Genomic DNA, 54898 nt, shown 5'->3' with positions numbered 1-54898 from the left:
CTGGCCGGTGCTGTGGCTCGCCGCGACGCTCGCGCTCGGCCCGTTCGTCGGCTGGTACCCCTACCCGTTCATCAACGTCGACCAGATCGGCCTGGGCCGAACCCTCGTCAACTGCGCCGTGATCGCCGTGCTCTTCCTGGCCCTGGGGGCCCTCGCGCTGTGGGCTGATCGACGCCTGTCGCGCGAGCGTGCCACGATGAGCGCGTGACGCTCGAGATCACCACCGCCAGGCCCGAGTCCGCCCTGCTCGACCTGCCCTGGTCGACCCCGCTCGAGGAGTGGCCCGAGAGCCACCTCGCCGCGCTGCCGCGGGGCATCTCGCGCCACGTCGTGCGCTTCGTCAAGCTCGGCCCGCGGGTGCTGGCGGTCAAGGAGATCAAGGACGACATCGCCGACCGCGAGTACGCCATGCTGCGCAGCCTGCGTCGACTCGACGTGCCGTGCGTCGAGCCGTTCGGCGTCGTCCACGGTCGCACCACTGCCGACGGCGAGCCGCTCGACGCGTGCCTCATCACGCGCCACCTGCAGTTCTCGCTCCCCTACCGAGCCCTCTACAGCCAGAACCTCCGGCCCGACACGGCGGTGCGCCTCATGGACGCCCTCGCGGTCCTGCTCGTGCGCCTGCACCTCGAGGGGTTCTGGTGGGGCGACGTGTCGCTGTCCAACACGCTCTTCCGCCGCGACGCGGGTGCCTTCGCCGCCTACCTCGTCGACGCCGAGACCGGCGAGCTGCACTCGCGCCTGTCCGACGGGCAGCGCGAGCACGACCTCGACATCGCGCGGGTCAACATCGCGGGCGAGCTGATGGACCTCGCGGCCGGGGGCTTCCTCGAGGAGCACGCGGACCCCTTCGAGGTGTCCGCCTCGATCATCGAGCGCTACCACACGCTGTGGCACGCGCTGACCGGCACGGAGCGCTTCGAGGCCGGTGACCGGTGGCGGGTCGACGAGCGCATTCGCCGGCTCAACGAGCTCGGCTTCGACGTCGACGAGCTGTCGATCACGACCGACATCGGCGGCACCGAGATCGTCATCACCCCCAAGGTCGTCGACGCCGGGCACCACTCGCGCCGACTGCTGCGCCTCACCGGCCTCGACGTCGGCGAGAACCAGGCGCGCCGCCTGCTCAACGACCTCGACGCGTACGCCGCCGCGACCGACCGTCAGGGTGACGACGAGGAGATCGTCGCGCACGACTGGCTCGCCAAGATCTACGAGCCGGTGACCCGGGCCGTGCCGCGCGAGCTGACCGGTCGCCTCGAGCCGGCGGAGATCTTCCACGAGGTGCTCGAGCACCGCTGGTACATGAGCGAGCGAGCCGGTCACGACACCCCGATCGAGGACGCCCTGCGCGACTACGTGCAGACGGTCCTGCCGGCCAAGCCTGAGGAGAAGGCCGTGCTCGGCGTCGACACCGAGGAGATGCCGGTCATCAGTCGCTTCGACTGATGACGTATGCCGTCCGCCCCGTCGCCCGGACACGTCCCCGCCCGGCGTGGTCGGCACCCGACGTCGCAGCTCAGCGCGACGGCATACCCCCACCCGGGACGTCGGACGCCTCGGCCGGCCCCGAGAGGATCTGGCCGAAGAGGACGACGATCCACAGCAGGAACGTCACGACGTGGACAGCCGTGCACCACAGGCAGATCGAGTGGATCCGGTAGAGCTCGGCCCACACGAGGTAGAGCACCATGCCGAGGCCGACCGTGAGCCAGCCGATCCGGGCCAGGTCGAGCCACCGCTCGGGACGGCGCCACGCCGTCGGCAGGCAGAGCGCGAGCGTGACGACGAAGAAGACGAGTCCGAGCAGCGCCACCGGCACCCCCATGAAGGTGCTCCACGCACTCGTGGTGACCTTGGCGCAGTCGACGAGGCCACCGATGCTGCAGGCGAGGGTCGCGTTGGACGTGAAGTGCTCGAACGTCAGGTAGGCGGAGACGAGCAAACCGACGACGGACAGCCCCAGCGACACGGTCGCCAGCCAGGCCGGGCGCTCCCGACCCACGACCGGTGCGGTGCGACCGGTGGTCACGTCGTCACGCAGCGAGCTCACGGCGGGTCACCGCTTGAGCAGCACGGACGCGGACTGCACGCCCTGGCTCGTGCAGACGTTGGCCGGCTGCCCCTTGGTCTGGTCGCAGATCTGTGCGGTGATCATGTTGATGGCCGGGGTGACCGTCTTGCCGATGTCGGAGGTGGGGTCCTGGATGCCGGCGATGATCTGGTCGTAGGTCTTGCCCTCGAACGCGTTGGTGTCGACGGTCGCACCGCTCGTGGCCGTCGTGCCGCCGTAGGTGATCCACGGGATGCCGCCGCCGGGGTTGAACTTCTGGAAGAGCGCGAGGTTCGCGCCGTCGAGGGTCTGGAGCGGCTTGCCGTCGCGGTCCTGGGTCTCGATGGCCTGGAAGGCGAGGACGTCGCTCGTGAACGTCGCGTCCTTGAACGAGAAGGTCGGGGTGTCGGGGTGCACGTCGGTGCTCGAGCTCGTCGTCTCGGTGATGCCGGTGAAGGTGCCGAAGCGCGAGAGCGCCCCGATGAGCGCCCAGCGCTCCATGGCGCAGAACGGGCAGTACTCGGCGCCGATGTAGAGCACCTTCGGCTTGCCGTCCTGCGTCAGGGCCGTGCCACCCTGCAGCTTGGCCGGGGCCTGGGCCGGTGACGGCGCCGGGGCCTTGTCGAGAAGCGAGGCCGGCAGCTTCTCGAGGGTGGCGAGCGCTGCGGCGCCCTTGCCGCCCGCCGACGCGGCCGGCGCGTCCTTGGGCTGGTTGGAGATGACGACACCGAGGACGACGGCGATGACGACGACGACGACGGCCACCGACGCCGCGATGACCTGCTTGCGCTGGCGGTCCTTGCGGGCGGCCTCGGCCCGTAGCTGCGCCGCTCGGGCGGCGGTCTCGGCGCGGGTGCTCTTCGCCACGGGTATCGTCCTTCGGTCCGGCTGCTCGTCAGCAGCGTGCAAGCGTCACGTCCCGCCGGGTACTACGGGGCGTAGTCGATTCGACAGCACTCTAATCGAGCACCCTCTGACCAGCGTGGCAGGGCCGCTCGAAGTTCCCGAACTCACAGCCGCTCCTGAGCCACCTCTCGGGAAGGGCCTCGGGAGACTCCGGCGACGACCGAGGGCGACCTGCGCCCACCGGTCAGCGACGGCGCTGACGGGCGATCTCGTAGAGGGTGACGCCGGTGGCGAGACCGGCGTTGAGCGACTCGACGGCCGAGCTCATCGGGATCGAGACGATCTGGTCGCACGTCTCGCGGACGAGGCGCGAGAGGCCCTTGCCCTCCGAGCCGGTGACGATGACGAGCGGCTCGGTCGCCAGGGCCAGGTCGGGCAGCTCGACGTCGCCGTCCATGTCGAGGCCGAGGATGAAGAAGCCGGCCTTCTTGAACTCCTCGAGCGTCCGGGTCAGGTTGCTCGCGCGGGCCACCGGGATGCGGGCGGCCGCGCCGGCGGAGGTCTTCCACGCCGACGCCGTCATGCCGACCGAGCGACGCTCCGGCACGACGACCCCGTGGCCGCCGAAGGCCGCGACGGAGCGCACGATGGCGCCGAGGTTGCGCGGGTCGGTGATGCCGTCGAGCGCCACGACGAGCGGGATGCCGGGCATCTCGGGGTCGATGAGGTCGTTGGGGTGCGCGTAGTCGTAGGGCGGCACCTGCAGGGCCAGGCCCTGGTGCACGCCGCCGTCGGTCAGCCGGTCGAGCTCGCCACGCGGGGTCTCGAGGATGGCGAGGCCGCGCTCGGTGGCGAGCTTGAGGGCCTCGCGCACGCGGTCGTCGGTGTCGATCCGGGTCGCGACGTACATCGTGGCCACGGGCACGTCGGCGCGCAGCGCCTCGACGACCGAGTTGCGGCCGTAGACCATCTCGCTCGAGGCCTTGCTGCGGCTCTTGGAACGCGTCTGGCCACGGCCTCCCGGTCCGGGAGCCCCGGAGCCGGAACGCTTGGCGGCGGCGTTGGCCCGCTTGTGGGCGGGGTGGTACTCGCGGTCGGCGGCCTTGGGGGTCGGTCCCTTGCCCTCGAGCCCACGGCGACGCTGGCCGCCGGAACCGACGGTCGCGCCCTTGCCGCCCTTGCGGATGGCGCCGCGCCTCTGGGAGTTGCCTGGCATGTCAGCCCTGTGCCTTCTCGGCCCCGCGGGCCGCGCTGGTGGTGTGGGTGGTGTCGGTGGGGTCCGCAGCCTGGTCGGCGTCGCTGCGCGCCTGGCGGGCGAGCGACCACTGGGCCCCGGACGGGGTGTCGGTGATCTCGATGCCGACGGCGGTCAGCGTGTCGCGGATCTCGTCGGCGCGCTCGAAGTCGCGCTCCTGACGGGCGACCTGGCGAGCGTCGAGCTGGGCCCGGACGAGCGCCTCGAGGGCGAGCTCGGCGGCCGCGTCCTCCCGGCTGCTGCCCGAGCCCCAGTGTGCGGCAAGAGGATTCACGCCGAGCACCTCGGTCATGGCGACGACGGCTGCGGCCGCCGACAGGGCCGCCTCGTCGTCGTCCTCGTCGAGGGCGCTGTTGCCGGCGCGCACCGTGTCGTGCACGACGGCGAGCGCGCCGCTGACGCCGAGGTCGTCGTCCATCGACGCGACGAACGCGGCGGGCAGGTCTGCGGCGGCGACGGGCTCGATCGCACCGCGACGGGACGCGCGCTCGAGGAAGCCCTCGATGCGCTCGACCGCGCCGGCGGCCTCGTCGAGGGAGCCGGCGTGGTACTCGATCATCGACCGGTAGTGCGCCGCGGTGAGGTAGTAGCGCAGCACGAGCGGCCGGGTCTCCTCGAGCAGGTGACGCACCTCGAGGGCGTTGCCGAGCGACTTGCCCATCTTCTGGCCCTTGACGGTGACCCACGCGTTGTGGAGCCAGTAGCGGGCGAAGCCGAGACCGGCCGCGCGCGACTGCGCCTGCTCGTTCTCGTGGTGTGGGAAGCGCAGGTCGATGCCGCCGCCGTGGATGTCGAACTCGTCGCCGAGCCAGCGCCGGGCCATCGCCGAGCACTCGAGGTGCCAGCCCGGGCGGCCGGGGCCGAAGGGCGTGGGCCACGAGGCGCTCTCGGGCTCGTCGGCCTTGCGGCCCTTCCACAGGGCGAAGTCGCGCGGGTCGCGCTTGCCGCGCGGGTCGGCGTCGTCGGCGTTCGCCATGTCGTCGAGCGACTGCCCCGTCAGGGAGCCGTAGTCCGGCCACGAGCGCACGTCGAAGTAGACGTCGCCGCTGCCGTCGGGAGCGGCGTACGCGTGGCCCTTCTCGACGAGCGTCTCCATGAGGGTGACCATGTCGGGCACGTGGCCGGTGGCCCGCGGCTCGTAGGTCGCCGGGACGACACCGAGCGCGTCGAGGGCCTGCGAGGTGAGGCGCTCGTTGCGGTACGTGAGGGCGAACCACGGCTCGCCGGCCTCGGCGGCCTTGCGCAGCACCTTGTCGTCGATGTCGGTGACGTTGCGCACGAGCGTGACGTCGTAGCCGTGGCCCGTCTCGAGCCAGCGGCGCAGCACGTCGAACGCGACGGCGAAACGGATGTGGCCGATGTGCGGCGCGCCCTGCGTCGTGAGACCACAGATGTACATGCCGACCTTGCCCGCCTCGCGCGGCGTGAAGTCGCGCAGCTCCCGGGTCGCGGTGTCGAACAGTCGTAGCGTCACCCGCCGAAGTCTATCGGCGTGCCGCCGCGCACCCGACCACGCACGAGCGAGGTGGCTGCGTCGCTCGCCCGGGCCACCCGGCATACGCCGTCGTGCGTATGCCGGGTGGCCCGGACCGCGCGCGTCAGCGGTCAGTGACCGCGGCGGATCCACTCCTCGACGTCGGGCTTCTCGTCGCCGATCGTCGTGGCGCGGCCGTGCCCGGTGAGCACGACCGTCTCGGGCGGCAGGGCGAGGAGCCGGTCGCGGATCGAGTTCACGATGGTCGGGAAGTCGGAGTACGACCGGCCCGTCGCACCCGGGCCGCCCTGGAAGAGCGTGTCGCCGGTGAAGACGACGCCCAGGTCTCGGGCGTGGAAGCAGCACGCCCCGGGTGCGTGGCCCGGCGTGTGCAGCACGAAGAGCTCGACGTCGCCGACCTGCACGACGTCGCCGTCCGCGAGGTCCTGGGTCGGTGCGAGGTCGGGATGCGTCCGGTCCCACAGCACGCGGTCGTCGGGGTGGAGCGCGACCCTCGCCCCGGGGTGGGCCGCGAGCAGGTCGGGCACGACGGTGACGTGGTCGTCGTGCGCGTGGGTCAGCAGGACGTGGGTCAGCCGGCGGTCACCGACGAGCTCGAGGATGGGACCGGCCTCGTGCGGGGCGTCGATGACGACGCACTGGGTGTCGTCGCCGACCACCCAGACGTTGTTCTCGACCTCCCACGTGCCGCCGTCGAGGCTGAAGGTGCCCGCAGTCGTCGTGTGGTCGATGCGGACCCCGCCCTGCGAGGGCTTGACCTGGTCGGCCGCCGCGTCGTCGCTCACAGCTCCACGACCGATCGCAGGACCTCGCCGGCGTGCATCTTGTCGAAGGCCGCCTCGATGTCGCCGAGGCCGATGCGCTCGGTGACGAACGCGGCGAGGTCGAAGCGACCCTGCTTGTAGAGGTCGACGAGCATCGGGAAGTCCCGGCTCGGCAGGCAGTCGCCGTACCAGCTGGACTTGAGCGAGCCACCGCGGCCGAAGATGTCGATCATCGGCAGGGTCACCTGCTGGTCCGGGGTCGGCACGCCGACGAGGACGACGGTGCCGGCGAGGTCGCGGGCGTAGAAGGCCTGCTCGTAGGTCTCCGGACGGCCGACCGCCTCGACGACGACGTCGGCGCCGTTGCCACCGGTCAGGCCGCGGATGGCCTCGACGGCGTCGCCCTGCGTGCTGTTGACCGTGTGGGTCGCTCCGAAGTGCTTGGCCTGCTCGAGCTTCGCGTCGTTGACGTCCACGGCGATGATCGTCGTCGCGCCGGCCACCTTGGCGCCGGCGATGGCGGCGTTGCCGACACCGCCGCAGCCGATGACGGCCACCGAGTCACCACGCGTCACGCCACCGGTGTTGACGGCGGCTCCGAAGCCGGCCATGACGCCGCACCCGAGCAGTCCGACCGCGGCGGCGTCGGCCTCGGGCACCTTGGTGCACTGGCCGGCGGCGACGAGCGTCTTCTCGATGAAGGCACCGATGCCGAGCGCGGGCGTCAGTTCGGTGCCGTCGGTCAGCGTCATCCTCTGCGTGGCGTTGTGGGTGTTGAAGCAGTACCACGGCTTGCCCTTAGCGCAGGCGCGGCACTGTCCACACACGGCGCGCCAGTTGAGGATGACGAAGTCGCCGGGGGCCACGTCGGTGACGCCCTCACCGACGGCCTCGACGTAGCCGGCCGCCTCGTGCCCCAGCAGGAAGGGGTAGTCGTCGTTGATGCCGCCCTCGCGGTAGTGCAGGTCGGTGTGGCACACGCCGCACGTCTTGATCGTGACGACCGCCTCGCCGGGGCCGGGGTCGGGCACGACGACGTCGACGACCTCGACGTCGGCTCCCTTGCTACGGCTGATGACGCCCTTGACGGTCTGCGGCATGACTGCTCCTGTCGATCGTGCGGATGTGCGACCCGAGGGGCCTTCCATGACCTACCCAAACGCCCCGGGCCTCCGCGCGCAACGAGCGCTCGGTGCGCCGATGCCGGTCTGGTCCCACGACATGTCGCCGGACCGAACCCGGGTCACCCGGCCGGACCCAGCCCACCGGACCGGGCGGCCGTCCTCAGGCGGTCGGCGCGACGAGGGCGGTGGCGATGGCAGCGACTCCCTCGCCGCGACCGGTGAGGCCGAGCCCGTCGGTCGTCGTGCCACTGACCGAGACCGGCGCGCCGGCCGCCTCGGAGAGGGCTGCCTCGGCCTCGGCCCGGCGGGTGCCGACCTTGGGCGCGTTTCCGACGACCTGGACCGCGATGTTGCCGATCTCGTAGCCGGCCTCACGCACGAGGCGTGCCGCCTCGGCCAGGAGAGTGGCTCCGGAGGCTCCGGCGAGCTCGGGACGGGACGTGCCGAAGTGTGCGCCGAGGTCACCGATGCCGGCGGCGGAGAAGATCGCGTCGCACGCCGCGTGGGCCGCGACGTCGGCGTCGGAGTGGCCGTCGAGGCCGCGCTCCCCCGGCCACTGCAGGCCCGCCACCCACAGCTCACGGCCCGACTCCTCCGGGGCGTAGGCGTGGACGTCGACGCCCACACCGACCCGCGGGAGCGTCGTCACCGGGCGTCCTTCCAGTCGATGGGGCCGCGGTGGATCTTGTGCGGGGCCGCCTGGTCGCCGTGCAGGCGCGTCAGGGAGAACTCCTCGGTGCGCACCATGCCGGGGCGGATGTCGACGACGCGGATGTTCTCGCCGTTGAGCTCGAGGCGCAGGGTCTCGGAGACGACGGACGTGCCGTGCTTGGCAGCGACGTAACCGGCGCCTCCCTCGTAGACGCGCTCGCCCGCGATCGAGCTGATGTCGACGATGGTGGCCCGCGCCGACCGACGGAGCAGCGGCAGCACCACCTGGACGACCCGCATGGTGCCGATGACGTTCGTCGCGTACATCCGCTCCCACTCCGCGGGGTCGCCGTCCTCGACGCGGTTGACCCCCAGGGCGCCGCCGGCGTTGTTGACGACGACGTCGCACCGGTCGAGCGAGCCGACCCCGGCCGCGACCGACTCCGCGTCGGTGACGTCCAAGACGACCGATCGCGCCGTGCCGCCCTCGGCCCCGATGCCGGCGACCACCTCGTCGAGCTTCTCCCGGCGGCGACCGGCGACGACGACGTCGAACCCGTCGCGCGAGAGGCGCCTCGCGGTGGCCGCACCGATGCCGGTGCCGCCACCGGTGACGAGCGCGAGGGGGCGGGGCTGGGGCTGGGCGGTCTGCTGGGTCGTCACATCGGTCACGCTGCCGAGGATAGGCCGCGCACCGGCTGGAGGTGTGCGGCGGTCACTCCCAGCCGCGCGTCCACCTCACCCGGGTGGAGGCGGCCCGGTGGTGAGCAGGCGGGCGGCGGACTCGAGGTCCGCGGGCGTCGTCACCTTGAGCGCCCGAGGGTCTCCCTCGACGACGAGCACGCGCTCGCCGAGGCGCTCGACGAGACCGGCGTCGTCAGTGGCGTCGCTGGAGACCGCGTGGGCCCGCTCGAGCACCTCGCGCCGGAAACCCTGAGGCGTCTGCACCGCGCGCAGCGACGCGCGTTCGGGGGTCGCGACGACGAGGCCGTCCGCGTCGACCTGCTTGACGGTGTCGACGACGGCGGTGCCGGGCACGACCGCGACCGCACCCGCCGCGACGGCAGCCACGACCCGGTCGAAGACGGCGACCGGCGTCAGGCACCGGGCGGCGTCGTGGACCAGCACGACCTCGACGTCGTCACCGAGCACGCCCAGGCCCGCCGCGACGGAGTCGCCCCGCTCGGCCCCGCCGGGCACCACGGTGACCCGCGTCGTGGACCCGAGCTCACGGCATACCTCGTCGGCGAGGGTCTCGGCGTCACCCCGGTGAGCGGGGGGCGCGACGACGACGACCTCGGACACCGCGGCGCACGAGAGAACCCCCCGCAGGGCGTGCCCCAGCAGGGGCACCCCGGCGAGGGGCACGAACGCCTTGGGGACCGCGGCCCCCAGACGCGAACCGGAGCCGGCCGCGACGACGATGACGCCGACGCGACCGGCTCCGGTCTCGTTGATCAGGATCTCGCTCGAATCAGGAGGCGAGGACCTCGTCGAGGATGGTCTCGGCCTTCTCCTCGTCGGTCTTCTCCGCGAGCGCGAGCTCGGAGACGAGGATCTGGCGGGCCTTGGCGAGCATCCGCTTCTCACCGGCCGACAGACCGCGGTCCTGGTCGCGACGCCACAGGTCGCGCACGACCTCGGCGACCTTGATGACATCGCCCGACGCGAGCTTCTCGAGGTTCGCCTTGTAGCGACGCGACCAGTTGGTCGGCTCCTCGGTGTGCGGCGTGCGCAGGACCTCGAACACCCGGTCCAGACCCTCCTGGCCGACGACGTCGCGGACACCCACGAGGTCGCAGTTCTCGGCGGGGACTTCGATCGTCAGGTCACCCTGAGCGACCTTGAGCTTCAGGTAGAGCTTGTCCTCTCCCTTGATCGTTCGTGTGTTGATCTCTTCGATCAGTGCAGCCCCGTGGTGGGGGTACACGACCGTCTCGCCGACCTTGAAAACCATCTGCTGTTTTCCCCTTTCGCGACCTCCAGATTATCACGAACCGAGGCACATGGCGATCTCAGGAACTGGCATCGTCGCAGGTCAGAGCCTTGATTGCCGGTCGGTGAACGGCGGTTGACGTCTTGACAGAACGCCGGTCGGCATGCATCGCTGGGTCCGTCGGACGGGCGTCGGAGGGCACGTGGGAGCGACCGTCGCGGCCGACCTCCGTCCCGCCGGACACCGAGAGCGCTCCGACACGAGCCCCACGGAAGTCCCCCAGATCCCCGGCAGCGCTCACGTCCGGACCGTTGCGGCGGGTGCACGGGCCGGCCCGGCGGCGCGCCGGTAGGCTGTCGCCCGTGAAGCGTCGATTCCTCGCCCCGGCCCCCGCACGTCGCCCGTCCACCCGCCGGGTGACGACGGTGCTCGCCGGCGTGGCCCTCGCCCTCGCCACCACCGGATGCCAGGTCAACTCGCCCGTCCAGACGGACGTCGCCTACCTCCCGGCCGACGGTGTGCCGGCCGACGTCGGCCAGCTCGCACTCCGGGACCTGGCGCTCATCGGTGACGGCACCGGCACCGTCGTCGTCTCCGGGTCGGCCGTCAACCTCGGCGACCAGGACATGACGGTGCAGATCGCCGCCCAGGCCGATCCGAACGCGACGGCCGCGCCCACCGGCTCCGAGGTCCAGCTGGGTCCGCGCGAGCAGGTCAACCTCTCCACCAAGGGCCTGCAGCTGAGCGGCGTCAAGACCAAGCCGGGCGGCCTCGTGCCCGTGACCGTCACGTCGAGCACAGGCGGCACGACCGTGGTCAAGGTCCCCGTGCTCGCTGCCACCGACTACTACTCCACCGTCACGCCCGCGCCGACCGGCAGCTGACACCGCCGCACGGACGACGATGCCCGGCCCACCCTCGCGGGTGGACCGGGCATCGTGCGTGTGGGCGCGTCCTCGGACGGCGCGGGCCGGGGGCGTTCACCTGACGACCGCCGGTCGCGCGTCGCTCAGCCCGCCTCGAACTTGTAGCCCAACCCTCGGACCGTGACGATGTGGACCGGGTTCGCCGGGTCGGGCTCGATCTTGGCGCGCAGGCGCTTGACGTGGACGTCGAGCGTCTTGGTGTCGCCGACGTAGTCGCTCCCCCAGACCCGGTCGATGAGCTGCATGCGGGTCAGCACCCGGCCGGAGTTGCGCAGCAGCATCTCGAGCAGCTCGAACTCCTTGAGCGGCAGCGACGCCGACCGCCCCTCGACGCTGACCGTGTGTCGCTCGACGTCCATCCGCACCGGTCCCGACTCGAGCGTCGAGGGCAGCAGGTCCTCGGGCTCGGCGAGGCGGCGCAGCACGGCCTTGACGCGGGCGAGCAGCTCGCGGCTGGAGTAGGGCTTGGTGACGTAGTCGTCGGCGCCGATCTCGAGGCCCACGACCTTGTCGATCTCGCTGTCCTTGGCGGTCAGCATGATGACGGGCACCGACGAGCGCTGGCGCAGGGCGCGGCAGACGTCGACGCCCGACAGGCCTGGCAGCATGAGGTCGAGGAGCACGAGGTCGGCGCCGTTCTTGTCGAACTCGGCCAGGCCGTCCGGGCCGGTCTCGGCCACGGCGACGTCGTAGCCCTCCTTCTTCAGCAGGTAGGACAGGGGGTCGGAGAACGACACCTCGTCCTCGACGATGAGAATGCGACTCAAGACAGGCCTCTCGGGGTCTGGCAGCGTGGGCTGGCGGGGTGGCTCGGGTGGGTCAGGCGCTCACGGACGAGGTCGGGCCCGTGTCGTGCGGCAGGACGGCATACGTGGTCGGCTCGCCCGCCTCGGCGGGCTCCGTCGCGTCGGCAGCGTCGATGGCGCCGGAGGCGTTGGCCGCGGGCAGCCCGATCGTGAAGGTCGAGCCGCGTCCGGGCTCGGACCACACCGACACGTTGCCGCCGTGGTTGTCGGCCACGTGCTTGACGATCGCGAGCCCGAGCCCCGTGCCACCGGTGGCGCGCGAGCGCGCCGTGTCGACGCGGTAGAAGCGCTCGAAGATGCGCTGCTGCTCGTCCGGTGCGATGCCGAGCCCCTGGTCCGTGACGGAGACGTCGATGACCCCCGGGCGGCCGCGGCGGACCATGACCCCCACGCGCGTGCCGCTGTCGGAGTAGGCGATGGCGTTGCCGACGAGGTTGCTGATCGCGGTCGTCACGAGCTCGGCGTCGCCCCACACCTCGCAGCCCTCGTCGATGGCCGTGACGAGCTCGATGCGGTGCTCGTCGGCGATGAGGCGGCTGCGCTCGGTGGCGTCGCGCGCGCACTCTCCTACGTCGATGAGCGTGGGGTCCTTGATGACGTCGGCCCCCTGCAGGCGCGAGAGCTCGACGATCTCCTTGACGAGACGGGTCAGGCGGTCGGACTCGACGCTGATCCGCCGGGCGAACCGCGCGACCGCCTCGGGGTCGTCGTGCGCGTCGAGCACGGCCTCGGCGAGGAGCGAGATGCCGCCCACCGGGGTCTTGAGCTCGTGGCTGACGTTGGCGAGGAAGTCGCGGCGGATCTCCTCGACGCGGGCCGCCTTGGAGCGGTCCTCGACGAGGAGGAGCACGTGGTCGGCGCCGAGGGGTGCGACCCGGGCGGCCACGACGAGGCGCCCGTCGCCGATGCCCTTCTGCAGGGTGAGCTCGGCCTCGCGGATGATGCCGTCGCGGCGCACCGCACGGGCGAGGTGGAGCAGCTCCGGGTGCACGAGCTCCTGCCCCCGCACGAGGCCTTGCGCGACGGCGGCGGGCGAGTTGTTGACGACACGGTCCGAGGAGTCGACGAGGATCCCGCTCGAGCGCAGCACCGCGATGACCTCCCCCACGCCGGGCGGCAGCAGCGGCTCGGGCGGCGAGGGGACCTCGGCCGCGGTCGAGCGGTCCGACAGGCGCACGGCGACCATCGCCAGGCCGCCGAGGGCGAGGCCGGCGATGCCACCGAGCGTTGCCGCGGTCGTCGGGTCCACGACACTCAGCGTACGCATCGGCGTGGGACGCTCGCGCCACGCACGGACCGCCCGTGCGGTGCGTGTACCCAGTGTTCACCTGAGCGTCCCCACCCATTCACGCAGCCCTGCGAGCCTCTGCACCAGCGGGGACGTGCCGCCCCGTCCGTATGCCGTCCCGGACACGTCCCGGGATGACAGGCTGGCCCTCGTGACCGCGACGGCCAGTCGTGGCGGCACGACGACGCACGACCGGCGACCGACAGGAAGACCATGCGCGACCAGTTCCACGAGGACCTCGACACGATCTCGGACCAGCTCGTCGAGCTGACGAGGCTCGCGGGGTCGGCCATCTCCCGCGCCACGACCGCGCTCCTCGACGCCGACGTGCATCTCGCCGAGTCGGTCATCGAGGCGGACCGCAAGCTCGACGACATCCGCATCGAGCTCGACGAGCTGTCGATCGACCTGCTCGCTCGACAGCAGCCCGTCGCGACCGACCTGCGCATCGTCGTCACGGCGATGCACATGAGCTCCGACCTCGAGCGGATGGGCGACCTCGCCCGTCACGTCGCCAAGGTCGCGCGCCTGCGCACGCCCGACTCGGCCGTGCCGCCCGAGCTGCGTGCGCACATCCTGCAGATGGGCCAGGTCGCCGAGGCGATCGTGGCCAAGTGCGGCTCGATCATCGCCAGCAAGGACGTCGCCGCGGCCATCGCGCTCGAGAAGGACGACGACGCGATGGACGACCTGCACCGCGAGCTCTTCGCGGCGCTGCTCGACGAGAACACGTCGTGGTCGCGCAGCTCGATCCTCGACCTGACGCTCGTCGGCCGCTACTACGAGCGCTTCGCCGACCACGCCGTCTCGGTGGCCCGTCGTGTCGTCTACCTCGTCACGGGTGAGTACGACTCCGACGTCAGCTTCGACCACGAGGACGACGAGGACGCCGACGTCATCGCCGAGATCGAGCGGGGCACCGCTCCCGCCTGACGCCCAGCACGTCGAGAGGCCACGAACCGTCTCCGGTTCGTGGCCTCTGCGCGTCTGCTGCGGCGGGTCAGCGGCCCTGGTTGGCCACGGCCTCGGCCGCGGCGCGCGCAGCCTCCGGGTCGAGGTAGCGGCCGCCGGGGGTCACCGGACGGAACGACTCGTCGAGCTCGTAGACGAGCGGCATGCCGGTGGGGATGTTGAGGCCGGCGATGTCGTCGTCGGAGATCCCGTCGAGGGTCTTGACGAGAGCACGCAGCGAGTTGCCGTGCGCGGCGACCATGACCGTCAGGCCGTCGGCGAGGTCGGTCTGGATGTCGTTCTCCCAGTAGGGCATCAGGCGCGTCACGACGTCCTTGAGGCACTCGGTGGCCGGCATCGCGGGTCCGAGCCCGGCGTAGCGGGGGTCGCCGTGCTGCGAGAACTCGTCGTCGACCTCGATGGGCGGCGGCGGCACGTCGTAGGAGCGGCGCCACAGCATGAACTGCTCCTCCCCGAACTGCTCGAGCGTCTGCTTCTTGTCCTTGCCCTGGAGCGCGCCGTAGTGGCGCTCGTTGAGGCGCCAGTCGCGCTTGACCGGGATCCAGTGGCGGTCCGCCGCGTCGAGCGAGAGGTTCGCGGTCGTGATGGCCCGGCGCAGCAGCGAGGTGTGCACGATGTCGGGCAGGATGCCGGCGGCCTTGAGCTGCTCACCGGCGCGCACGCCCTCGGCGCGGCCCTTGTCGGTGAGGTCGACGTCGACCCAGCCGGTGAAGAGGTTCTTGGCGTTCCAGTCGCTTTCGCCATGACGGACGAGGACGAGCGTGTAGGTCATGGCGCCAGCCTAGCGACGGCCGATCAGGCGTCCGACCCGTCGTCCAACAGGTGTCGGAACGCGTCGAGGTTGCGGGTGGACTCGCCGCGCGACACGCGCCAGGCCCACTCCTTCCTCATCGAGCCGAGGAAGCCGAGCGCGAGCAGCTCGTTGAAGGCGTCGTCGCTCGCCGACAGCACGATGCCGAAGACCTGGTCGAGGTGGTCGGCCTCGACCGCCACGGTGGGGATCTCGCCCCGCAGGTAGACGTCTCCGTCGGTGTCGATGGCGTAGGCGACCCCCTGCAGCCGGAGGTTCTTGCGCAGCAGGGTGCGGTAGAACACCTCGTGGTTCTCGTCCGGGTTGCGGATGACGAACGCGCTGATGCTCGTGGTGCGGTCGCGCACGAGCACCGAGACCACCGTCTTGAGCTTCTTCTCGCCGGGTAGCGTCACGACGTACTCCCCCGCGCGCCCGCCGAGCTCCCACTCGAGACCGACGGAGTCGAGGTATGCCGTGAGGCGGGCCTCCGCGGCCGCGCGCGGCGACCCGTCGGCCTCGTCGACCTCCTGCGGTGCGGCGCTCACGGGATCACCGCCGTGGGGACGCCGACGAGGCTCTGGCCCTCGTCGATGGGTGACTCGTTGGTGCCGTTGGCCCGCTCGCGGATGGCCTGCTGGTAGACCTCGAGCAGCCGGTCGGTGGTCGCACCCCAGCCGAACTGGGCCGCGTGCGACACGGCGGCGGAGCCGAGCGCCAGGCGTCTGCGGTCGTCCCGCAGCAGGGACTCGACGGCGTCGGCCCACGCGGGGGTGGCGTGACCGTCGACGAGCACGCCGGCGTCTCCGACCGCGGTGGGCAGGCCTCCCACGTGGGCGGCCACGACCGGCGTGCCGCAGGCCTGTGCCTCGATGGCGACGAGGCCGAAGGACTCCGAGTGGCTCGGCACGAGCACGAGGTCGGCGGCGCGGTACCACTGGGCGAGCACCGGCCGCGCGACCGGGCGCACGAAGCGGACGACGTCGTCGATGCCGAGACCGCGGGCGAGCTCCTCGAGCTCGTGCGGGCGGGTCAGCCCGCTGCCACTCGGTCCGCCGAGGACCGCGACGGTCAGGCGCTCCCGACGTGCGGGGTCGCGGCGCAGCAGCTCCCCGGCGACCCGGAGCAGCACGTCCGGCGCCTTGAGGGGCTGGATGCGGCCGACGAAGAGCAGCAGCTCGCCGTCGACGGGCAGACCCAGGGCCCGACGGGCTTCGCGACGGTCGCCGGGCGTGAACGTCGTGAGGTCGACGCCGGGCGGGACGACGGACACCTTGGCCGGCGGGGCGGCATACAGCTCGATGAGCTCGCGCGCCTCGTCGTCGGTGTTGGCGATGAGCCGGTCGGCGGCCTCGACGACCTGGACCTCACCGATCTCGCGACCGCGCGGTTCGGGCGGGTCGCCATCGGCGAGGTGGAGGTTCTTGACGCGGGCCATCGTGTGCATGGTGTGCACGAGGGCCACGCGCCACCGGTCGGCGGCGAGCCACCCGACCTGGCCCGAGAGCCAGTAGTGGGAGTGGACGAGGTCGTAGTGGTCCTCGGGGACGGAGAGCCCCGCCTGCATGATGCCGGCGGAGAACGCACAGAGCTGTCCCGGGAGGTCCTCCTTGGCGAGCCCCTCGTAGGGCCCGGCGGTCACGTGACGCACCCGCACACCGGGGACGAGGTCGGCCTCGACGGGCGTCTCACCGGTGGTCCGACGCGTGAAGATGTCGACCTCGATGCCGCGGGCCGCGAGCTCCCTGGCGGTCTCGGCGACGTAGACGTTGAGACCGCCGGCGTCGCCGGTGCCCGGCTGCTCCAGGGGCGAGGTGTGGACGCTGATCATCGCCACCCGTCTCGGCTCGACCGCCGCCATCGGCATCCCTTCGTCCTGCTCCGCTTGCTGGGTCCTGCTCCTCCTCGACTCAACCACACCCCGGATTCGATGTATTCCGCGATCCCGGGTGGGCGCGGAATACCTCGAACCGGTGCGGCGCGCGTAGCCTGCGGACGTGCCTTCCCGCCAGCGCCCCGTCGGCACGGTGACGCGGGGGACGACCAACCCGAACCGCCTGCGGCGGTGCGACCGGTGGATCGCCGGTCCCCAGGCCTGGCGGCTGCGGCGCAGCGTCACGCCCCCCGTCATCGTCGACCTCGGCTACGGCGCATCACCCACGACGGCCGTCGAGCTGCACGACCGGCTCCGGCGCGTGCGCCCCGACGTCCAGGTCGTCGGCATCGAGATCGACCCCGCCCGGGTCGCCGCCGGCAAGCCGCTCGAGCGCGACGGCCTGAGCTTCCGGCTCGGCGGCTTCGAGGTCCCCCTGGACTCCGGGGCGCGCCCGAGCGTCGTCCGGGCCTTCAACGTGCTGCGGCAGTACCCCGAGGACGAGGTGCCGGCGGCGTGGGCCCTCGTGCAGGAGCGGCTGGCGCCCGACGGCCTGCTCGTCGACGGGACGTGCGACGAGATCGGCCGGCGAGCCGCCTGGGTCGCGGTCGACGCGCGGGGCCCGGTCAGCCTGACGCTCTCGCTCCGGATGGGCGGGCTCGAGCGTCCCTCCGACGTGGCCGAGCGGCTGCCGAAGTCCCTGATCCACCGCAACGTCCCCGGCGAGCCGGTCCACGCGTACCTCGCGGACCTCGACCGGGCGTGGGCGCGCCACGCCCCGCAGTCGTCCTGGGGCGCCCGGCAACGCTTCCTCGCCACCGTGGCCGAGGTGCGTGAGCGCTGGCCCCTGCTCGACGGGCCCGCGCGGTGGCGCCTCGGCGAGGTCACCGTCGACTGGGCTGCCGTCGCGCCGCGGGAGGGCTGACTCCCCCGGACGCACGGGTGCCGCCCGGCGAGGCGGGCGGCACAGGAGCGTGGGTCTGCTGGTGGGGTCGGGCGCGGTCAGCGGACGTAGTCGTCCTCGAGGCGCTCGATGTCGGACTCGTCGAAGTGTCCGAAGCCGACCTCGAGCAGACGGCCCGGACGGCTGCCGGAGTTGCCCATGCGGTGGACCGAGTTGCGCGGGACCCAGACGGTCTCGCCGGGCTGGGCGCTCCACGTGCGGTCGCCGACCGTGACGTCGATGGGCACGTCGAGGACCTGCCACATCTCGCCCCGGTGGTCGTGGCGCTGGAGCGAGAGCCGATGACCCGGCTGCACCGTGATGATCTTGACGGTGACCTGCTCGTTGGAGACGAACTGCTGGAACTGCCCCCACGGCCGCTCGGCGACGAAGATGTCCTGGGCCGGGTTGCGGTCGCTGACCTCGTAGTCGTCAGGCGAGTGCGCCGGGCCCTGGCCAGGCGCCACGGCGGCGCCGGCGCGGTACTGGTCGGTCATAGGGTTCCCCCATCGTCGGTGAAGGCCCAGTGTGCCGCAAAGAGCCGGGCTGGTGCGCCAGACGGAGCCTAACGGGCCTACCAGCCGGAGCTGGAACGGCCCCCGAGCCCCCGCACCTGCCGCAGCGCCGGGCGCACGTCGGCGAGGTAGACGGCAGCGCCGAGGAAGGCGGCCAGTCCCAGCAGCCCGATCGGGTCGAACACCGAGATCGACCCGAAGAGCAGGGCCACCCCGGTGATGAGCAGCCAGAAGCGCTTGGTGCGCTTGCCGGCCGCGACGAAGGCGTTCTCCGGGTGGCGCAGGGCGTCGACGAAGGCGAAGACCTCGCAGCCGAGGGCCACCACCCCGAGGACGAGGGTGACGAGGCTCTGGTAGCCGGCGTAGAGCTGCATGGCTCCAGCGTAACCCGCCGACCCCTGCGAACGGCCTCCCGGCGACCCGCCTCGGACAGCCTGCTCGCCCGGCCGCGGCGAAGGCCCTTCGACGCGTCGTCAGGCGTCGACGACGAGGGTGACGGGACCGTCGCCCACGAGCGAGACCTGCATCATCGCGCCGAACCGGCCCTGCTCGACCTCGATGCCCCGGGCCCGGATCGCGGCCACGAGGTCGGCGATGACCGGCTCGGCCACGGGACCGGGAGCCGCCGCGCTCCACGAGGGACGTCGCCCCTTGCGGGTGTCGGCGTAGAGCGTGAACTGGCTGACGACGAGGACTGGAGCCCCGGCATCGGTCAGGCTCTGCTCGTCGCGCAGGATCCGGAGCTCGGCGATCTTGCGCGCCATCCGCTCGACCTGCTCCGGACCGTCGTCGTGGGTGACCCCGACGAGGGCGAGCAGACCGGGACGGTCGATGGCGCCGACGACCTCACCCTCGACCTCGACGCGGGCGCTCGTCACGCGCTGCAGGACCGCCCTCACGGGTGGACTCAGACCCCGACGGCGACGACCGAGCCGACGGGCTGCCCGTGTCCCAGCACCGGCTGGTGCTCGAGCATGCCCAGCACGTCGTCGCTGCCGACACCGATGCGCCGCAGCACCGCCGCGAGCAGCACGCTGCGGGCACGGGACGACCCGTCGGCGACCTTGACCGCGACGCCCCGGCCGTCGGCCAGCCCCACGGCACACACGGCCTCGGCGCCGTCCTTGGCCACGAGCCCGTCGACGCCACGGATCAGCGCGGTGACGTCCCGGTGGGTGCCACCGAGGTACTCCGGGAACGCACGGATGGCCTGGGCGATCCTGGCCTCCGGGCCGTCCGTGGCGGCGGCGAGGCGGCCGAAGGAGAGGGCGAGGGCGCTCAGCGGCACGGCGTGGATCGGGGCGCCGCACCCGTCGACGGCGACGGCGCTCGGCTCGGCGCCGGTGAGCTCGCGCACCGTGTCGGTGATGGCGACCTGGAGCGGGTGGCTCGGGTCGCGGTAGGTCGCGAGGTCCCAGCCGTTGATCACGCACGTCGCGAGCATCGAGGCGTGCTTGCCCGAGCAGTTCTGCACGATCGACTGCTTCGGACGACCGCTCGCGATCCAGCCGATGCGGGCCGCCTCGTCGTAGGGGTAGTCCGGGGTGTTCTGCAGGTCGGTCTCGGTGAGGCCGGCCCCGGCGAGGATCTCGCGGGCCGCCTCGACGTGGAAGTCCTCACCCGAGTGGCTCGCGCACGCCAGCGACAGCAGCCGGCCCTCGTTGGCCAGGCCGTTGCGGACCATCGCGAGCGCCTGGAGGGGCTTGCTCGAGCTGCGGGGGAAGACGGCACCGCTCGCGTCGCCGATCTCCAGCTCGACCGAGCCGTCGGGCGCCGTGACGACGGCAGTGCCGTGGTGCACCGACTCGACGAAGCCGGCACGCACCACGTGCGCGACGATCGGGGCGTCGGTGAGGGCCGCACTGGCGGAGGCGGGGACGGGCGTGGCAGCCAGGTCATCGGTCACGCCCCGCAGTATGCCGGAGGCACGCAGCAGGGCCGCCACCCCGGGTGGGGTGGCGGCCCTGCCGACCGGTGGAGCTGACGACGGGTCAGCTGGAGGTCGTGTCCGAGGCGCTCTTGGCCGGGGTCGTCGACGTGGTCGTGGACGTGGTCGTCGACGTGGACGGAGCGGACTTCTTCGCGGCCGTCTTGGCGGTCGAGGACGCGCTCTTGGTGGCGGCGGTGGTCTTGGCGGCAGCCTTCTTCACCGTCTTCTTGGCGGCGCGCTTGGCCGGGGCGACCTTGCGGGCCACCGTGGCGTTGGCGTCGTCCGTCGTGGCCGAGCTGCGGGCCGCGACCTTGCGGGTCGTCGTCGCCTCGACCGCGTTGTCCTTGCGCGTGGCGGCAGCCTTCTGCGCAGCGGACTTGCGGATGGCGCGCTGGTGGGCGGCCGTGCGCTTGGCCGGCACCGGGGCGGCGGCGGACTCGACGGCCTCGACGGAGGCCTCGACCTGCGAGCCGATCTTCGAGGCGTCCTTGGCGACGACGTCCTTGAGGCTCTTGGCGACCTTCTCACCCTCGCTGACGGCGGTCTCGGCGACGCGACGGCCACGGGTCACGGTGGCGGTGCCCCGCTCGCTGAGGTCGATGGCGGTGCGCTCGCCCTGGGCGCGCAGGTCGGTGACGACCTTCTCGCCACGGGCAGCCGCGGCGTCGTACTGGTCCTTGGCGTTGCTCGCGATGACGAGGCCTTCGTTGAGGACGCGGGCCGGGAGGTCCTGCGCCTGCGTGACGAAGCGCTCGGCATACGTCGTCGCGAGCTTCTGGAGCTCGGCGGTGCGGCTCTGGAGGTCGACGATGCGCTTCTGGAGGTCCTTCTGCAGCTGGTTCGCCTCCTTCTTGGCGCCCTTGCGCAGGTCGGCACCCTTGGCCTGGCGGCGGGCGACCTCGAGCTGCTCGCCCGCGGTGCGCACCGTGTCGATCGCCATGTTGGCGGCGCCGACGACGGCGTAGAACGGGGTCGGGTCGACCTGGACCTCGGGCATGCGGCCCTCGACCTGGACGAGCTGGCCGCGCACGTCGGCGACGGCGGCCTCGGCCTGCTTCTGTGCGTCCTTGACGGCCTTGGTGATCTTCTTGGTCAGTGCCATCTCAGTTCTCCTTCTCGTTGAGCTCGGGGGTCGCGTCAGCGGTCGTGCTGCGCGGGCGCCGGCGGGGTGCTGCTGCCGGCTTCGGGGTGACGCGGGGGGCACGCGGAGGCTCGACCGCCGGGGACGGTGTCGCCTCGTCGGTGCCGACGAAGGACAGGTAGATGTCGACGAGCACCGCGCGCTGACGGTCGGTCAGGACCGGGTCGGCGGCGATGGCGGAGAGGACGTCGGGCACGGCGGCAGGGTCACCATCGGTGACCCGCTCGTCGAGGATGCCGGCACGGACGTAGAGCGACTCGGCGGAGACCTGCAGCCCCTTGGCGATCTGCTGCAGGATCTCGGCGCTCGGGCGCTTGAGCCCGCGCTCGATCTGCGACAGGTAGGGGTTGGAGACACCGGCCATCTCGGCGAGCTGGCGCAGCGACAGCTGGGCGCTCTCGCGCTGTTCGCGCAAGTAGGCCCCGAGGTCGGGTAGCGGAAGCTTGCTCATACCTCCATTGTGCTAACTACAGCAAGCAAAATGCAAACTCTGGACAGCGTGAGACGCCCCACACCCCTGCGCCCCGCTGCCGCCGCGGCCCATCCGAGGGTGCACCGTGCGCACCCGACGTCGGACGTCGAGTGGGCACGTCGGCACGCTGACGCGGCCGCGTCAGCGGGTGCGGCGGTCCTTGATCGCGAGCGCCTCACGCGCTTCGGAGGTCGTCATCGGAGGTCGCTGCATCAGGGTCGCGAGCTCCGCGGCCCGTGCCACGAGCTCGCTGTTGTGCACGACGGCCCGGCCCCTGGCATACATGAGGTTGTCCTCCATGCCGACGCGCAGGTGACCACCGGTCGACAGGGCCGCGGCGACGATCGGCAGGTGGGCGCGGCCGATCCCGGTCGCCGACCAGCTCGTGACCTCCGGCGGCAGCATCGCCACGCCGGCCAGCAGCGCCTGCGGCGTGCCCGGCATGGCACCCGGCACCCCCGTGACGAAGTCGACGTGGACCTTGCCGCCGTACGGGAGCCCGCACTCGTCGATGAGCCGACGGAGCGCGTGCACGTGACCGAGCTCGAACAGCTCGAACTCCGGCACGACCTCGCGCTCCTGCGCCTGGCGGTAGAGGTCGACCATGAACCCCCAGGGGTTGAGGAAGACGCCGTCGCCGAAGTTCGTCGTGCCGCACGTGAGCGAGCACGAGTCGGGGTCGACGTCGAGGACCGTGAGCCGCTGGTCGAGCGGGTCGGTGACGGCCCCACCGGTCGAGAGCTGGACGACGAGGTCGGTGGCCTCGCGCACCCCGTCCACCGCCTCCTTGAGCAGGACACGGTCGAGCGTCGGCTGGTGCTGCCGGTCGCGGACGTGGATGTGGATCAGGGCCGCGCCCGCGCGCTCGCAGGCGACGGCGGTCTCGACCAGCTCCTCGGGGGTCGTCGGGAGCGCCGGCACGTCGGCCTTGGCGCTCTCGGCGCCCGTGGGGGCGACGGTGATCAGCGTGCTCGCGGCGCTGCGTGCGGTGCTCATGCGGCTCATCCTGCCAGCGCAGGCGGCCGCCTCACGTCAGGGAGCGACGACGGTCGTCTGTGCCGCGGAGAGGTCGTCGACGAGCAGCTCGGCCTCCGGGTCGGTGTTGCGCTTGATGACCGCGAGGGCGATGGGCCCGTCGACGTGGTGGCGTCCGACGGAGGTCACGCGGCCGACGACGCGGTCGCCCAGGCGGACCTCGCTCCCCTGGGCCGGCAGGACGTGCCCGGACCCGTCGAGGTGGAGGAAGACGAGACGGCGCGGTGGGCGGCCGAGGTTGTGGACGCGCGCCACCGTCTCCTGCCCGCGGTAGCACCCCTTGTGGAGGTGCACGGCCGTGCGGAGCCAGTCGACCTCGTGGACGATCGTGCGGTGGTCGGTCTCGAGGCCGAGTCGGGGACGCCACGCTGCAATGCGCAGCGCCTCGGCGGCCCAGAGGCCGGCGAGCGGCCGATCCGCCACCGCCGCAACGAGATCGGCGCGGGGCACGATGACCTCACGCCAGGCGCGCTCGGTGCCCGGATGGTCCTCGACGGGGCCGTATGCCGTGGTGTCGCCGACGAGGTCGGGCCACGGGTCGCGCCACGCGAGCGGCTCGCCGTCGACGGACTCGCTGGCGTGCGGCTCACCGAGCACGGCCCAGTCGTCGGTGACGAGGGCGACCTCGACCCGGAGCATGAAGCGCATCCTGTCGAGCCAGTCGGCCAGCGCCTGCCCCGCACCCGGCTCGGTCGTGATCCACGTCGTCGCACCGTCGTCGACGAGGTGGAGCGAGTGCTCGACGTGGCCCTTGGGCGTCAGGACCAGGGCCTCGCGCGACTGGTGCGGCTCGAGGCCGAGGAGGTGCTGGGTGGTCAGGGAGTGGAGCCAGGTGAGCCGGTCGACGCCGGTGACCGTGACGACGTCGCGGTTCGACAGGTCGACGACGGCCAGGCCCTCCTCGAGCAGGCGCTGCTCGCGCATCGGGTCGCCGTAGTGAAGCGCGACGCCGGACTCGAGACCCTCGCCGGCCACGGCCCCCGGCCGCGACAGCAGCGGGCTCGTCGTCACCGGTCGGGTGGGCAGCTCCACGTCGCTCATGCTGGGTGGAACGCTCACGGCATACGCCTCATTCCGAGGTCACGGGGTGGGTCACTCGACGCGCTTGAGGGTGGCCGACACGTGGCTCTGGAGCTCCTGGCCGACGGCCGCCATGTCCATGACCCAGAGCAGGTTGGACTCGACGAGGCCGTACATGCGCGTGGCGGCGTTGTACTCCTTGGCACCGGGGGCGCGCAGGACGCCGTCGGTCTTGAGCTGGATCTTGGCCGGCTCCATCGTGCCGTAGTACAGCTCGAGGATGCCGGTCGGGTGCGCGAGCAGCAGCTCGACCTCACCGTTCTCGAGGGGGCGCCAGAAGCCGGACTCGACCGCGGCCGGACGCACCTTGGCGCCGTTCTCGGAGTCGAGGATCCACGCCTTGCTCTCCCACTTGAGGAAGCCTCGACCGTCGTGGGTCACCTCGACCTCCTGGCCGAAGTGCGCCGACTCGATCGTGGGGTAGCCCACGACGCCGGCGCCCTCCCAGCGGCCGATGAGCCACGCGAGGGGTCGCAGCGGCTCCGGGATGTCCTGGTCGAGGTTGAACATGCGCCCGATCGTAGCCTGATCCCATGGACTCCCCCGCACGCTCGCTCGTCGTCAAGGTCACCGCCGGCACCGAGGCTCCCGAACGTCTCTCGCAGGCCTTCACCGTCGCCGCGACGGCCGTCGCGAGCGGCGTCGAGGTGTCGCTCTGGCTGACCGGCGAGTCGACGTGGATGGCCGTGCCGGGGCGGGCCGAGGAGTTCGAGCTGCCGTATGCCGCGCCGCTCGTCGACCTGCGTGACGCGGTGCTCGCGGGTGGCCGGGTCACGGTGTGCAGCCAGTGCGCCGCTCGGCGCGACCTGACCGAGGACCAGCTCGTCGCGGGCGCGGTCGTCAAGGGCGCGGCCGTCTTCGTCGAGGAGGTCATGACCGCCGGCGCCCAGGCGCTCGTCTACTGAGCCGCACGGTGGGGCCACTCGACGGTGCCGCACCGGCACAGCGGCCTCTCGACGGTCGAGGGGGCTGGGGTCAGGCGAGGACGGCGAAGAGGTGGACGACCGCACCGACCACGAGCACCGAGCCGACCCCCGCACCGACCTGCCCGCGGACGGTCAGCATCGCCGGCTGGAGGGCGAGGACGCGGCGGAAGGACCACGACACCGTGCCGGCCGCGGCTCCGATGCCGAGCGCCTCGAGCGTGCCGACCCCGGCGAAGCGTGACGCCGCGACGACCGCTGCGAGCACGGCCACGGCGAGCGCCACGAAGCCGAGCACGGGCACCGCGGCCCGGACCCCGGCGAGCAGGTCGGTGACGACGGCGGCCCCGACCGCGGCCATCGCCACCACGGCGACGGCCTGACCCCGGTCGGTGTCGGCGGCGACGACCGCCGTCGTGCCCGATGCGATGACGACGAGCCCGCCGAACGAGGAGAGCAGGGTCAGGACGAGCCCCTCGCGGCCGGTGCGCCGCACGAGCTGGCCGAAGAACGACAGGACGATGCCGAACGCCACCGCCGCCGGGACCCACAGCAGGTCCTCACGCAGCGCGCTCAGCACGATGGCGACGGACGCGACGGCGAGCACGACGGTCGTCGCCTCGGGCGTCCAGGAGCCGCTGAGCAGCGGCCACCCCCAGGCCAGCGCGAGGCCGAGCACGAGGGTCACCCCCAGCGTCGCGGCATAGCCGGAGTCCTGGGCCACGAGCAGCGCCACGGCGGCGACGAGCGTCGCGACGACGCTGGACCAGCGGACGCGGTCCGCGGCCACCGGTGACAACGGCAGGTTCAGCGAGCCGGCCGTCACCGAAGCCCCGCCCGAGGCGCCGGAGGCGTCCAGGGCCCCCGGGGCGCCCGGGGCGCCCGAGGCATCGGGGCCGGGCGGGCGCGGGGCCGGGTTGTCCTCAGGCACGGGGGCCATTGTGCATCACCCGCCGGCGAACGGAGGCAGCACCTCGACGGTGCCGCCGTCGGGCACCGGCTCGTCCCGGCCGACGGCACGCCCGTCGAGCAGGAAGGTCGCCACGGCGGCCACCCGCGCGAGATCCGGGTGGGCGACGACGGCCGCGTCGACGACCTCGCGCACCGTCGCACCCGCCACCGTCTCGCTGTCCGTGCCGGCGGCGGCCCGGGCGGCCGCCCAGTAGCGCACCGTGGCCGTCGAGACGGCCGCCCCGGCGATCGGGGACGTGCGCGGCTCGGGTGCACTCGGGGACATCTCGCTCCGTCTCATCTTGACGCGGTCTGGTTCGCAGGTGACCAGTCTCGCCTATCCTGCATGAGATGGCCCGCCTGCTGCTGCTCACCAACGCGCTCGCCCCGAGCGCCGAGGTGCTGCCTGCCCTCGGGCTGCTGAGCCACACGGTGCGCATCCTCCCCGCCGAGGCCACGGCGCTCGTCGACTCGCCCGACTGCGACGTCGTCATCGTCGATGCGCGACGGGAGCTGGCCAGCGCCCGCTCCCTGTGCCGAGTGCTGCGCACCACCGGGATCGGCACCCCGCTGCTGGCCGTCCTCACTGAGGGCGGCCTCGCTGGTCTCACGGCCGAGTGGGGCCTCGACGACGTGCTGCTCGACTCCGCCGGTCCGGCCGAGGTCGACGCCCGGCTGCGCCTCGCGATGACCAAGGGCCAGGACGACGACGCCGACCTCGACCTGCCGATCACCTCCGGCGAGCTCGTCATCGACGAGTCCTCCTACTCCGCGAAGTTCCGGGGCCACCCGCTCGACCTGACGTACAAGGAGTTCGAGCTCATCAAGTACCTCGCGCAGCACCCCGGCCGCGTCTTCACGCGCGCCCAGCTGCTCCAGGAGGTCTGGGGCTACGACTACTACGGCGGCACGCGCACCGTCGACGTGCACGTGCGCCGCCTGCGCGCCAAGCTCGGACCCGACCACGAGACCCTCATCGGCACGGTCCGGAACGTCGGCTACCGCCTCGTGCCCGACCGCGCCGAGGCCCCGGCGACCGAGTCCGCCGACGCCTGACCGACGCTCGATCGCTCGATCAGGCACACGGCATACGCCATCGGTCGGCCCTGCTGGGCGGCCGCAGGACGTGGGACGGCCCGGCTCCCCGAGGGGAACCGGGCCGTCTCGTCGCTGCCCGCTGGGGTCAGCGGGTCACGGGGCGAGCGTGACGCGGTCGAGGGCGCCGGGGGTGTACGGCGACTTCTTGGTGAGGTAGTTCGCGAAGGCGTCGATGTCGAGGCCACCGAAGTACTTGTTGGCGCCGGTGCGGAAGGCCGGGAAGCCGTCACCACCGTCGGACAGGAAGTTGTTCGTCACGATGCGGTAGGTCGCCGCCGGGTTGATCGCCACGCCGTCGAGCTTGACGTTCGAGACCGTGACCTTGTCGTGCGTGTAGGTCAGGCCCGCGCTCGTCGCGAGGACGTACGGCCTCGCCGGGTTGCCGGCCGAGTTGATGAACTGCTGGTTCAGCACGTCGATGACCTGCTGTCCGGTGAGGTCCATCGAGACGAGGTAGTTGTTGAAGGGCTGGACCGTGAAGGCCGCCTCGTACGTCACGTTGCCGTTGGCGTCGGCGACGAGGTCGCCGCGGATGCCCCCGGCGTTCATGAACGAGATGACCGGCGCGGTCCCGCCGGACGGGATGACCGAGGCGTCGGCGCGCTGGGCGTCGGCGATGAGGTCACCGAGGGGCGACTCACCGGCGGCGTTGGCCGTGCGGCTCACGAGCGGGACGGTGAGCTGGCCGATGACCTTGGTCGCGATGGCCTTGACGAGCTCCTTGTACTTGGCGATGAGCGCGGTCTCGGCGGCGTCCTTGGCCACGGTGCGGGTCACGAGCATGTTGCGCGAGTCGGCCGTCGTCGGGCGCACGATGTCGCTCGTGCGGCGGTCGTAGGTCACGTCGGTCTCGTTGAACAGGCGACCGAACGAGGAGGCCGAGGTGATGAGGCGCGGCTTGCCGGCCGGGTCGGGCAGGCTGCACACGTAGGGCTGGTGCGTGTGGCCCGAGATGATCATGTCGATGGCCGGGTCGAGGCCCTCGGCGATCGGGATGATCGGCGAGTTGGCCGAGAGGGTGCCGCCGCCCTGGCAGGTGAAGTCGTAGGGCGTCGAGGCCGGGACGTTGCCGCCCTGGTGGATGAGCACGACGATCGCGTTGACGCCCTGCGCCTTGAGCACGGGGACGAGCGCGTTGGCCGTCTTGACCTCGTCGGTGAACTCGAGGCCGGCGACGCCGGAGGCCGTGACGATCGACGGGGTGTCCTTGAGGGTCATGCCGATGAAGCCGACCTTGGCGCCGTTGAACTTCTTGACGGCGTAGGGCGGCAGGATCGTCTTGCCGGTGGCCTTCTCGAGGACGTTCGCGGCGAGGTACTGGAACTTCGCCCCGGTGAAGGTCCCGGCGGCGCAGGAGTTCTGGTTGTTGAGGCCGTCGGGGCCGTCGTCGATGCAGCCGCCGTGCTGGAGGCGCTGCAGCTCCTTGTAGCCCTCGTCGAACTCGTGGTTGCCGACGGCGGTGATGTCGAGGCCGAGGGTGTTGAGCGCCTCGACGGTCGGCTCGTCGTGGAACGCGGCCGACAGCAGCGGCGAGGCGCCGACCATGTCACCGGCGGCGACGGTCACGGTGTTGGGGTGCCCGACGCGGGCCTGCTTCAGGTGTGTCGCGAGGTACTCGACGCCACCGACGTTGGTGGTGTCGGTGCTCGCGGGACCCGTCTGGATGCGGCCGCTCGAGCCCGACGGGGGCTCGAGGTTCCCGTGGAAGTCGTTGAACGACAGGATCTGGATCGGGAACTGGGTCTTGCCCGGGGCGGTGCTCGTGCCGGGCCCCGCGGTGGGTGCGGCGAGGGCCGGTGCCGCGAGGGCCGCGGCGCAGATGCCTGCGACGGCGACGCCCGTGAGGCGGCGGGTGGTGCGGGACATGTGTCTCCCCTTGTTCAGCGGTGTGGGTTGCGTGCCCGTCGGCACCCACGGAGGCTAGTGCCCCGGGGGTCGCCGGAGGGGCTTGCCGAGTGATGGTGTTGGCGAACTGCTGGCACGGCGTGGACCCCGGGCCGTGCAGCGTCCGGCCCGGCGTCTTGAGTTGCGTGCAGGGCCCCCGAGCCCTGACCGGGACCTTAGCCGCGACCGGCGACGGGCGGGAGACCGCCGGGCGACGCTGTGGTGGAATCGCCGTATGCCGCGCCCGAACGTCGCCCTGCGTGACGCCCAGCACCCGCTCACCGCCGACGAGGCCGACGCCGTCCTCGCCCTGGCCGCAGACGCCGCCGGCGTCGACGGCTCACCGGCACTGTCGGAGCAGTTCCGGCTGTCGGTGCGCGCTCGGGAGCACGACGGGGTGGACCACCTGCTCGCGACCGACGCCGGGGGCACGCTCGTCGGCTACGCGCAGTCGCGCACCGGCGAGGGGCCTCCCTCTGCCGAGCTCGTCGTCGCGCCGGCGGCCCGGCGCACCGGCGTGGGCAGCGCCCTGCTCGCGAGCCTGCCGGACGGCGTCCGCGTGTGGAGCCACGCGACGGGTGCGGCCGCCGACGCGGCGACCTCCTTCGCCCGCGCCAACGGCCTCGTGGCCGTCCGCTCCCTCCACGTCATGGGGCGCTCCCTGCGCGACGGGCCGGCCTGGCCGACGGCGTCGCTCGACGGGAGGTATGCCGTCCGCTCCTTCGAGCCCGGACGTGACGAGGACGCGTGGCTGGCCCTCAACGCGGCGGCCTTCGCGCACCACCCGGAGCAGGGGTCGCTGCGCCGGGCTGACCTCGACCAGCGGACGGCCGAGCCGTGGTGGGACCCGGCCGGCCTCATCCTCGTCGTCGAGGCGGACGCCCCGGACGTCCTCGCGGCCTCGCACTGGACGAAGGTCGACCCTCCGGGTGGCGACGTGGGCGAGGTCTACGTCGTGGCCGTCTCGTCGGACCGGCAGGGCCAGGGGCTGGGTCGCGCCGTCACGGTGCTGGGCCTGGACCACCTGCGCAGCCTCGGCCTCGACCGCGTCGTGCTCTACGTCGACGAGGACAACGTCGCCGCCGTGCGCACCTACGCCGCCCTCGGTTTCACCGACGTCGAGGTGCACCGGCAGTACGCGCGCGCCGGAAGCCTCGACGCGGCCTCCGCCACGGCTCCGGGCTGAGACGAGTTCACCCTCGGGCCACCTTTCGGTGCCACGATGGGCGCATGAGCACCGGCAGCCTCACCACCCCCGACGTCGACGAGCAGGACTCCCGGGTCGCGGACACCCGTGACCCGTCCGCCGACGACTCCGGGAACGAGTCCGGGAGCGAGTCGGCGGAGGTCAGCTCGTTCACGAGCACCGTGCCCACCCGGCGCGTGCCCGCCCGCGCCCCCAACGGCCGGTTCGTCGGCGCCGGGGGACAGGGCGACGACGAGGACGACCTGCCGGCCGACCGCTACCTCGAGCGCGAGCTGTCGTGGCTGCAGTTCAACGAGCGGGTGCTCCAGCTCGCCATGGACCCGGCCGTGCCCCTCCTCGAGCGCACCCGCTTCCTCGCGATCTTCGCCAACAACCTCGACGAGTACTTCATGGTGCGCGTCGCCGGCCTCAAGCGGCGCATCGCGACCGGGCTCGCGGTGCGCACCGCGGCCGGGCTCGAGCCGCGCGAGCTGATCGAGCGGGTCGCCCGCCTCGCGCACGAGCTGATGCAGCAGCACGCCGGTGTCTTCCAGCACGACGTGCGCCCGGCGCTCGAGGACGAGGGCATCACCGTGGTGCGCTGGGGCGACCTCGACGAGGACGACCGCGAGCCGCTCCACTTCTTCTTCGCCGACCGCGTCTTCCCGGTGCTCACGCCACTCGCCGTCGACCCGGCGCACCCGTTCCCCTACATCTCCGGGCTGTCGCTCAACCTCGCCGTGCTCCTGCAGAACCCCAAGACGGGCACCGAGCACTTCGCCCGCGTCAAGGTGCCGCCGAGCCTCCCCCGCTTCATCCTCGTCGAGGAGGACGTCGACGCCGAGGTCGAGCGCAAGCGCTTCGTCCCCCTCGAGGACGTCATCGCGAGCCACCTGGACCAGCTCTTCCCCGGCATGCTCGTGCAGGAGCACTTCTCCTTCCGCGTCACCCGCAACGAGGACCTCGAGGTCGAGGAGGACGACGCCGAGAACCTGCTCACCGCGCTGGAGAAGGAGCTGACCCGGCGCCGCTTCGGCCCGCCGATCCGGCTCGAGGTCGAGGAGGACATCGACCCCAAGGTGCTCGACATGCTGGCCCGCGAGCTGCAGATCAGCGACCGCGAGATCTACCGGCTGCCGACGCCGCTCGACCTGCGCGGTCTCTTCACCATCGCCGACGTCGACCGGAGCGACCTCGAGTTCCCGAAGTTCTTCCCGCGCACGCACCCCGACTTCGCCCCGACCGAGAGCGCCAAGGCCATCGACCTGCTCACCGCGGTGCGGCAGAAGGACGTGCTGGTCCAGCACCCGTACAACTCGTTCTCGACCTCGGTGCAGGCCTTCATCGAGCAGGCCGCAGGGGACCCCAAGGTCCTCGCCATCAAGCAGACGCTCTACCGCACCTCGGGTGACTCCCCCATCATCGACGCCCTCATCGACGCCGCCGAGGCCGGCAAGCAGGTGCTCGCCGTCGTCGAGATCAAGGCCCGCTTCGACGAGGTCAACAACATCTCCTGGGCACGCAAGCTGGAGGAGGCGGGCGTCCACGTCGTCTACGGCGTCGTCGGGCTCAAGACCCACGCCAAGCTCTGCCTCGTCGTGCGCCAGGAGTCCGAGGGCCTCGTGCGCTACTGCCACATCGGCACCGGCAACTACAACCCGAAGACGGCGCGCGTCTACGAGGACTTCGGCCTCTTCACCACCGACCCGCAGGTCGGCGAGGACCTCTCCCGCCTCTTCAACCTGCTCTCGGGATTCGCCCCGCGCAGCAAGTTCAAGCGCCTCCTCGTCGCCCCGCGCTCGGTGCGGTCCGGCCTCATCGACCTCATCGACGAGGAGATCGACCTGCACACGTCGCGCCGGGACGACGCCCCCGCCGGCCGCATCGTCATCAAGGCCAACTCGATCGTCGACGAGGCCCTCATCGACGCCCTCTACCGGGCCAGCATCGCCGGCGTGCGCGTCGACATCTGGGTGCGTGGCATCTGTGCCCTGCGCCCCGGCGTCGAGGGCCTCTCGGAGCACATCCGCGTCCGCTCGATCCTCGGCCGCTTCCTCGAGCACTCCCGGGTCTTCTGGTTCGACCACGGCGGCGACCCCCAGGTCTACATCGGCAGCGCGGACATGATGCACCGCAACCTCGACCGCCGGGTCGAGGCGCTCGTGCGCATCACCGAGCCCGGGCACGTCGACGAGCTCGCCGACCTCATCGACCTCGCGTTCGCCGAGACGACGTCACGGTGGGACCTCGGCTCCGACGGCCGGTGGGTGCGCCACCACCAGTCCGAGGCCGGTGAGCCGCTCGACGACCTCCAGGAGAAGCTCATCGAGCGCCACGACAAGCGGCGTCGCAAGGCGCGCCGCCGCTGAGCGCTCGGCTCGGCGACCCTCTCCTACGGTGAGGTCATGACGTGGCAGCGCACGCACTCACAGCACCTGGCCGCCGACCCCGAGACGGTGTGGTCCGTCGTCGGTGACCCCCGCCGGTGGCTCGAGTGGTGCGCGGCGATCCACGCCGTGACGCTCGACGGCGAGCCCCGGTCCGGCGGCGGGCGCCACAGCACCTCCGACGTGCTGCGCGAGGCGGGCTTCCCCTTCGCCCACCCCACGCTCGACGGCGCGCTCGACGACCTCCTCGGCTGACCGGCATACGGGCAGGGCGCACCCGTCGGGCCGGTCGCGCCGCCCCGGGAGGCATCGTCGGGCACACTGGCGCGTGTGGCCTCTGTGATCCCCGCCGCCGGCACGCTGCCCTGGCGGCGTCGCGATGGACGTCTCGAGGTCGCCCTCGTGCACCGGCCGAAATACGACGACTGGTCGTGGGCCAAGGGCAAGCTCGACCCCGGTGAGCACGCCTGCGTGGCGGCGGCGCGCGAGACGCTGGAGGAGACCGGGCTCGTCGTGCGGCTCGGCGTGCCGCTGCCGTCGGCGGAGTACCCGGTGCTCGACCCCACCGGCGGACCCGCCACGAAGCAGGTGCACTACTGGTCGGCCCGGGTCACCGGCGGCTCGGGCGTGCTCGAGCACGAGATCGACGAGGTCGACTGGGTCGACGTTCGCACTGCGCACAGCCGCCTCGACTACGCCCGGGACCGCGAGCAGCTGCTGGCCCTGATCCGGGCCGAGCGGGCCGACGAGCTGCGGTCCTGGCCGCTCGTGCTCGTCCGGCACGCGAAGGCCACGCCGCGGGGCCGCTGGAGCGGCGACGACCGGCGACGCCCCCTCGACGCCGTCGGCCGCGCCCAGGCGAGCAGCCTGTCCGACGTGCTCGACGCCTACGGCGTGACCCGTATGGTCTCCTCCTCCTCGGACCGCTGCGTCGCCACCCTCGAGCCGTATGCCGTGCAGCACGGACTGCGCCTGCGCACCCGGGACGCGCTCTCCGAGGAAGGCTTCGCCGAGAGCGGGGAGGGCGCCGTCGCCCAGGTCCGGCGCCTGCTCGAGCGCGGCGACCCTTCCGCGCTGTGCAGCCACGGGCCGGTGCTCCCGACGCTGCTCGGGATGCTGCACGCCCGGGTGGGCCGATCGCCCGAGCGCGGTGAGGTGGTGGCGGAGCAGCTGCGGGTCGCCGCCGAGGAGTCGATGCGCAAGGGCGAGGCGCTCGTGTGCCACCTCGTCGGACGCGGTGAGGACGCCCGGGTCGTCGACGTGGAGCGCATCGACACCTAGGACGAACGCCCCCGACCGCCGTGCAGCGGGAGGGCAGCGGGGCACCCGGACCTGCAGGGGCCTGCACCGGCCTGCACCGGTCTGCACCGGTCTGCACCGGTCTGCAGGGGCCTGCACGGCCTCGACAACCCTCCATCGTCACGCGGGCCGGTCCATCACGCATCCCGAGGCGGCACCCCACCCCAAGACGTCGCCGGTCGTTCACCCGGCGTTAACCGCACGTGGACCGCTGGTCACCCTGCACACCTATGTTCGCGGTGGATCACCATCCAGCACCGTCGCTCGGATCCGACCGCACGACCACGTTCGACCACCAACGACCACCCACGAACACCCCATCGAGAGGGATCACACTCGTGTCTGTTTCGCGTATCAGCGCTCTCGGCGCCATCGCCCTGTCCGGCGCTCTTGCGCTCTCCGCCTGTGCGTCCGAGAACAACGGTGCACAGCCGGGGACCGGCTCGACCGGCGCCGGCGGCGCCTCCTCCGCGGCGGGCGACTGCTTCAGCGGCGACCTCAAGGCCGAGGGCTCCTCGGCGCAGAAGAACGCCATCGACGAGGCGATCAAGGCCTACCAGACGGCCTGCGCCGACGCCAACATCGACTACCAGCCCACCGGCTCCGGTGCCGGCATCAAGCAGTTCATCGCCAAGCAGGTCGACTTCGCCGGCTCCGACTCGGCCCTGAAGACCGTGCCCAAGGACGGCAAGATCGAGGCCCAGGACGCCAAGGCCGCCTGCGGCTCCGACGCCTGGAACCTCCCCATGGTCACCGGCCCCATCGCGATCGCCTACAACGTCAAGGGTGTCGACAAGCTCGTGCTCAACGCCGAGGTCGCCGCGAAGATCTTCGACGGCAAGATCACGGCATGGAACGACCCGGCCATCGCGGCGCTCAACAAGGGCGTCACGCTGCCCTCGACGCCGATCAAGGTGTTCTTCCGCTCCGACGAGTCGGGCACCACGGAGAACTTCACCAAGTACCTCAAGGCCGCCGCTCCCGACGCCTGGTCCTACGAGACCGGCAAGAAGTGGACCGGCAAGGGCGAGGGCAAGGAGAAGTCGGCAGGTGTCGCCACCGCCACGAAGAACCAGGACGGCGGCATCACCTACGTCGAGCTGTCCTACGCCCAGCAGAACCAGCTCCCGATGGCCCAGATCGACACCGGCTCCGGCCCCGTCGCGCTGACCGCCGAGTCGGCCGGCAAGACGATCGCCACCGCCAAGCAGACCGGCACCGGCAACGACCTCGCGCTCAAGATCGACTACGCCACGAAGGAGGCCGGGGCCTACCCGATCGTCCTCGTGACGTACGAGGTCGTCTGCTCGAAGTACGCCGACGCCGCGACCGGCAAGAAGGTCAAGAGCTTCCTCAAGACCTTCTCCTCGGACGAGGTCCAGAAGGGCCTCGAGGCCAAGGGCTACGCCCCGCTGCCGACCGAGGTCGCCACCAAGGTCAAGACCGCGGTCGACGCGATCTCCTGAACCACCGCCTGACCTGTCCGGAGCGATCCGAGCGGGTCGACCACGCAGGGGCGGGCGCCAGAAACGGCGCCCGTCCCTGCGCCAGTACCACCCGAACGAAGGAAGAGGCCTCCACGTGTCCACAGTGACGGGCGTGTCCGCCGCGGACCAGGTCCCCGGACCGGACGGACAGAAGCCCCTGCAAGGCGACCGCGCGTCGACGGGACGTTTCGGCGACCGGCTCTTCGGCGGCGCCGCGACCGTCTCGGGCGTCCTCGTCATCGCCCTCGTCACCCTGATCGCCGTCTTCCTCATCGTCCAGGCCGTGCCGGCCCTGATGGACAACTCGGCGAACTTCTTCACGAGCCGGGTGTGGGCGCCGGGTGGCGACCAGCCCGCCTTCGGCATCCTCGAGTTCCTCTGGACGACGGTCACCGCCTCGACCATCGCGATGGTGATCGCGGTCCCGGTCGGCGTCGCCGTAGCGCTGTTCATCACGCAGTACGCCCCCACCTGGATGCGGCGCGCCGCCGCCGGTCTCGTGGACCTGCTCGCCGCGGTGCCCTCCATCGTCTACGGCCTCTGGGGCCTCATCGCCTTCGCCCCGGTCTTCAAGCCGGTGCAGGGCTGGATCGAGGACAAGCTCGGCTGGTTCCCGCTCTTCGCCCCCACGGGCATCAGCGGTGGCACGATCTTCTTCATCGGCATCGTCCTCGCCATCATGGTGCTGCCGATCGTCACGGCGCTCTCGCGCGAGGTCTTCGACCAGACGCCGACGGCCCACAAGGAGGGCGCTCTCGCCCTCGGCGCGACGCAGTGGGAGATGATCCGCACCGCCGTGCTCCCCTTCGGCCGCCCCGGCGTCATCTCGGCCTCGATGCTCGCGCTCGGACGCGCGCTCGGCGAGACGATCGCCGTCACCTTCCTCGTCTCGGCCCTCTCCGACGGCAGCCCGTGGACCTGGTCGCTCTTCAACGGCGGCGAGACGTTCGCCTCGAAGATCGCCAACAACGCTGCCGAGTTCAGCAACCCCACCAAGACCGGCGCCTACATCGCCGCGGGTCTCGTCCTCTTCGTGCTGACCTTCGTCGTCAACAGCATCGCCCGGGTCGTCATCGAGCGCAGGAAGGCCTTCACCGAATGAGCACCGCGACCGACCGCCGCGCCCCCGACGACCGGGCCGTCCCGGGGGACCCGTCCACGCCCCCGGGCGGCCGCCCGGGCCGTGACGCGCTCTCCGAGATGAGCAACCCGCACCGGGCCCGCATGATCAAGGACGTCGTGGCGCGGATCGTCATGTGGGGCGCCTTCGCCCTGGCCATGGTGCCGCTCGTGTGGATCCTCGGCACCGTCGTCGGCAAGGGCTTCCACATGCTCACCACCGCGACGTGGTGGACGGGCAACCAGCGCAACATCAACTCCGACGACTTCGGCGGCGGCGCGCGCCACGCCATCGAGGGCACCCTCCAGATGGTCGGCTTCACCGCGCTCATCGCCGTGCCGATCGGCATCCTCACCGCCGTCTACCTCGTCGAGTACGGCCGCGGCCGGCTCGCGAAGGCGATCAGCTTCACCGTCGACATCCTCTCGGGCGTCCCCTCGATCGTCGCGGCGCTGTTCATCTATGCCGTGTGGGTCACGACGTTCGGACTCGGCCGCTCCGGGTTCGCCGCGTCCCTCGCCCTCGTGCTGCTCATGATCCCCGTGATCGTGCGCTCGACCGAGGAGATGCTCAAGCTCGTGCCCAACGAGCTGCGCGAGGCGGCATACGCCCTCGGCGTGCCCAAGTGGGTCACCGTCGTCAAGGTCGTGCTGCGCACGGCCTTCTCGGGCATCGTGACCGGCGTGCTGCTCGGCATCGCCCGCGTCATGGGCGAGACGGCGCCGCTGCTGATCCTCGCGCCGTACACGAAGAACTTCCAGCGGGACCTGTTCAACGGCAACTTCCCGACCCTCCCCATGATGATCAACCAGGACCGCGGCGACTTCGCCCTGGCCACCGCGGCCGAGCGCATGTGGGGCGCCGCGCTCACCCTCATCATCCTCGTCCTGCTGCTCAACCTCATCGGCCGTGTCATCGCGCACTACGGCTCGGTCAAGAAGTAAGAGAAAGCGAACCCCAGCAATGGCAAAGCGAATCGACGTCAGCGACCTCAACGTCTACTACGGCTCGTTCAAGGCCGTCGAGGGCGTCTCGATGACGGTCGAGCCCCGGTCCGTCACGGCGTTCATCGGCCCGTCCGGCTGCGGCAAGTCGACCTTCCTGCGCACCCTGAACCGCATGCACGAGGTGATCCCCGGCGGTCGCGTCGAGGGCAAGGTCATGCTCGACGACCAGGACCTCTACGCCAGCTCGATGGACCCCGTGACCGTGCGCCGCACCGTCGGCATGGTCTTCCAGCGGCCCAACCCGTTCCCGACGATGTCGATCTACGACAACGTCGCGGCGGGTCTGCGGCTCAACGGCGTCAAGAACAAGAAGACGCTCGACGGGATCGTCGAGAGCTCGCTCAAGGGCGCGAACCTGTGGAACGAGGTCAAGGACCGCCTGAGCAAGCCGGGCGCCGGCCTCTCCGGCGGTCAGCAGCAGCGCCTCTGCATCGCCCGCGCCATCGCGGTGCAGCCGCAGGTGCTGCTCATGGACGAGCCGTGCTCCGCGCTCGACCCGATCTCGACGCTCGCCATCGAGGACCTCGTCAACGAGCTCAAGAACGAGTTCACGATCGTCATCGTCACGCACAACATGCAGCAGGCGGCCCGCGTCTCGGACCGGACGGCCTTCTTCAACCTCAAGGCGACCGGTGAGCCGGGGCGCCTCGTCGAGATCGGCGACACGACCCGCATCTTCAACAACCCCACCGAGCAGGCCACCGAGGACTACATCTCGGGCCGCTTCGGCTGAGCCCTCCCCCGCAACACACCGGGAAAGCGTCAACCCCGCACGGTTACGACCGTGCGGGGTTGACGTCTGTTCGGTGTGTTGCGGAAAGCAGCCGGGGCGTGCCGGAGAACCCGGGGCGTATGCCGGGTGGCCGGGTCAGCGGAAGATCGAGGTGGCGTACCAGGCGACGACGGCCACGAGGCCGGCACCGGGGAACGTCAGGAACCACGCGCCGACGATGTTGCCGGCCACGCTCCACCGGACGGCCGACAGGCGCTTGGTGGCGCCGACGCCCATGATCGCCGCCGTGATGGTGTGGGTCGTCGAGATCGGGGCCCCGAAGGCGAGGCCGGCGACGTAGAGGATCGCCGCGGCCGTCGTCTCGGCCGCGAAGCCCTGCGGCGGCGTGAGGTCGATGATGCGACGACCCAGCGTGCGCATGATGCGCCACCCACCGGCATACGTGCCCAGCGAGATCACGACGGCCGACAGCACGAGGACCCAGATCGGGATGCTGTCGTCGCTGTGGTGCCCGGAGATCGTCAGCGCGAGGACGACGACACCGGCCGTCTTGGCGGCGTCCTGGAGGCCGTGACCGAACGCCATGGCCGCGGCGGAGGCCGTCTGCGCGAGGCGGAAGCCACGCGTGACGCGGCCCGGGTTGGCGTTGCGGAAGATCCAGAAGATCGCCGTCATGACGAGGTAGCCGACGACGAGACCGACGATGGGCGAGACGATCATCGGGATGATGACCTTCTCCCAGATGACGCTCCACTTGACGGCGACGCCGGCGACGAGCGCAGCGCCGCCCAGGCCTCCGATGAGGGCGTGGGACGAGCTCGACGGGAGCCCGAACCACCAGGTGAGCAGGTTCCAGCCGATGGCGCCGACGAGCGCCGCGGCGACGAGCCACAGGCCGTTGACCCCCTGCGGCTGCTCGATGATGCCCGAGCCGATCGTCTTGGCCACCTTGGTGCCGAAGAAGGCGCCGAAGAGGTTGGCGATGGCCGCCATGGCCAGTGCGACGCGGGGCGTCAGGGCGCGGGTCGAGACGGAGGTCGCGATCGCGTTGGCGGCGTCGTGGAAACCGTTGGTGTAGTTGAAGCCCATGGCCAGCGCGATGACCGCACCGACCCCGAGGACGGGGATGGTTGTGTCCATCAGCGGGTCAGGACTCCTTGACCGCGATGCCCTCGACGACGTGGGCCACCTTCTCGAACGCGTCGGCGGCGTTCTCGAACCCGTCGACGATGGCCTTGACCTTGATCACGTTGATCGGGTCCGGCGAGTTGTTGAAGAGGGCGGCCACCATCTTGCGGTGGAGCGAGTCGGCCTGGTTCTCGAGCCGGTTGATCTCGATCCAGTAGCTCTTGAGGTCCTTCATCGAGCGCAGGCGCGGCATGGCCTCGGCCGTCACCTCGGCCATCCGCGCGAGGATCTCGAACTGCTCGGCGAGGCCCTCGGGGATCTCACCCATGCGGTAGAGCACGATGAGGTCGGCGGTCTCCTCGATGTAGTCCATACAGTCGTCGAGCGACGCGGCGAGGTTGTGGATGTCCTCGCGGTCGAACGGCGTGATGAACGAGCTGTTGACCTTGTTGATGAGCTCGTGCGTCGCGTCGTCGGCGGCGTGCTCGAGCTCCTTGAGCCGGTCTGCCACCGTCGAGCGCTTCGAGGGCTCGACCTCGAGGAAGCGGGTCAGCTCCCGGGTCGCCTCGACGAGGAGTTGGGCGGAGGAGGTGAAGAGGGAGAAAAAGCTCGTGTCCTGGGGTGTGAGGCGAAAACCCACGGGGATGCTCCGGTCGATCGAGGTCTGGTCCGGGCAAGATGCTACGGCGTCGTGGACATTCCAGTGCAACCGAGCGTCAATCCGGCGTTCACCCGGGCGCGGGTGAGGTCGGCCGGGTCCTGCGGTGACCTTCAGTCGGACGCGGAGGGCGCGTCCGGCAGGTCCGGCACGTTGCCGACCGCGGGCACCAGGGGCGCGTCGGTGCCGTCGTCCGCCCGTCCCGCGACGCCGAGCAGCTGGTCGACCTCCTGCGGAGTGAAGTGGCGGGGGCTGGAGGATGCGGCGACGACAAGGTCGCTCACGAGCTCTATCTCGTCGGCGAGTGCGACATCGAGCAGGTCACCTGACCGCTCCTCGGCGGGCGTCATGGGACCAATTTAAACGCCCCGCGCCGACCGGTGGGCCCAAGCCCCCCAACGAGATGGGCTTTCGGGTCGCAACCCGGCGCTCACCCGTCGCCTCCGAGCCCGCAGACACACGGGAGGGGCGGGGCTGCGTCGGGTCGGGAGCGCCTCTCGGCACAGGGCCGCTCGTAGCGGCTGAATTTGGGACCCGGGGCTACCACGACCCGACGCGCGTTCAAGGATAAAGCCGCCTCAACGGATCACCAAAGGCGTCACGGCGCAAGAGGGGCGATCCCCGCGCGGGCGGAGCGCCCCGTGACGCCTGGACGGGCTCTCAGTGGAGGGCGTCGGTGCGCCACAGCCTCGCGCAGACGGTGAGGTCCTCGGCCATGACGAGGACGTTGGCGGCCTGCTCCGCCGCCTCGTCGCCCCTGGAGATGTCGGCTCGCCCTGCCGAGACGACGCGGCAGAAGGCGGCGGCCCGCTCGAGCGCGACGGCGAGGTCGCCCTCGAAGACGCCGCGGAGCACCTCGTCGATGACGCGACCCATCTCCTGGGGGCCGGGAGGCTCGGCCGCCCCGGCGACGGCGTGGTTGGGCCCGGTGAAACGGATGCCCGCGGCATACTCCCGGCTCGCCTCGTCGGGTGCGCGCCGGACCCATTCGCGCAGCACGTAGAGGCGCCACAACGCCCCCGGGAGCGAGCGGGCCGGGCGCTGCGACCACAGCTCGGCGAGCGTCGACAGGCCGATGTCGTCGACGAGCGCGACGAGCTTCTGCGTCACGGCCGGGTCGGCGGCCGCCCGGCCGGCGTGGACGAGCGCGAGCGCGGTCTCGTGGGCGACGTGGATCTGCTCCGTCGGGTCGTAGGCAGGACCGTGGGCCTCGAGGGCCGCCTCGCTGAAGAAGGCGGGTCGCCTCGGGGCCCGGTGGTCGCTCTCGCTCATCCCAGCAGGCTAGCTCGCAGCGGCGACCGTGCTGGTCCGGCACGCTGCGCGCCCCGACCCACCCGGACGGCCGGTCGGCCCTCCGGGCGCACGGGCGGACACGTGCGGCCGACCCCACGGACGAGCAGGCGTATGCCGTGTGTCAGCCGACGAGGACGACGTGCAGCGTGCGGGGGCCGTGGACACCCTCGACGCGGCTCAGCTCGATGTCGCTCGTCGCCGAGGGACCGCTGATCCACGTCGTCGGTCGCGCGGGGTCGAGCCGTCGGACCGCGGCGGGAACGTCGTCGACGACCTGGTCGGCCCGGACGACGCAGACGTGCAGGTCGGGCACGAGGGTGAGCACCCGCCGACCCTCCCCCGGTCCGTGCGAGAGCACGATCGTTCCGGTCGTCGCGATCGCGACGGTCGCCGCGGTGACCACGGCCGTGATCGCGTCGAGGTCGGACGGGGTGAGGCCGTCGTCGGCGACCGCGCCGGCCACGACATACGGCAGGCCGTCGGGCACGACGACGGAGGCGCCTTCGGGCAGGGCTGCCGCGAGGGCTGCCTCGACCCCGTCCGGCGTGCAGCGCACGACGGTCGCGCGGTAGTCGGCGACCCGATCGGCGAAGAGGTCGACGTCACCGTCCCGGTCGGGGCGGTCGAGCGGGGGGACGTCGACCGGACCCCGGCACCCCGCGACCGCCTCCCGGACGGCACCGAGGATCTCGTCGCGCGCGCTCACCGCGCGCCTCCGTCGGTGCGCTTCCACCAGGCGCGGAAGGACTCCTCGGGCGGCGTCGGCAGGTCACGCGCGTCGGTCCAGCCGGCTCCCGGGCCGGGCAGGCGGCCGATCAGCCGTCGACCGCCGACTCGCCTGTCGCGATGGGTGATTCGTGCTACCGCATCGATCGCGCGACCGGCGAGGGCCGAGGCGCGCTCGGCCGCCGCGAGGCGCCGGCCCGACCCGAACGTGGCGGCCGCGGCCCGCATGGCGAGGGCCTCGGGCCCGGGCACACCGGAGCGGTGCGCGTCGACGACCTGGGCGCGGAGGTCCACGAGAACCGACGGGATGTCGATGCGCACGGGGCAGGCCTCGAAGCAGGCCCCGCAGAGCGTGGACGCGTAGGGCAGCGAGTCGGTCTGCTCGTCGTGGCCGACGCCCTTGAGCAGCGGGTTGAGGATGGCACCGATGGGCCCGGGGTAGACCGACCCGTAGGCGTGCCCGCCGGTGCGCTCGTAGACAGGACACACGTTGAGGCACGCCGAGCACCGGATGCAGCGGAGCGCCTGGCGACCGACCTCGTCGGCGAGGGCCCGGCTGCGCCCGTTGTCGAGGAGGACGACGTGCACCTCCTGGGGTCCGTCGCCCGGGGTCACCCCGGACCACGTGCTCGTGTAGGGGTTCATCCGCTCCCCCGTCGACGAGCGCGGCAGCAGCGTGAGGAAGACGTCGAGGTCGGTCCACGACGGCACGACCTTCTCGATGCCGACGACCGAGACCAGCACCTCGGGCAGGGTCAGGCACATCCGCCCGTTGCCCTCGGACTCCACGACGACGAGGGTCCCCGAGTCGGCGACCGCGAAGTTCGCGCCACTGACCCCGACCTTGGCGCGCAGGAACTTCTCGCGGAGGTGCAGCCGTGCGGCCTCGGCCAGCCGGGCCGGGTCGTCGGTGAGGTCGTCGGGCGCGGGCCGCCCCACGCGTCCCATCTCGCGTTCGAAGATCGCGCGGATCTCAGCCCGGTTGCGGTGGATCGCCGGCACGAGGATGTGGCTCGGCAGGTCGTCCCCGAGCTGGACGATGAGCTCGGCGAGGTCGGTCTCCCAGGCCGAGATACCTTGCGCCGCAAGGTGTTCGTTGAGCTCGACCTCCTGGGTGGCCATCGACTTGACCTTGACCACCTCGTCTACCCCGTGGGCGCGGGCCACCTCCGCCACGACCGCGGACGCCTCCTCGGCCGTACGCGCCCAGTGCACGACCGCTCCACGCGCCGTCAGCGACTCCTCGAGGCGCAACAGGTGCTCGTCGAGGTGGAGCAGCACGTCGTCCTTGATGGCGGCGGCTCGCAGCCGCAGGCTCTCCCAGTCGTCGACCTCGGCGACGACGGCAGCCCGCTTGGCCCGGATGGTCGTCGTGGCGTGGGCCAGGTTGCTGCGCAGCTGCGGATCCGCGAGGGCCTCGCGGGCGGCGGCGGGGAAGGGCGGCATGCCGAGGAACGTGCGGCTCATCGACGCCCTCCGGTACCGGCGCCACCGGTGGACGCAAGGACCTCCGCGAGGTGCATGACGCGAACCCCGGCCCGCTGTCGGGTGAGCAGGCCACCGACGTGCATCAGGCAGGAGCTGTCACCCGCGACGAGCACCTCGGCCCCCGTCTCACGGACGTGACGCGCCTTGTCGGCCCCCATCGCGACCGAGGTGTCGGCGTTCTTCATCGCGAAGGTGCCGCCGAAACCGCAGCACTCCTCGGCACGGGGCAGCTCGATCAGCCGAAGGCCGCGGACGGCACGGAGCAGCCGCTCGGGCCGGTCGCCGACTCCCAGCATCCGCAGGGAGTGGCAGGTCGGGTGGTAGGTGACCGAGTGCGGGAACGAGGCCCCGACGTCCTCGACGCCGAGGACGTCGACGAGGAACTCCGACAGCTCGTGCACGCGGGGCGAGATCTCGGCCACGGCCGTCGCGAGCCCGGCATCGCCGGATCGCCCTGCCACGATGGCGTGCTGGTGGCGCGCCGAACCGGCGCACGAACCGGACGGCGTGACGACGGCGTCGTACCCCTCGAACGCGCGGACGAACGTGCGGACGAGCGGGACGGCCTCGTCGAGGTAGCCGGTGTTGACCATGGGCTGGCCGCAGCAGGTCTGGTCGGCGGGGAAATCGACGTCGACTCCCAGGCGGCGGAACACCGTGACGACCGCCTTGCCGACGTCGGGGAACATCGCGTCGTTGATGCAGGTCACCATCAACGCCACTCGCATGAATTCACCCTCGCACAGCGCCCTGCGCCGCGGGGCGGACGCGACCCGGTGCCGGCCCGGCGAACGGCCTCGATGTCTAGGGCTTGTGCAATGTTCAGACTTTGTCTAATGTTCCCGTTGTCGGTCAAGAAAGCGCCGCCACCCACTCTGGATGGAGACGTCATGACCGACCCTTCGCGCGGACCCCGCAAGGACGCCCGCACCCGCGAGCTCATCGTCACTGCACGCACCTCGACCTCCGAGACCGAGAGGTCGACGGCCCTCGAAGCCGTGACGCGGCTGCACATGCCGCTCGCCCGCTCGCTCGCCCACCGCTACGCCGGCAAGGGACTCGACCGGGAGGACCTCGAGCAGGTGGCCTTCCTCGCCCTGCTCAAGGCGATCCGCCGTTTCGACCTCGACCAGGCCACCGAGTTCGGTGCCTACGCCACGCCGACCATCACCGGCGAGCTGCGCCGCCACTTCCGCGACCACGGCTGGCTCGTCCGGCCGCCGCGCGGCCTGCAGGAGCGCCGCCAGCTCGTCACCGATGCCCGGACCCGGCTCGAGCAGACCCTGGGTCACGAGCCGACCCAGGCCGACCTCGCGACCTCCCTCGACCTGACCGTCGAGCAGGTCAAGGAGGCACAGGTCGCCTCGACGAACCTGCGCCCGGCCTCCCTCGACGCGACGACGACCGACGGTGGCCGACCGGTGCTCGACCTCGTCGACGCCCGCGCCGACCACCAGACCGACCCGGGCCTCGACGAGGGGATCGTCGTGCGCACGGCGCTCAAGCGCCTCTCCGCCCGCGACCAGGAGATCATCGAGCTGCGCTTCGCGCACGACATGACGCAGGCCGAGATCGCCCAGACGATGGGGCTCAGCGCCATGCAGGTCAGCCGCCTGCTCCGGCGCGTGCTCGCCGAGCTGCGCGAGCACCTCGACTCCCCGGAGCTGCTCAGCGCCTGACCCACACCCGGCACGACCGGTAGCCACCGGTAGCCACAGGCCATGACCGACGACGAAGGCCCGCACCGCCGACGAGGGCGGGGCGGGCCTTGTCCGTCGTCAGTCGTCAGTCGTCACCGTCACGGCGCGTCAGTCAGGCAGCGCCCTCCCCGCCGGCCCCGCCGTCAGGTGACGGCACGGCCGGTCGAGGAGGACCACACGGCATACGACCGCGTGGGCGACGGTCAGTGCTGGTAGGTGCCGTGGATGACGGCGCGGGCCAGCGTCTTGAAGGCGAGGTTGAACGACACGACCGCCGGCGACACGGAGTCGTCGACTCCCAGGCTCGGCTCGGAGACCGCGTGCACGACGAAGAAGTAGCGGTGCGGCTGGTCGCCCTGCGGCGGCGCGGCACCCATGAAGCCCTGCTCACCCCCATCGTTGCGCACGTGGAAAGCCTTGCCGGGCAGGGCTGCCGCTGCAGCTCCGGCGTCGAGAGAGGTCACGTCGGCCGGGACGTCGACGAGCACCCAGTGCCAGAAGCCCGAGGGGGTCGGCGCGTCGGGGTCGAAGCACGTGACGACGTAGCTCTGCGTGCCCTCGGGGGCACCGCTCCACGACAGCTGCGGGGACGTGTTTCCCGCGTCGGCGACCTGGTCGTCCTTCAGTGGTGCACCGTCCGTGACGTCGGCGCTCGTCACGGTGAACGAGGGCACCTGCGGCAGCAGGTCGTAGGGATTGGGGGCGACCGGTCGGTCCAGGCTCATGCTGTCCTCCTGCGAAGTCGTTGACCTTCGAACCATACCCACGAGCACGTATGCCGCGTCGTCCCCGACGCGAAGCCCGTGGCCAGGGCTCCCGGCCCTCTTCACCCCGGGCGGGTGAGGCAGCGACGGGGTGGCGTGCACGGACAATCACGCATGAGACGTGCCCCCGCGATCGGTACCGCCGTGACCACGCTGCTCGTGACGGTCGCACTGACGGCCTGCTCCGGAAGCGGGTCGATCTCGCTGCCGACCTCCCGACCGAGCATCACCCTGCCGAGCGTGCCCTCGGTGTCGGTGCCCTCGGTGTCGGTGCCCTCGGTGTCGCTGCCCGCCGTCACGGTGCCGACGCTCACGCTCCCGACGAAGCCCGGTCCGACCTCCCCGAGCTCCCCGACGTCCCCGGGCTCCCCGGCCGAGACCGTGACGACCACGACCACGGCGACGGCGACGGCGACGGCGACGTCCACGGAGACGGCGACCGTCACGCAGACGGAGACCCAGACCGTCACGGCGACACCGACGCCGGAGTCGGCGCTCACCAGCCCGCCGGCACCGACCAGCCCCTCCGACGACGGCGGGACGACGTGGTGGCCCTGGCTGCTGCTCGCCCTCGTCGCGATCGGAGCGCTGGCCTGGTTGCTCCTCCGTCGGCGACGGGCACAGGCCGAGATCCAGGCCTGGGACGAACGTCTGGCCGAGGCGGAACGGGAGGCGTCGTGGATCGAGGACTCCTTGACGTCGCAGGTGATCTCCGGGTCGAGCTCCGCTGAGGCCCAGACGATCTGGACCGCGGCGCAACCGCGACTGCTCGAGGCGGACGCGACGTTCCACACCCTCTCGACGACCGCCCCGGACGCCGCTCGCGCGGAGCGCGCCACGGATGTCCGAGGACTGCTGCGCGGGCTCGTCGAAGCGGTGGGGGCCGACCTGGCCGCCCCTCCCGGCGCCGGACCCGATCAGTTCCGTGCGCGCCGGGCCGTGGTCGACTCGGCCCGCCGCGAGCTCCGGGCGACCCTGGGACCGGTCGACCGCCCCGGCCCGGGCGCTGCCGGCGGATCCGAGGCGCCCACGGCTGAGCGCTGAGACCGCGGCGGAGCCACGGGTCGCGTGCGTGGCGTCGCCGCGATCGATGTCGTGGCTCGTTAGTCTGGAGGTCGCAGAACGTGACAAACCAGACAGGGGTCAGATGCGCAGAGATCGAGGGGCGCACGGCACCGAGCCGGTGCTGCCCGACCCCGAGCCCCACCCTCCGACCGACGACGTCAGCCCTGTGCCCGTCTTCGCCGTGCGGGAGTGGGCGTCCCGGCTCTACGAGCAGGAGCGGCTCAAGCGGGACGCGGCGTGGTGGCGACTTGCGTGGCCGTTCGGGGTCGCGCTCGTGCTCGCCGCGGGGGCGGGCGAGGTGGCCCGGATCTGGCAGCTGCGCGAGTCCGACGTCGCGCTCGGCGGCGCCGTCGTCCTCGGCGCGGCGGCGGTCGGCGTCACGGTCGGCGGGCTTCTCCGCTGGCGTGCCGTGCTGCGTCGGCAGGCCGTCGCATCGGCGCGCCCCGCCACGGTCGAGAGCCTTCCGGCGGCTGCTCGGGCCGTGGTGCTCGAGTCTCCCCGCCTGCGCTTCCGCAGTCCCAGCGACGGACCGAGCTTCGCCGCGCTGCGTGACGAGGTCGCTGCCGCGGCCCCCTTGGGAGAGTTCGCCGCCGCGGTGCTCGTCTGGGCCGTCGTCATGCGCGGCCGGGTCGACGGCACCCTCGAGGACTGGGTCCGCGGGCGCCGTCCCTGAACCCGCTCCACCTCACCGCGTGCCCGTCGGCGCCTCGACCGGAACGACTCCGTCGGCCGAGCGTCAGCGGCGCACCCCGGCGGTGCCCGCGACGAACGGGGAGACGTTCAGACGTCGGTCGCAGGTCGTGACACGCGCTGCGAGCCGAACGGCGCCCTGCGCGTCGGGAAGCGTGATGCTCAGCGTGGGCTCACTGACGCAGGACGCGTCCGAGCCCGACGGGACGTCGGTGACGCCGAGGTCGAACGAGACGCTCGCACCGACGGGCACCGTCAGTGCCGTGGGTGCGACGGCGGGAAACGTCTGGTCCTGCACGTGCGTCACCGTGGTGCGGGCAGGTTCCCCGGTGGCGGACACCAGGGCCAGCCCCGGATAGCCCTCGAGGTGACACGCGGCCGGACCGCCGTTGCGCAGCGCGATGACCAGCAGCGCGTGCCCGGACGCGGCACGGGACGCCGCCAGCGACGCGACCAGCTGTGCCGGGACGCAGCCGGGCACAGCCGCAGTCACGGAACTCGGGTCAGTTGGCGACGTGGTCGAGGTGGCCGTGGTCGACGCAGCCGACGACGGACTCGAAGCGGCGGAGTTCGCCGGGGTGCTCGCCGCCAGCGTCGGCACGCTCGTGGCGGCAGCGGGTGCGCTCGACGAGTTCGAGACCGTGGCCCCGACGCCTGTGGCGGCCCCGGACGATGAAGGACCGTTGCACCCGGCCACGGCAGCCACCCCCGCGAGGGTCAGGGCGAGGGCGGCCGTCGCCCGACGGGTCAGGCCCAGTCGAGTGCCGACGCGGGGAGAATCGGCAAAGGGTCGGGACTCGGGGCGCGGGAGGTGCTGCTGGGCGGGCTGCAGCGCGGGCTGCTGCGGATGATCAGCCATGGTGAGCCTCTCCTTCGACGGGCGGTGACCACGGGGCTGCCGCGGTCCCATCGACGTGCGACCCGGACGCGGATGCAGGCAGCGTGCGTCCGCCGGGCGTACCAGCACCGCAGCGTGCGGCTCGAGCAGTGTGTCAGCCGGCTCCTCACTGCTCGTGGAGGACTCGCCGGGAGGACATGAGGGCGGCCCCTCGGCAGCGCCCCGGGCATGGCGGGGAGTCTCTTGCGGATCGGGGGTGACGGACACACCGTCGCCACCAAACCGGAGCGCGCCCATGGACCAAAGCGGGCCAGTCCGTGTGTACGGTGTCAACACCCGACGATCCCGGGGCTTCCCGTCCGTGCGTCGCCCCCACGGTCCCCGTCACACCAAGGAGTCCCCCGCGATGAAGCTGCTTCTCACCTCGGGCGGCGTCAGGAACCCCAGCATCCGCGATGCGCTCGTCGAGATGCTCGGCCGACCGATCTCCGAAGCCTCGGCGCTCTGCATCCCGACCGCGCAGTGGGGTCACCCCAGCTGCGGGCCTGCGTCGGTGCGCAGGTTCGTCGGTGGTGGGGACCCGGGAGACGCCATGACCTCCCTCGGGTGGAAGTCCGTGGGTGTCCTCGAGCTCACGGCCCTTCCCACCATCGAGCCGGAACGATGGGTCGAATGGGTCCGAGAGGCCGACGTCCTGCTCGTCGACGGAGGCGACGCCACCTACCTGTGCCACTGGCTGCGGGAGTCCGGCATGGTGGACCAGCTGCCCTCCCTGACCGACACGACCTGGGTCGGAGTGAGCGCCGGGAGCATGGTCATGGCACCCCGAATCGGCTCGGACTTCGTCAACTGGCCCTCGGCCGTCGACGACCGGACGCTGGGGCTCGTGGAGTTCGCTATCTTCCCTCACCTGAACGCCTTCCCGACGAACACCCTTGCGGACGCGGAGCGGTGGGCCGTCGAGATCGACGGTCCGGCGTATGCCATCGACGAGCAGACCGCCCTCAAGGTCGTCGGCGACTCCGTCGAAGTGATCTCCGAAGGCGAGTGGCACTCGTTCGGGCTCTAGCGCGGCAGTCCGCCGGCGCGAGATCCCCTACGCGGAGGCGATGGGCAAGCGCGTGACCTACACGTGCCCGTCAGGGTGTCGGACTGCGTGACGGACGCAGACCACGCCGTTGGCGAAGCGTCGGTGGTCGAGCAGCTCGAGGTCGAGTCGGACCCCTCGAGGCAGTGCCGGCTTGCCGCCGCCGACGACGACCGGGCACAGCAGCAGCACGCACTCGTCGACCAGACCGTGGCGGAAGGCCTCGGCCGCGATCCCCGCACCTCCGATGCTGAGATCCGAGTCGGAGGTCTCCTTGAGGCGTCGCACGGCCTCGGGCTCGAACGTCCGCTCGAGCCGCGTGCGCGCGGTGGTCACCTCGGTCAGTGACGTGGAGTAGACGACCTTGTCCGCGTCACGCCAGATGCCGGCATACTCGTGGACCACCTCCGGCTCGTCCGTCAACCAGTCGTCGCTGTCCCAGACCCGCATCGTCTCGTACATGCGTCGCCCGTAGAGCGACGTGCCGATGTGCCGCTCGTGCTCGTTCCAGAACGCGTGGACGGCCTCGTCGGGCACGGACCAGTCGAACGCACCCGTCTCGTCCTCGAGGAAGCCGTCGAGCGAGACGTTGGCCGCGTAGATCAGATTTCCCATGGAGCCCCTCCACCCTGACGCCGGGCAACAACGCGTGACGTGACAGCCACAGTCAACCGCATGCACCGCATCAACGGTGGACACCGATCTCGGCGCTGCGGGGGACCTGCCGACGCCGCAAAGCAGTTGACCGCGTTCCACGGTGGTTGTCAGCCTGCCGTCATGCGGTCGTTCGAGGAGCTGGTGGCGGAAGCGGAGTCGGCGGACGTCACCGGCTGGGGATTCGGGTGGCTGGACGGCCGCGCGACGGAAGAGCGACCACCCTGGGGTTACGCCCGGCTGCTCGCTGACCGTCTGGCCCAGGTGCAGTCGGCCCTGGACATCGACACCGGCGGTGGAGAGGTCGTCGCCGAAGCGCCAGCGCTTCCGGCGACGATGGTGGTCACGGAGGGCTGGCCTCCCAATGCTGAGCGCGCGCGCCGGCTGCTGGGTTCCCGCGGAGTGCACGTCGTCGAGACCGACGGCGGCCGACTCCCCTTTTCTGACAGCTCCTTCGAGCTGGTCACGGCCCGCCACCCGGTGCGGCCGGACTGGGCCGAGATCCGGCGGGTGCTGCAGCCGGGTGGGCGCTACTTCGCGCAGCACGTCGGGCCGGCCTCGGCGTTCGAGCTGATCGAGCACTTCCTGGGCACACTCACCGACGAACGACGGGCCCGCGACCCCGAGCACGAGGTTGCCGCAGCCGTAGCGCACGGACTGGAGGTCGCCAGCCTGCAACGGGCGCGGTGCCGGATGGAGTTCCACGACGTCGGAGCCGTCGTGTGGATCCTGCGCAAGTGCGTGTGGTGGGTTCCCGACTTCTCCGTCGCGTCGCACGAGGGCCCGCTGCGCGAACTCGACGCGCAGATGCGCAGCGGACACCCGTTCGTCGCGCACTCGACGCGGCACCTCATCGACGCCCGGCGCCCCGCCGACTGAGAGCGGCCCTGGCGCCTCGAGGGCGGACGCCCCGACCGATGTCGTTCGATGTCCGGGGCCGGGCCTAGCCTGCCGAGCATGAAGCGGTACGTGGACGAGGACCTGGAGGGCGCGGAGTTCCGCGAGTGCAACCTGAGCAACACCCGTCTGGTCGGCGTGGTGATGCAGGACGCCGTGATCGACGGGCTCGTCACCAATCTCGTCGTGAACGGCGTCGAGGTCATGGGGTACGTCGAGGCCGAGCTCGACCGTCGGCATCCCGTCCGCCGGCTCATCCGGTCGGACGACCCGGCCGACCTGCGCCGAGGGTGGCGGCAGCTGCGCAGCGACTGGGAGGCGACCGTGGCTCGCATGCGGGTGACGCCCGGCATCGAGCACGAGAGCGTGAACGACGAGTGGTCGGCGGTGCAGACGCTTCGACACCTGGTCTTCGTCCACGACTCGTGGTTTCGGCGCTGCTGCCTCGGGTCCACCGACCTCTTCACTCCGATGGGCCTGGGCATCGAGTCCGTGCCCAGCCGAGAGGAGCAGGGGCTCGACCCGACGGCGGAGCCGACGCTCGAGGAGGTGCTGACGGTCAGGGACGAGCAAGCGGCCGAGCTCGAGCGCTGGCTCGATGCCCTGACCTCCGAGCAGCTCCAGCAGCCGGCACCGCTCGCCGACAACGACCTGTGGCCGACGTACGCACGCGGACGATCGGTGCGGCAGTGCCTGGGCACCGTGCTCGGCGAGGAGTTCGAGCACCACCAGTTCTGCGTGCGCGACCTCGACCTCATCGAGAGGTCGCCCGCTGGTTGATGCCCAAGTGACCGATGGTGAGGACGACCTCACGATGACCGTCTACGTCGACCGACAGCCCGGCAACGACCAAGGAGGACCGACGCGGTCAGGCCGGCATACCGCATCGCTACCCGGGTCACGCAGACGTGCTCTCTTCCGCCGATCGGGCGTGCCGCGGCGCGGCATCCGGCACACGCGCCGAGCAGGTCAGGGAGTCACGGCGGCATGAAGACGGCTCTGCTCCTGACGAAGCCATGCCGCGCGGCGCTTGATGCGATCACCCATCCCGGCATCCCACATCCGCGCCCACCCTCCTCCGTGAGTGCGCGCGCGGTCTCGCATCGAGTACCACGACCGCTCCGCCGCAGCGATCGACACCGGCACGAGCCACTCGCGGTGGGCGGGAGCCAAGCCGTAGGCGTCGACCAACAACCGGCCGTGGCCTGCGGCGTCGACGTCCTGCATCACCTCCTCCCGGTCCTCGGGCGGCATCCAACCACCCCACCACAGCAGCAGGTTTGCCACCTCGTCGATGCGTGTGGACGGGCGGGCCAGGTCGAAGTCGATGAACGCGACGGCCTCCTCGCCTCGGAAGACGGTGTTCTCGGGCGTGAAATCGCGATGACCCAGGAAGGACGGTTCAGGTCCGGGACGTCCCGGTGCTTCGTGCATCGCCGCGGTGTCCCCTGGCGTGTCTCGGGGGAGGCCGAGGAGCTCGAGCGCGTCGTCAAGCTCGCGTGCCAGACGCGCCACCGACGTGGCCCGGTCCGCGTCCGCGACCCAGGACGGCCACGGACGACCCGCCACCTCGCCGGTGACGAAGGTCAGGACCTCGCGGCCTTTGTCGTCGACCCCCAGCACCTTGGGCGCGCCTGCAAAGCCAACGGACTCAAGGTGCCTCAGCACCATGTGCACGGTCGGGGAATGCGGTCCCTGCGGGCGGCGCACGGTGTTCCCGACGCGCACCACGCCCTCGGTCACATCCCCACCGTAAAGAGGTTCCTCCGCTTCCATCCGCTCATCATGCAGGTAACCCCAGAGGGGTGTCCGCCTCACGCGCCCGAGTGCGCCGGGGAGCCTGCCGATGGGCCGCCGAGCGCAGCGGCGATGAGCTGGCCGAGCTCGGCGACCTCGTCGTCGAGGCTCTTCAGCGGGTGCTCGCGCATGTCCAAGGCGCTCGGGGCACTGACCGGGTGGCCGGACGTGCGCCGGATCGCGAGGGAGGGTCCCGGGGGAAAGACCGTCAGGTTGTAGGTGACTCCGTCGTAGTCAGCCGCAGGGATGGTCCGCGTGCCGAAGACCCGGCGGATCCGAAGACCGTCCGAGCTGACCTCGACACGGGCTCGCGTCGCGCGGACGATCGCGATCAACCATGCCGGGACGAGAAGGCCAGCCACCACGATGCTTGCCCGCGGAGACCAGTTGGCCAGGGTCCCGGAGGCGGATCCGATCAGGACCAGCCCGCCCAGGAACGTGCCGACGACCGTGTCCAACGTCCGACGGGCGTGCGCGAGGACGAGCGTCGGCTGTGTGGATGACGCGCCCCTCGGCGGGGCCGTCGTGCCTGGGCGACGCATGACCAGATCATCCCGCAACCCGGGCCGTGGACGCGCATCCCCTGGGCGAGCGCCGGAACGCGAGGAGCCTGATGCGGGCTGGGAGCGCATCAGGCTTGAGGGTCCGGTGCCTCGCCGGCGGATCGTTGCATCGCACGAGCGCTGTCGCGGGGGCTCGCGTCGAGCGCCGGGTCGACTGCGGCATACTGGCGTGGGGTTCGCGTCGGTCGGTGCGTGAACGAGTGTGGTTCCGACCGAAGTTGCGGGAAGTTGCACCAGGACTCCCCACCCCGGGCCTCTGGGGGGTAAGAAGAAGCATTCCGACCTGCAGCCATCGGAAAAGTCCCCCTCGGCCACCCTTGCCGGCAGGAATGCGGCGCGCCAATCTGGGAACGCCCAGATGAGCTACCGGGACGTCCGTAGGGACTGTGCTGATGCTGGGCTCGACGTCAAGAAGGCGTGGGAGCGGTTCGGACGAATCAGCACTCTGCCGAGCACGACCTGGCGCAACAGGTTGTTGCACCATTCCGGCGCCCCGGCGCGTCAGGGGACCGGAACGACGGACGCACTCTTCCTGTCATGCCGATGATCGGACGTTGCGGATGCGCCGGGCCGGAACGGGCTCGTCACCCTGCGGGCCATCACGTTCAACGGTCCGGATTCGGTCACAGCAGCTTTCTGACCGATGGAGGGACAGTGTCTGCCTTGCCCACCGCGTCAATGGCTTTGACTACTTCCTTTGCCAAGGAACGCTGCCTCTTGGTTACCAGCAAGAAGCTGTTGGTAGACCCGTCGTTGAAGTTGATCCACAACTCGCCGGGAGTCGCGTAACTCGGACCACCGCCCGTAACCCTACGGGTCAGGCCGAGGTCAAAGGTGCTCCTACGCCACGGCGTTCGTGAGATGAGGATCTGTCCTTGCAGCGTCATCCGCCGCGGCGGGCGCACGATGGTCCCCAAGAGGGGGCCTACGAGGGCCACTGCTGCCGTTCCGAGAGCGTTCCAGTTGGACGTAGCGGCTACGAGAAACGAGACAAGAACCCAGAGAGTCCATCCGAAGATCCACCATCCGATGGCGGGGTCCCAAGCCGAGGGTTCGCGGCCTGTCACGTGACTACCGCCCCACGGATCATCGCTCATGACCTGGAGTGTGCCAGCGGAACTCGCGCGCATTCAGACCCGGGCACACATCCCGCTGGGCGCTCCGACAAGATGTGGGCGCTGCGACGTCCGGTCATGCCGCGAGTAGAACGTCGGTTATCCCGCGTCGCTACTCGCTGCGTTTGGCGTTGCGCCCGCCCCCCAAACGCGATCGTGGTTGTGGGAGATCTTGCGTTCAGAGACTGAGTCGAGGTCGATGCCCAGGAGGTTGGCGAGGTCGCACACGTTCCAGATCACGTCGAACAGCTCTTCAGCGCCATCGGTCGCCGGGGCCCCGGCCCGGTCCTGAAGGACGCGGGCGAGCTCTCCAACCTCCTCGACGAGGAACAGGAACCGCCGCTCGGGAGAGGTTTCCGCCCACTGGTTGTGGCGGCGCAGATCGAGCGCATTCTGCTGAATCTCCCCAAGCGTTGGCATTCGCGCAGCATGCCAGTCCGACTAGCGGATCGGGTCGCTGCGACG

At 71.5% G+C, this 54898-nt stretch carries 62 protein-coding genes (1 of these 62 cut by a window edge); 21 read left to right on the top strand and 41 right to left on the bottom strand.

Features of this window, described 5'->3' with window-relative positions; all coding sequences use genetic code 11:
- Both TAE01_RS08580 and TAE01_RS08575 read left to right on the top strand, forming a co-directional pair.
- Nucleotides 1–208, top strand: the end of a protein-coding gene (locus TAE01_RS08580) for a Pr6Pr family membrane protein (protein WP_147065437.1). Its footprint begins 449 nt before the window's first position; 208 of the gene's 657 nt are visible here — the last part of the coding sequence; its start codon lies beyond the left edge, outside the window; its stop codon occupies nt 206–208.
- Nucleotides 205–1449, top strand: a complete 1245-nt coding sequence (locus tag TAE01_RS08575) for a DUF4032 domain-containing protein (RefSeq protein ID WP_147065436.1) — start codon at nt 205–207, stop codon at nt 1447–1449. The genes TAE01_RS08580 and TAE01_RS08575 overlap by 4 nt, the downstream gene beginning before the upstream one ends.
- Before the next feature lie 70 nt (nt 1450–1519).
- Here TAE01_RS08575 and TAE01_RS08570 read toward each other — a convergent pair whose 3' ends face one another.
- From TAE01_RS08570 to TAE01_RS08525, 10 genes are all read right to left on the bottom strand, one after another.
- Nucleotides 1520–2053, bottom strand: coding sequence for a vitamin K epoxide reductase family protein (locus tag TAE01_RS08570; protein WP_147065434.1), 534 nt, complete (start codon nt 2051–2053; stop codon nt 1520–1522).
- A 6-nt stretch (nt 2054–2059) separates the two neighbouring features.
- Nucleotides 2060–2920, bottom strand: coding sequence for a DUF929 family protein (locus TAE01_RS08565; RefSeq protein ID WP_186815112.1), 861 nt, complete (start codon nt 2918–2920; stop codon nt 2060–2062).
- A gap of 223 nt (nt 2921–3143) precedes the next feature.
- Nucleotides 3144–4115 (bottom strand): 23S rRNA (guanosine(2251)-2'-O)-methyltransferase RlmB, encoded by a 972-nt coding sequence (rlmB, locus tag TAE01_RS08560; protein ID WP_147065430.1) that lies wholly within the window; start codon nt 4113–4115, stop codon nt 3144–3146.
- Nucleotide 4116: 1 nt separating this feature from the next.
- Nucleotides 4117–5628, bottom strand: coding sequence for a cysteine--tRNA ligase (cysS, locus tag TAE01_RS08555; RefSeq protein ID WP_147065428.1), 1512 nt, complete (start codon nt 5626–5628; stop codon nt 4117–4119).
- 131 nt (nt 5629–5759) lie between these two features.
- Nucleotides 5760–6434 carry an MBL fold metallo-hydrolase gene (locus TAE01_RS08550; RefSeq protein ID WP_147065426.1) on the bottom strand — a complete coding sequence of 225 codons (675 nt, stop codon included), beginning with the start codon at nt 6432–6434 and terminating at the stop codon, nt 5760–5762.
- Nucleotides 6431–7513, bottom strand: coding sequence for an S-(hydroxymethyl)mycothiol dehydrogenase (locus tag TAE01_RS08545; RefSeq protein WP_147065424.1), 1083 nt, complete (start codon nt 7511–7513; stop codon nt 6431–6433). Before TAE01_RS08545 ends, TAE01_RS08550 begins: the two co-directional genes overlap by 4 nt.
- A 184-nt stretch (nt 7514–7697) precedes the next feature.
- A complete protein-coding gene (ispF, locus tag TAE01_RS08540; RefSeq protein ID WP_147065422.1) occupies nt 7698–8186 on the bottom strand; it encodes a 2-C-methyl-D-erythritol 2,4-cyclodiphosphate synthase in 489 nt (162 codons plus the stop codon).
- Entirely contained in the window at nt 8183–8860 is a 678-nt protein-coding gene (locus TAE01_RS08535; protein WP_246111227.1) for an SDR family oxidoreductase, read from the bottom strand. Before TAE01_RS08535 ends, ispF begins: the two co-directional genes overlap by 4 nt.
- 66 nt (nt 8861–8926) lie before the next feature.
- Nucleotides 8927–9613, bottom strand: a complete 687-nt coding sequence (gene ispD, locus TAE01_RS08530; RefSeq protein ID WP_307723834.1) for a 2-C-methyl-D-erythritol 4-phosphate cytidylyltransferase — start codon at nt 9611–9613, stop codon at nt 8927–8929.
- 49 nt (nt 9614–9662) lie between these two features.
- Complete coding sequence (locus tag TAE01_RS08525; protein WP_030199704.1) at nt 9663–10145, bottom strand: CarD family transcriptional regulator; 483 nt, start codon at nt 10143–10145, stop codon at nt 9663–9665.
- Between the two features lie 341 nt (nt 10146–10486).
- Between TAE01_RS08525 and TAE01_RS08520 the strand changes: the two genes are divergently transcribed.
- Complete coding sequence (locus TAE01_RS08520; RefSeq protein ID WP_147065420.1) at nt 10487–11008, top strand: hypothetical protein; 522 nt, start codon at nt 10487–10489, stop codon at nt 11006–11008.
- A gap of 125 nt (nt 11009–11133) precedes the next feature.
- Here TAE01_RS08520 and TAE01_RS08515 read toward each other — a convergent pair whose 3' ends face one another.
- Together TAE01_RS08515 and TAE01_RS08510 are read right to left on the bottom strand one after the other, a co-directional pair.
- A complete protein-coding gene (locus tag TAE01_RS08515; protein WP_147065418.1) occupies nt 11134–11817 on the bottom strand; it encodes a response regulator transcription factor in 684 nt (227 codons plus the stop codon).
- 52 nt (nt 11818–11869) lie between these two features.
- Nucleotides 11870–13105 carry a sensor histidine kinase gene (locus tag TAE01_RS08510; protein ID WP_246111226.1) on the bottom strand — a complete coding sequence of 412 codons (1236 nt, stop codon included), beginning with the start codon at nt 13103–13105 and terminating at the stop codon, nt 11870–11872.
- A gap of 252 nt (nt 13106–13357) precedes the next feature.
- Here TAE01_RS08510 and phoU point away from each other — a divergent pair, with 252 nt between their 5' ends.
- The gene (gene phoU / locus TAE01_RS08505; RefSeq protein WP_147065413.1) at nt 13358–14077 is read left to right on the top strand and encodes a phosphate signaling complex protein PhoU; all 720 of its coding nucleotides are present in this window, start codon (nt 13358–13360) and stop codon (nt 14075–14077) included.
- 67 nt (nt 14078–14144) lie between these two features.
- On the opposite strand, the gene TAE01_RS08500 is transcribed toward phoU, so the two are convergent.
- From TAE01_RS08500 to mshA, 3 genes are read right to left on the bottom strand one after another with little or no spacing between them, the layout of a single operon-like run.
- Nucleotides 14145–14888 carry a phosphoglyceromutase gene (locus tag TAE01_RS08500; RefSeq protein WP_147065411.1) on the bottom strand — a complete coding sequence of 248 codons (744 nt, stop codon included), beginning with the start codon at nt 14886–14888 and terminating at the stop codon, nt 14145–14147.
- A gap of 23 nt (nt 14889–14911) precedes the next feature.
- A complete protein-coding gene (locus TAE01_RS08495) occupies nt 14912–15454 on the bottom strand; it encodes a type III secretion system chaperone family protein (protein ID WP_147065410.1) in 543 nt (180 codons plus the stop codon).
- Nucleotides 15451–16773, bottom strand: a complete 1323-nt coding sequence (gene mshA / locus TAE01_RS08490; RefSeq protein ID WP_147065408.1) for a D-inositol-3-phosphate glycosyltransferase — start codon at nt 16771–16773, stop codon at nt 15451–15453. Before mshA ends, TAE01_RS08495 begins: the two co-directional genes overlap by 4 nt.
- 130 nt (nt 16774–16903) lie before the next feature.
- Here mshA and TAE01_RS08485 point away from each other — a divergent pair, with 130 nt between their 5' ends.
- Complete coding sequence (locus TAE01_RS08485) at nt 16904–17704, top strand: class I SAM-dependent methyltransferase (RefSeq protein ID WP_147065406.1); 801 nt, start codon at nt 16904–16906, stop codon at nt 17702–17704.
- Nucleotides 17705–17781: 77 nt separating this feature from the next.
- Here the strand turns inward: TAE01_RS08485 and TAE01_RS08480 are convergent, their stop codons facing one another.
- The 9 genes from TAE01_RS08480 to TAE01_RS08440 form a co-directional block, all read right to left on the bottom strand.
- Nucleotides 17782–18219, bottom strand: coding sequence for a phosphomannose isomerase type II C-terminal cupin domain (locus TAE01_RS08480; protein ID WP_147065404.1), 438 nt, complete (start codon nt 18217–18219; stop codon nt 17782–17784).
- 77 nt (nt 18220–18296) lie between these two features.
- On the bottom strand, nt 18297–18611 hold the full coding sequence (locus TAE01_RS08475) for a DUF2516 family protein (protein WP_147065402.1): 315 nt from the start codon (nt 18609–18611) through the stop codon (nt 18297–18299).
- 99 nt (nt 18612–18710) lie between these two features.
- The gene (gene dtd, locus TAE01_RS08470) at nt 18711–19136 is read right to left on the bottom strand and encodes a D-aminoacyl-tRNA deacylase (RefSeq protein ID WP_147065400.1); all 426 of its coding nucleotides are present in this window, start codon (nt 19134–19136) and stop codon (nt 18711–18713) included.
- Nucleotides 19137–19144: 8 nt separating this feature from the next.
- The gene (locus TAE01_RS08465; RefSeq protein WP_246111225.1) at nt 19145–20143 is read right to left on the bottom strand and encodes an asparaginase; all 999 of its coding nucleotides are present in this window, start codon (nt 20141–20143) and stop codon (nt 19145–19147) included.
- Nucleotides 20144–20228: 85 nt separating this feature from the next.
- On the bottom strand, nt 20229–21269 hold the full coding sequence (locus TAE01_RS08460; protein WP_147065395.1) for a hypothetical protein: 1041 nt from the start codon (nt 21267–21269) through the stop codon (nt 20229–20231).
- 1 nt (nt 21270) lies between these two features.
- Entirely contained in the window at nt 21271–21759 is a 489-nt protein-coding gene (locus TAE01_RS08455; protein WP_147065393.1) for a helix-turn-helix domain-containing protein, read from the bottom strand.
- A gap of 162 nt (nt 21760–21921) precedes the next feature.
- Nucleotides 21922–22776, bottom strand: a complete 855-nt coding sequence (locus TAE01_RS08450) for a beta-keto acid cleavage family enzyme (protein ID WP_147065391.1) — start codon at nt 22774–22776, stop codon at nt 21922–21924.
- Between the two features lie 36 nt (nt 22777–22812).
- The gene (gene ygfZ / locus TAE01_RS08445) at nt 22813–23856 is read right to left on the bottom strand and encodes a CAF17-like 4Fe-4S cluster assembly/insertion protein YgfZ (protein WP_147065652.1); all 1044 of its coding nucleotides are present in this window, start codon (nt 23854–23856) and stop codon (nt 22813–22815) included.
- Nucleotides 23857–23907: 51 nt separating this feature from the next.
- Complete coding sequence (locus tag TAE01_RS08440) at nt 23908–24405, bottom strand: heme-binding beta-barrel domain-containing protein (protein WP_147065389.1); 498 nt, start codon at nt 24403–24405, stop codon at nt 23908–23910.
- A 23-nt stretch (nt 24406–24428) separates the two neighbouring features.
- Between TAE01_RS08440 and TAE01_RS08435 the strand changes: the two genes are divergently transcribed.
- On the top strand, nt 24429–24800 hold the full coding sequence (locus TAE01_RS08435) for a DsrE family protein (protein ID WP_147065387.1): 372 nt from the start codon (nt 24429–24431) through the stop codon (nt 24798–24800).
- Between the two features lie 70 nt (nt 24801–24870).
- Here the strand turns inward: TAE01_RS08435 and TAE01_RS08430 are convergent, their stop codons facing one another.
- Nucleotides 24871–25758 carry a hypothetical protein gene (locus TAE01_RS08430; protein WP_147065385.1) on the bottom strand — a complete coding sequence of 296 codons (888 nt, stop codon included), beginning with the start codon at nt 25756–25758 and terminating at the stop codon, nt 24871–24873.
- Between the two features lie 6 nt (nt 25759–25764).
- The gene (locus tag TAE01_RS08425; protein ID WP_186815111.1) at nt 25765–26055 is read right to left on the bottom strand and encodes a MoaD/ThiS family protein; all 291 of its coding nucleotides are present in this window, start codon (nt 26053–26055) and stop codon (nt 25765–25767) included.
- Nucleotides 26056–26120: 65 nt separating this feature from the next.
- Here TAE01_RS08425 and TAE01_RS08420 point away from each other — a divergent pair, with 65 nt between their 5' ends.
- Entirely contained in the window at nt 26121–26825 is a 705-nt protein-coding gene (locus tag TAE01_RS08420; protein WP_147065383.1) for a response regulator transcription factor, read from the top strand.
- A 135-nt stretch (nt 26826–26960) separates the two neighbouring features.
- Here TAE01_RS08420 and TAE01_RS08415 read toward each other — a convergent pair whose 3' ends face one another.
- Nucleotides 26961–28733 (bottom strand): bifunctional metallophosphatase/5'-nucleotidase, encoded by a 1773-nt coding sequence (locus TAE01_RS08415; protein WP_147065380.1) that lies wholly within the window; start codon nt 28731–28733, stop codon nt 26961–26963.
- A 253-nt stretch (nt 28734–28986) separates the two neighbouring features.
- Here TAE01_RS08415 and mshD point away from each other — a divergent pair, with 253 nt between their 5' ends.
- From mshD to pstB, 8 genes are all read left to right on the top strand, one after another.
- Entirely contained in the window at nt 28987–29937 is a 951-nt protein-coding gene (gene mshD, locus TAE01_RS08410; protein WP_147065378.1) for a mycothiol synthase, read from the top strand.
- A gap of 44 nt (nt 29938–29981) precedes the next feature.
- Nucleotides 29982–32306 (top strand): RNA degradosome polyphosphate kinase, encoded by a 2325-nt coding sequence (locus TAE01_RS08405; RefSeq protein ID WP_147065376.1) that lies wholly within the window; start codon nt 29982–29984, stop codon nt 32304–32306.
- A gap of 36 nt (nt 32307–32342) precedes the next feature.
- Nucleotides 32343–32579: an SRPBCC family protein gene (locus tag TAE01_RS08400; RefSeq protein ID WP_147065374.1), complete on the top strand. Its 237-nt coding sequence runs from the start codon at nt 32343–32345 to the stop codon at nt 32577–32579.
- A gap of 75 nt (nt 32580–32654) precedes the next feature.
- Nucleotides 32655–33605 (top strand): NUDIX hydrolase, encoded by a 951-nt coding sequence (locus tag TAE01_RS08395; protein WP_246111224.1) that lies wholly within the window; start codon nt 32655–32657, stop codon nt 33603–33605.
- 356 nt (nt 33606–33961) lie between these two features.
- Nucleotides 33962–35089 carry a phosphate ABC transporter substrate-binding protein PstS gene (gene pstS, locus TAE01_RS08390; protein ID WP_147065372.1) on the top strand — a complete coding sequence of 376 codons (1128 nt, stop codon included), beginning with the start codon at nt 33962–33964 and terminating at the stop codon, nt 35087–35089.
- Between the two features lie 115 nt (nt 35090–35204).
- Complete coding sequence (gene pstC / locus TAE01_RS08385; RefSeq protein WP_147065370.1) at nt 35205–36212, top strand: phosphate ABC transporter permease subunit PstC; 1008 nt, start codon at nt 35205–35207, stop codon at nt 36210–36212.
- Nucleotides 36209–37174 carry a phosphate ABC transporter permease PstA gene (pstA, locus tag TAE01_RS08380; protein ID WP_147065368.1) on the top strand — a complete coding sequence of 322 codons (966 nt, stop codon included), beginning with the start codon at nt 36209–36211 and terminating at the stop codon, nt 37172–37174. Before pstC ends, pstA begins: the two co-directional genes overlap by 4 nt.
- Nucleotides 37175–37193: 19 nt before the next feature.
- The gene (gene pstB, locus TAE01_RS08375) at nt 37194–37970 is read left to right on the top strand and encodes a phosphate ABC transporter ATP-binding protein PstB (protein ID WP_147065366.1); all 777 of its coding nucleotides are present in this window, start codon (nt 37194–37196) and stop codon (nt 37968–37970) included.
- A 135-nt stretch (nt 37971–38105) separates the two neighbouring features.
- Here pstB and TAE01_RS08370 read toward each other — a convergent pair whose 3' ends face one another.
- From TAE01_RS08370 to TAE01_RS08340, 7 genes are all read right to left on the bottom strand, one after another.
- Nucleotides 38106–39110 (bottom strand): inorganic phosphate transporter, encoded by a 1005-nt coding sequence (locus TAE01_RS08370; protein WP_147065364.1) that lies wholly within the window; start codon nt 39108–39110, stop codon nt 38106–38108.
- 7 nt (nt 39111–39117) lie between these two features.
- Nucleotides 39118–39738 (bottom strand): DUF47 domain-containing protein, encoded by a 621-nt coding sequence (locus TAE01_RS08365; protein WP_147065362.1) that lies wholly within the window; start codon nt 39736–39738, stop codon nt 39118–39120.
- Nucleotides 39739–39869: 131 nt separating this feature from the next.
- On the bottom strand, nt 39870–40106 hold the full coding sequence (locus tag TAE01_RS08360) for a hypothetical protein (protein WP_147065359.1): 237 nt from the start codon (nt 40104–40106) through the stop codon (nt 39870–39872).
- Between the two features lie 310 nt (nt 40107–40416).
- On the bottom strand, nt 40417–41028 hold the full coding sequence (locus TAE01_RS08355) for a hypothetical protein (RefSeq protein WP_147065357.1): 612 nt from the start codon (nt 41026–41028) through the stop codon (nt 40417–40419).
- A gap of 142 nt (nt 41029–41170) precedes the next feature.
- Entirely contained in the window at nt 41171–41755 is a 585-nt protein-coding gene (locus TAE01_RS08350; protein WP_147065355.1) for a LutC/YkgG family protein, read from the bottom strand.
- Nucleotides 41752–43242: a lactate utilization protein B gene (locus TAE01_RS08345; RefSeq protein ID WP_147065352.1), complete on the bottom strand. Its 1491-nt coding sequence runs from the start codon at nt 43240–43242 to the stop codon at nt 41752–41754. The genes TAE01_RS08350 and TAE01_RS08345 overlap by 4 nt, the downstream gene beginning before the upstream one ends.
- Nucleotides 43239–43991, bottom strand: coding sequence for a (Fe-S)-binding protein (locus TAE01_RS08340; protein ID WP_147065350.1), 753 nt, complete (start codon nt 43989–43991; stop codon nt 43239–43241). The genes TAE01_RS08345 and TAE01_RS08340 overlap by 4 nt, the downstream gene beginning before the upstream one ends.
- A 162-nt stretch (nt 43992–44153) precedes the next feature.
- Between TAE01_RS08340 and TAE01_RS08335 the strand changes: the two genes are divergently transcribed.
- Nucleotides 44154–44942 carry a sigma-70 family RNA polymerase sigma factor gene (locus tag TAE01_RS08335; protein WP_147065348.1) on the top strand — a complete coding sequence of 263 codons (789 nt, stop codon included), beginning with the start codon at nt 44154–44156 and terminating at the stop codon, nt 44940–44942.
- Between the two features lie 224 nt (nt 44943–45166).
- On the opposite strand, the gene TAE01_RS08330 is transcribed toward TAE01_RS08335, so the two are convergent.
- A complete protein-coding gene (locus TAE01_RS08330; RefSeq protein ID WP_147065346.1) occupies nt 45167–45688 on the bottom strand; it encodes a YbhB/YbcL family Raf kinase inhibitor-like protein in 522 nt (173 codons plus the stop codon).
- Between the two features lie 153 nt (nt 45689–45841).
- Between TAE01_RS08330 and TAE01_RS08325 the strand changes: the two genes are divergently transcribed.
- Together TAE01_RS08325 and TAE01_RS08320 are read left to right on the top strand one after the other, a co-directional pair.
- On the top strand, nt 45842–46771 hold the full coding sequence (locus TAE01_RS08325; protein WP_147065344.1) for a hypothetical protein: 930 nt from the start codon (nt 45842–45844) through the stop codon (nt 46769–46771).
- A gap of 103 nt (nt 46772–46874) precedes the next feature.
- Nucleotides 46875–47465: a hypothetical protein gene (locus TAE01_RS08320; RefSeq protein ID WP_147065342.1), complete on the top strand. Its 591-nt coding sequence runs from the start codon at nt 46875–46877 to the stop codon at nt 47463–47465.
- Between the two features lie 63 nt (nt 47466–47528).
- Here the strand turns inward: TAE01_RS08320 and TAE01_RS20675 are convergent, their stop codons facing one another.
- Nucleotides 47529–47975: a DUF4232 domain-containing protein gene (locus TAE01_RS20675; RefSeq protein WP_222594096.1), complete on the bottom strand. Its 447-nt coding sequence runs from the start codon at nt 47973–47975 to the stop codon at nt 47529–47531.
- 751 nt (nt 47976–48726) lie between these two features.
- Between TAE01_RS20675 and TAE01_RS08310 the strand changes: the two genes are divergently transcribed.
- Nucleotides 48727–49389: a Type 1 glutamine amidotransferase-like domain-containing protein gene (locus tag TAE01_RS08310; RefSeq protein ID WP_147065338.1), complete on the top strand. Its 663-nt coding sequence runs from the start codon at nt 48727–48729 to the stop codon at nt 49387–49389.
- A gap of 57 nt (nt 49390–49446) precedes the next feature.
- On the opposite strand, the gene TAE01_RS08305 is transcribed toward TAE01_RS08310, so the two are convergent.
- Complete coding sequence (locus TAE01_RS08305) at nt 49447–50022, bottom strand: dihydrofolate reductase family protein (RefSeq protein ID WP_147065336.1); 576 nt, start codon at nt 50020–50022, stop codon at nt 49447–49449.
- A 162-nt stretch (nt 50023–50184) separates the two neighbouring features.
- Between TAE01_RS08305 and TAE01_RS08300 the strand changes: the two genes are divergently transcribed.
- Entirely contained in the window at nt 50185–50940 is a 756-nt protein-coding gene (locus TAE01_RS08300; protein WP_147065646.1) for a class I SAM-dependent methyltransferase, read from the top strand.
- Nucleotides 50941–51018: 78 nt separating this feature from the next.
- The gene (locus tag TAE01_RS08295; protein ID WP_147065334.1) at nt 51019–51738 is read left to right on the top strand and encodes a DinB family protein; all 720 of its coding nucleotides are present in this window, start codon (nt 51019–51021) and stop codon (nt 51736–51738) included.
- A gap of 189 nt (nt 51739–51927) precedes the next feature.
- Here the strand turns inward: TAE01_RS08295 and TAE01_RS08290 are convergent, their stop codons facing one another.
- The 4 genes from TAE01_RS08290 to TAE01_RS08275 form a co-directional block, all read right to left on the bottom strand.
- Nucleotides 51928–52734 (bottom strand): phosphotransferase, encoded by an 807-nt coding sequence (locus tag TAE01_RS08290; protein WP_147065332.1) that lies wholly within the window; start codon nt 52732–52734, stop codon nt 51928–51930.
- Between the two features lie 38 nt (nt 52735–52772).
- Nucleotides 52773–53117 (bottom strand): PH domain-containing protein, encoded by a 345-nt coding sequence (locus TAE01_RS20500; RefSeq protein WP_186815110.1) that lies wholly within the window; start codon nt 53115–53117, stop codon nt 52773–52775.
- An 824-nt stretch (nt 53118–53941) separates the two neighbouring features.
- The gene (locus TAE01_RS08280; protein WP_147065328.1) at nt 53942–54415 is read right to left on the bottom strand and encodes a hypothetical protein; all 474 of its coding nucleotides are present in this window, start codon (nt 54413–54415) and stop codon (nt 53942–53944) included.
- 117 nt (nt 54416–54532) lie between these two features.
- The gene (locus tag TAE01_RS08275) at nt 54533–54853 is read right to left on the bottom strand and encodes a MazG nucleotide pyrophosphohydrolase domain-containing protein (protein ID WP_147065326.1); all 321 of its coding nucleotides are present in this window, start codon (nt 54851–54853) and stop codon (nt 54533–54535) included.
- Between the last annotated feature and the right edge of the window lie 45 nt (nt 54854–54898).

It is taken from the genome of Terrabacter aerolatus (genome assembly GCF_007991735.1).
Lineage (GTDB): Bacteria > Actinomycetota > Actinomycetes > Actinomycetales > Dermatophilaceae > Terrabacter > Terrabacter aerolatus.
The sequence above is the reverse complement of the archived record's forward strand: the minus strand, read 5'-3'. Positions and strand labels throughout refer to the sequence as shown.

What these genes read in the sequence shown, in the direction of transcription:
- rlmB (WP_147065430.1), bottom strand. Translation starts at nt 4,115, where the DNA reads ATGCCAGGCAACTCCCAGAGGCGCGGCGCCATCCGCAAGGGCGGCAAG.
- TAE01_RS08545 (WP_147065424.1), bottom strand. Translation starts at nt 7,513, where the DNA reads ATGCCGCAGACCGTCAAGGGCGTCATCAGCCGTAGCAAGGGAGCCGAC.
- TAE01_RS08525 (WP_030199704.1), bottom strand. Translation starts at nt 10,145, where the DNA reads ATGGTTTTCAAGGTCGGCGAGACGGTCGTGTACCCCCACCACGGGGCT.
- phoU (WP_147065413.1), top strand. Translation starts at nt 13,358, where the DNA reads ATGCGCGACCAGTTCCACGAGGACCTCGACACGATCTCGGACCAGCTC.
- TAE01_RS08500 (WP_147065411.1), bottom strand. Translation starts at nt 14,888, where the DNA reads ATGACCTACACGCTCGTCCTCGTCCGTCATGGCGAAAGCGACTGGAAC.
- mshA (WP_147065408.1), bottom strand. Translation starts at nt 16,773, where the DNA reads ATGCCGATGGCGGCGGTCGAGCCGAGACGGGTGGCGATGATCAGCGTC.
- TAE01_RS08480 (WP_147065404.1), bottom strand. Translation starts at nt 18,219, where the DNA reads ATGACCGACCAGTACCGCGCCGGCGCCGCCGTGGCGCCTGGCCAGGGC.
- TAE01_RS08475 (WP_147065402.1), bottom strand. Translation starts at nt 18,611, where the DNA reads ATGCAGCTCTACGCCGGCTACCAGAGCCTCGTCACCCTCGTCCTCGGG.
- TAE01_RS08460 (WP_147065395.1), bottom strand. Translation starts at nt 21,269, where the DNA reads ATGGCACTGACCAAGAAGATCACCAAGGCCGTCAAGGACGCACAGAAG.
- TAE01_RS08455 (WP_147065393.1), bottom strand. Translation starts at nt 21,759, where the DNA reads ATGAGCAAGCTTCCGCTACCCGACCTCGGGGCCTACTTGCGCGAACAG.
- TAE01_RS08450 (WP_147065391.1), bottom strand. Translation starts at nt 22,776, where the DNA reads ATGAGCACCGCACGCAGCGCCGCGAGCACGCTGATCACCGTCGCCCCC.
- ygfZ (WP_147065652.1), bottom strand. Translation starts at nt 23,856, where the DNA reads ATGAGCGACGTGGAGCTGCCCACCCGACCGGTGACGACGAGCCCGCTG.
- TAE01_RS08440 (WP_147065389.1), bottom strand. Translation starts at nt 24,405, where the DNA reads ATGTTCAACCTCGACCAGGACATCCCGGAGCCGCTGCGACCCCTCGCG.
- TAE01_RS08435 (WP_147065387.1), top strand. Translation starts at nt 24,429, where the DNA reads ATGGACTCCCCCGCACGCTCGCTCGTCGTCAAGGTCACCGCCGGCACC.
- TAE01_RS08430 (WP_147065385.1), bottom strand. Translation starts at nt 25,758, where the DNA reads ATGGCCCCCGTGCCTGAGGACAACCCGGCCCCGCGCCCGCCCGGCCCC.
- TAE01_RS08425 (WP_186815111.1), bottom strand. Translation starts at nt 26,055, where the DNA reads ATGTCCCCGAGTGCACCCGAGCCGCGCACGTCCCCGATCGCCGGGGCG.
- TAE01_RS08420 (WP_147065383.1), top strand. Translation starts at nt 26,121, where the DNA reads ATGGCCCGCCTGCTGCTGCTCACCAACGCGCTCGCCCCGAGCGCCGAG.
- TAE01_RS08415 (WP_147065380.1), bottom strand. Translation starts at nt 28,733, where the DNA reads ATGTCCCGCACCACCCGCCGCCTCACGGGCGTCGCCGTCGCAGGCATC.
- mshD (WP_147065378.1), top strand. Translation starts at nt 28,987, where the DNA reads ATGCCGCGCCCGAACGTCGCCCTGCGTGACGCCCAGCACCCGCTCACC.
- TAE01_RS08405 (WP_147065376.1), top strand. Translation starts at nt 29,982, where the DNA reads ATGAGCACCGGCAGCCTCACCACCCCCGACGTCGACGAGCAGGACTCC.
- TAE01_RS08400 (WP_147065374.1), top strand. Translation starts at nt 32,343, where the DNA reads ATGACGTGGCAGCGCACGCACTCACAGCACCTGGCCGCCGACCCCGAG.
- pstA (WP_147065368.1), top strand. Translation starts at nt 36,209, where the DNA reads ATGAGCACCGCGACCGACCGCCGCGCCCCCGACGACCGGGCCGTCCCG.
- pstB (WP_147065366.1), top strand. Translation starts at nt 37,194, where the DNA reads ATGGCAAAGCGAATCGACGTCAGCGACCTCAACGTCTACTACGGCTCG.
- TAE01_RS08370 (WP_147065364.1), bottom strand. Translation starts at nt 39,110, where the DNA reads ATGGACACAACCATCCCCGTCCTCGGGGTCGGTGCGGTCATCGCGCTG.
- TAE01_RS08360 (WP_147065359.1), bottom strand. Translation starts at nt 40,106, where the DNA reads ATGACGCCCGCCGAGGAGCGGTCAGGTGACCTGCTCGATGTCGCACTC.
- TAE01_RS08355 (WP_147065357.1), bottom strand. Translation starts at nt 41,028, where the DNA reads ATGAGCGAGAGCGACCACCGGGCCCCGAGGCGACCCGCCTTCTTCAGC.
- TAE01_RS08345 (WP_147065352.1), bottom strand. Translation starts at nt 43,242, where the DNA reads ATGAGCCGCACGTTCCTCGGCATGCCGCCCTTCCCCGCCGCCGCCCGC.
- TAE01_RS08340 (WP_147065350.1), bottom strand. Translation starts at nt 43,991, where the DNA reads ATGCGAGTGGCGTTGATGGTGACCTGCATCAACGACGCGATGTTCCCC.
- TAE01_RS08335 (WP_147065348.1), top strand. Translation starts at nt 44,154, where the DNA reads ATGACCGACCCTTCGCGCGGACCCCGCAAGGACGCCCGCACCCGCGAG.
- TAE01_RS08330 (WP_147065346.1), bottom strand. Translation starts at nt 45,688, where the DNA reads ATGAGCCTGGACCGACCGGTCGCCCCCAATCCCTACGACCTGCTGCCG.
- TAE01_RS08325 (WP_147065344.1), top strand. Translation starts at nt 45,842, where the DNA reads ATGAGACGTGCCCCCGCGATCGGTACCGCCGTGACCACGCTGCTCGTG.
- TAE01_RS08320 (WP_147065342.1), top strand. Translation starts at nt 46,875, where the DNA reads ATGCGCAGAGATCGAGGGGCGCACGGCACCGAGCCGGTGCTGCCCGAC.
- TAE01_RS08310 (WP_147065338.1), top strand. Translation starts at nt 48,727, where the DNA reads ATGAAGCTGCTTCTCACCTCGGGCGGCGTCAGGAACCCCAGCATCCGC.
- TAE01_RS08305 (WP_147065336.1), bottom strand. Translation starts at nt 50,022, where the DNA reads ATGGGAAATCTGATCTACGCGGCCAACGTCTCGCTCGACGGCTTCCTC.
- TAE01_RS08300 (WP_147065646.1), top strand. Translation starts at nt 50,185, where the DNA reads ATGCGGTCGTTCGAGGAGCTGGTGGCGGAAGCGGAGTCGGCGGACGTC.
- TAE01_RS08295 (WP_147065334.1), top strand. Translation starts at nt 51,019, where the DNA reads ATGAAGCGGTACGTGGACGAGGACCTGGAGGGCGCGGAGTTCCGCGAG.
- TAE01_RS08290 (WP_147065332.1), bottom strand. Translation starts at nt 52,734, where the DNA reads ATGGAAGCGGAGGAACCTCTTTACGGTGGGGATGTGACCGAGGGCGTG.
- TAE01_RS08280 (WP_147065328.1), bottom strand. Translation starts at nt 54,415, where the DNA reads ATGAGCGATGATCCGTGGGGCGGTAGTCACGTGACAGGCCGCGAACCC.
- TAE01_RS08275 (WP_147065326.1), bottom strand. Translation starts at nt 54,853, where the DNA reads ATGCCAACGCTTGGGGAGATTCAGCAGAATGCGCTCGATCTGCGCCGC.